Annotated in this window: 50 protein-coding genes and 2 tRNA genes (1 of these 52 running past the window's edge); 24 read left to right on the top strand and 28 right to left on the bottom strand. The window is 35.4% G+C overall.

Translation table 11 applies throughout. The features are described from left to right. From D9R05_RS10930 to D9R05_RS10875, 12 genes are all read right to left on the bottom strand, one after another. Positions 1 to 51, bottom strand: the 5' end (the start) of a protein-coding gene (locus D9R05_RS10930) for a ligase-associated DNA damage response DEXH box helicase (protein ID WP_121667266.1). Its footprint begins 2,424 nt before the window's first position; 51 of the gene's 2,475 nt are visible here — the first part of the coding sequence; its start codon is at positions 49 to 51; the stop codon falls past the left edge of the window. A 137-nt stretch (positions 52 to 188) separates the two neighbouring features. Next, positions 189 to 551 carry an endonuclease domain-containing protein gene (locus tag D9R05_RS10925; RefSeq protein WP_121667265.1) on the bottom strand — a complete coding sequence of 121 codons (363 nt, stop codon included), beginning with the start codon at positions 549 to 551 and terminating at the stop codon, positions 189 to 191. A 138-nt stretch (positions 552 to 689) separates the two neighbouring features. After that, complete coding sequence (locus D9R05_RS10920; protein ID WP_121667264.1) at positions 690 to 2,285, bottom strand: ATP-dependent DNA ligase; 1,596 nt, start codon at positions 2,283 to 2,285, stop codon at positions 690 to 692. Beyond that, positions 2,286 to 3,305, bottom strand: coding sequence for a ligase-associated DNA damage response exonuclease (locus D9R05_RS10915; protein ID WP_121667263.1), 1,020 nt, complete (start codon positions 3,303 to 3,305; stop codon positions 2,286 to 2,288). A 183-nt stretch (positions 3,306 to 3,488) separates the two neighbouring features. Continuing rightward, positions 3,489 to 3,562: transfer RNA gene (locus tag D9R05_RS10910), tRNA-Ala, on the bottom strand. A 65-nt stretch (positions 3,563 to 3,627) separates the two neighbouring features. Continuing rightward, positions 3,628 to 5,079, bottom strand: coding sequence for a potassium/proton antiporter (locus tag D9R05_RS10905; RefSeq protein WP_121667262.1), 1,452 nt, complete (start codon positions 5,077 to 5,079; stop codon positions 3,628 to 3,630). A gap of 30 nt (positions 5,080 to 5,109) precedes the next feature. Further along, complete coding sequence (locus D9R05_RS10900) at positions 5,110 to 6,051, bottom strand: NADP-dependent oxidoreductase (protein WP_121667261.1); 942 nt, start codon at positions 6,049 to 6,051, stop codon at positions 5,110 to 5,112. A 7-nt stretch (positions 6,052 to 6,058) separates the two neighbouring features. After that, positions 6,059 to 6,907, bottom strand: coding sequence for an alpha/beta hydrolase family protein (locus D9R05_RS10895; RefSeq protein WP_121667260.1), 849 nt, complete (start codon positions 6,905 to 6,907; stop codon positions 6,059 to 6,061). A gap of 2 nt (positions 6,908 to 6,909) precedes the next feature. After that, positions 6,910 to 9,636, bottom strand: coding sequence for a PD-(D/E)XK nuclease family protein (locus D9R05_RS10890; RefSeq protein WP_121667259.1), 2,727 nt, complete (start codon positions 9,634 to 9,636; stop codon positions 6,910 to 6,912). Positions 9,637 to 9,708: 72 nt separating this feature from the next. Beyond that, entirely contained in the window at positions 9,709 to 11,073 is a 1,365-nt protein-coding gene (locus D9R05_RS10885) for an OmpA family protein (protein WP_121667258.1), read from the bottom strand. Positions 11,074 to 11,190: 117 nt separating this feature from the next. After that, positions 11,191 to 12,387, bottom strand: coding sequence for a glycine C-acetyltransferase (gene kbl, locus D9R05_RS10880; protein WP_121667257.1), 1,197 nt, complete (start codon positions 12,385 to 12,387; stop codon positions 11,191 to 11,193). A gap of 25 nt (positions 12,388 to 12,412) precedes the next feature. Continuing rightward, a complete protein-coding gene (locus D9R05_RS10875; protein WP_121667256.1) occupies positions 12,413 to 15,538 on the bottom strand; it encodes a UvrD-helicase domain-containing protein in 3,126 nt (1,041 codons plus the stop codon). 200 nt (positions 15,539 to 15,738) lie between these two features. Between D9R05_RS10875 and D9R05_RS10870 the strand changes: the two genes are divergently transcribed. Next, the gene (locus tag D9R05_RS10870; RefSeq protein ID WP_121667255.1) at positions 15,739 to 16,347 is read left to right on the top strand and encodes a superoxide dismutase; all 609 of its coding nucleotides are present in this window, start codon (positions 15,739 to 15,741) and stop codon (positions 16,345 to 16,347) included. Between the two features lie 287 nt (positions 16,348 to 16,634). On the opposite strand, the gene D9R05_RS10865 is transcribed toward D9R05_RS10870, so the two are convergent. From D9R05_RS10865 to purN, 4 genes are all read right to left on the bottom strand, one after another. Further along, the gene (locus D9R05_RS10865; protein ID WP_121667254.1) at positions 16,635 to 18,533 is read right to left on the bottom strand and encodes an amidophosphoribosyltransferase; all 1,899 of its coding nucleotides are present in this window, start codon (positions 18,531 to 18,533) and stop codon (positions 16,635 to 16,637) included. A 69-nt stretch (positions 18,534 to 18,602) separates the two neighbouring features. Continuing rightward, entirely contained in the window at positions 18,603 to 19,526 is a 924-nt protein-coding gene (locus D9R05_RS10860) for a PfkB family carbohydrate kinase (protein ID WP_121667253.1), read from the bottom strand. A 569-nt stretch (positions 19,527 to 20,095) separates the two neighbouring features. Continuing rightward, positions 20,096 to 20,737: a ribonuclease H1 domain-containing protein gene (locus D9R05_RS10850; RefSeq protein ID WP_121667251.1), complete on the bottom strand. Its 642-nt coding sequence runs from the start codon at positions 20,735 to 20,737 to the stop codon at positions 20,096 to 20,098. Further along, on the bottom strand, positions 20,730 to 21,332 hold the full coding sequence (purN, locus tag D9R05_RS10845; protein WP_240463034.1) for a phosphoribosylglycinamide formyltransferase: 603 nt from the start codon (positions 21,330 to 21,332) through the stop codon (positions 20,730 to 20,732). Before purN ends, D9R05_RS10850 begins: the two co-directional genes overlap by 8 nt. Positions 21,333 to 21,480: 148 nt before the next feature. Between purN and D9R05_RS10840 the strand changes: the two genes are divergently transcribed. The 6 genes from D9R05_RS10840 (at position 21,481) to D9R05_RS10815 (ending at position 26,303) form a co-directional block, all read left to right on the top strand. Continuing rightward, entirely contained in the window at positions 21,481 to 21,717 is a 237-nt protein-coding gene (locus D9R05_RS10840; RefSeq protein WP_093141106.1) for an acyl carrier protein, read from the top strand. A 12-nt stretch (positions 21,718 to 21,729) separates the two neighbouring features. Continuing rightward, positions 21,730 to 22,983, top strand: coding sequence for a beta-ketoacyl-ACP synthase II (gene fabF / locus D9R05_RS10835; RefSeq protein WP_121667249.1), 1,254 nt, complete (start codon positions 21,730 to 21,732; stop codon positions 22,981 to 22,983). Between the two features lie 10 nt (positions 22,984 to 22,993). Next, positions 22,994 to 23,722 carry a ribonuclease III gene (gene rnc, locus D9R05_RS10830; RefSeq protein ID WP_121667248.1) on the top strand — a complete coding sequence of 243 codons (729 nt, stop codon included), beginning with the start codon at positions 22,994 to 22,996 and terminating at the stop codon, positions 23,720 to 23,722. A gap of 96 nt (positions 23,723 to 23,818) precedes the next feature. Further along, positions 23,819 to 24,301, top strand: a complete 483-nt coding sequence (locus D9R05_RS10825) for an IPExxxVDY family protein (protein ID WP_121667247.1) — start codon at positions 23,819 to 23,821, stop codon at positions 24,299 to 24,301. Beyond that, complete coding sequence (gene pyk / locus D9R05_RS10820; RefSeq protein WP_121667246.1) at positions 24,301 to 25,731, top strand: pyruvate kinase; 1,431 nt, start codon at positions 24,301 to 24,303, stop codon at positions 25,729 to 25,731. The genes D9R05_RS10825 and pyk overlap by 1 nt, the downstream gene beginning before the upstream one ends. A gap of 83 nt (positions 25,732 to 25,814) precedes the next feature. Further along, positions 25,815 to 26,303 carry a hypothetical protein gene (locus D9R05_RS10815; protein WP_162984956.1) on the top strand — a complete coding sequence of 163 codons (489 nt, stop codon included), beginning with the start codon at positions 25,815 to 25,817 and terminating at the stop codon, positions 26,301 to 26,303. On the opposite strand, the gene dinB is transcribed toward D9R05_RS10815, so the two are convergent. Further along, complete coding sequence (gene dinB, locus D9R05_RS10810) at positions 26,287 to 27,381, bottom strand: DNA polymerase IV (RefSeq protein ID WP_121667374.1); 1,095 nt, start codon at positions 27,379 to 27,381, stop codon at positions 26,287 to 26,289. The two genes, D9R05_RS10815 and dinB, sit on opposite strands and share 17 nt — an antisense overlap. Before the next feature lie 104 nt (positions 27,382 to 27,485). Here dinB and D9R05_RS10805 point away from each other — a divergent pair, with 104 nt between their 5' ends. Next, entirely contained in the window at positions 27,486 to 27,914 is a 429-nt protein-coding gene (locus D9R05_RS10805; RefSeq protein ID WP_121667244.1) for a DUF1801 domain-containing protein, read from the top strand. Between the two features lie 7 nt (positions 27,915 to 27,921). Here the strand turns inward: D9R05_RS10805 and D9R05_RS10800 are convergent, their stop codons facing one another. From D9R05_RS10800 to D9R05_RS10785, 4 genes are all read right to left on the bottom strand, one after another. Continuing rightward, positions 27,922 to 28,578: an HD domain-containing protein gene (locus D9R05_RS10800; RefSeq protein ID WP_121667243.1), complete on the bottom strand. Its 657-nt coding sequence runs from the start codon at positions 28,576 to 28,578 to the stop codon at positions 27,922 to 27,924. A gap of 72 nt (positions 28,579 to 28,650) precedes the next feature. Continuing rightward, on the bottom strand, positions 28,651 to 29,643 hold the full coding sequence (locus tag D9R05_RS10795) for an acyl-ACP desaturase (RefSeq protein WP_121667242.1): 993 nt from the start codon (positions 29,641 to 29,643) through the stop codon (positions 28,651 to 28,653). A 6-nt stretch (positions 29,644 to 29,649) separates the two neighbouring features. Then, entirely contained in the window at positions 29,650 to 30,390 is a 741-nt protein-coding gene (locus tag D9R05_RS10790; protein ID WP_121667241.1) for a lysophospholipid acyltransferase family protein, read from the bottom strand. A gap of 138 nt (positions 30,391 to 30,528) precedes the next feature. Next, the gene (locus tag D9R05_RS10785) at positions 30,529 to 30,939 is read right to left on the bottom strand and encodes a BrxA/BrxB family bacilliredoxin (protein WP_121667240.1); all 411 of its coding nucleotides are present in this window, start codon (positions 30,937 to 30,939) and stop codon (positions 30,529 to 30,531) included. 215 nt (positions 30,940 to 31,154) lie between these two features. On the opposite strand from D9R05_RS10785, the gene D9R05_RS10780 reads away from it, so the two are divergent. Next, a complete protein-coding gene (locus D9R05_RS10780; RefSeq protein WP_121667239.1) occupies positions 31,155 to 31,895 on the top strand; it encodes a TerB family tellurite resistance protein in 741 nt (246 codons plus the stop codon). Positions 31,896 to 32,025: 130 nt separating this feature from the next. On the opposite strand, the gene D9R05_RS10775 is transcribed toward D9R05_RS10780, so the two are convergent. Together D9R05_RS10775 and D9R05_RS10770 are read right to left on the bottom strand one after the other, a co-directional pair. Next, positions 32,026 to 32,508 carry a thioredoxin family protein gene (locus tag D9R05_RS10775; protein ID WP_121667238.1) on the bottom strand — a complete coding sequence of 161 codons (483 nt, stop codon included), beginning with the start codon at positions 32,506 to 32,508 and terminating at the stop codon, positions 32,026 to 32,028. Positions 32,509 to 32,518: 10 nt separating this feature from the next. Further along, the gene (locus D9R05_RS10770; RefSeq protein WP_121667237.1) at positions 32,519 to 34,867 is read right to left on the bottom strand and encodes a TonB-dependent receptor; all 2,349 of its coding nucleotides are present in this window, start codon (positions 34,865 to 34,867) and stop codon (positions 32,519 to 32,521) included. A gap of 90 nt (positions 34,868 to 34,957) precedes the next feature. On the opposite strand from D9R05_RS10770, the gene D9R05_RS10765 reads away from it, so the two are divergent. The 3 genes from D9R05_RS10765 to D9R05_RS10755 all read left to right on the top strand — a co-directional run bounded on the left by D9R05_RS10765 (position 34,958) and on the right by D9R05_RS10755 (position 36,943). Continuing rightward, positions 34,958 to 35,614, top strand: a complete 657-nt coding sequence (locus D9R05_RS10765; protein ID WP_121667236.1) for a metal-dependent transcriptional regulator — start codon at positions 34,958 to 34,960, stop codon at positions 35,612 to 35,614. 1 nt (position 35,615) lies between these two features. Next, the gene (locus D9R05_RS10760; protein WP_121667235.1) at positions 35,616 to 36,440 is read left to right on the top strand and encodes a ZIP family metal transporter; all 825 of its coding nucleotides are present in this window, start codon (positions 35,616 to 35,618) and stop codon (positions 36,438 to 36,440) included. Positions 36,441 to 36,502: 62 nt separating this feature from the next. Continuing rightward, positions 36,503 to 36,943 carry a hypothetical protein gene (locus D9R05_RS10755; RefSeq protein ID WP_121667234.1) on the top strand — a complete coding sequence of 147 codons (441 nt, stop codon included), beginning with the start codon at positions 36,503 to 36,505 and terminating at the stop codon, positions 36,941 to 36,943. A gap of 160 nt (positions 36,944 to 37,103) precedes the next feature. Here D9R05_RS10755 and feoB read toward each other — a convergent pair whose 3' ends face one another. From feoB to D9R05_RS10735, 3 genes are all read right to left on the bottom strand, one after another. After that, positions 37,104 to 39,203, bottom strand: a complete 2,100-nt coding sequence (gene feoB, locus D9R05_RS10745) for a ferrous iron transport protein B (RefSeq protein ID WP_121667232.1) — start codon at positions 39,201 to 39,203, stop codon at positions 37,104 to 37,106. Next, the gene (locus tag D9R05_RS10740; RefSeq protein WP_121667231.1) at positions 39,203 to 39,433 is read right to left on the bottom strand and encodes a FeoA family protein; all 231 of its coding nucleotides are present in this window, start codon (positions 39,431 to 39,433) and stop codon (positions 39,203 to 39,205) included. The genes feoB and D9R05_RS10740 overlap by 1 nt, the downstream gene beginning before the upstream one ends. 76 nt (positions 39,434 to 39,509) lie before the next feature. Then, a complete protein-coding gene (locus D9R05_RS10735; protein ID WP_121667230.1) occupies positions 39,510 to 40,187 on the bottom strand; it encodes an SCO family protein in 678 nt (225 codons plus the stop codon). Between the two features lie 163 nt (positions 40,188 to 40,350). Here D9R05_RS10735 and rseP point away from each other — a divergent pair, with 163 nt between their 5' ends. The 11 genes from rseP to D9R05_RS10675 all read left to right on the top strand — a co-directional run bounded on the left by rseP (position 40,351) and on the right by D9R05_RS10675 (position 50,520). Continuing rightward, positions 40,351 to 41,685, top strand: a complete 1,335-nt coding sequence (gene rseP, locus D9R05_RS10730; protein WP_121667229.1) for an RIP metalloprotease RseP — start codon at positions 40,351 to 40,353, stop codon at positions 41,683 to 41,685. A gap of 478 nt (positions 41,686 to 42,163) precedes the next feature. Beyond that, a complete protein-coding gene (locus D9R05_RS15755; protein WP_205589285.1) occupies positions 42,164 to 42,421 on the top strand; it encodes a GIY-YIG nuclease family protein in 258 nt (85 codons plus the stop codon). Between the two features lie 25 nt (positions 42,422 to 42,446). Further along, positions 42,447 to 42,520, top strand: a tRNA-Asn gene (locus D9R05_RS10720). Positions 42,521 to 42,644: 124 nt separating this feature from the next. Then, positions 42,645 to 43,187 (top strand): RNA polymerase sigma factor, encoded by a 543-nt coding sequence (locus tag D9R05_RS10715; protein ID WP_240463033.1) that lies wholly within the window; start codon positions 42,645 to 42,647, stop codon positions 43,185 to 43,187. Between the two features lie 266 nt (positions 43,188 to 43,453). Further along, on the top strand, positions 43,454 to 44,305 hold the full coding sequence (locus tag D9R05_RS10705; RefSeq protein WP_121667227.1) for a FecR family protein: 852 nt from the start codon (positions 43,454 to 43,456) through the stop codon (positions 44,303 to 44,305). A gap of 97 nt (positions 44,306 to 44,402) precedes the next feature. Continuing rightward, positions 44,403 to 47,009: a TonB-dependent receptor gene (locus D9R05_RS10700; protein ID WP_121667226.1), complete on the top strand. Its 2,607-nt coding sequence runs from the start codon at positions 44,403 to 44,405 to the stop codon at positions 47,007 to 47,009. 3 nt (positions 47,010 to 47,012) lie between these two features. Beyond that, entirely contained in the window at positions 47,013 to 47,852 is an 840-nt protein-coding gene (locus tag D9R05_RS10695) for a DUF4249 domain-containing protein (protein ID WP_121667225.1), read from the top strand. 334 nt (positions 47,853 to 48,186) lie between these two features. Next, positions 48,187 to 49,227, top strand: a complete 1,041-nt coding sequence (locus D9R05_RS10690; protein ID WP_121667224.1) for an adenylate/guanylate cyclase domain-containing protein — start codon at positions 48,187 to 48,189, stop codon at positions 49,225 to 49,227. Positions 49,228 to 49,425: 198 nt separating this feature from the next. Continuing rightward, positions 49,426 to 49,833, top strand: a complete 408-nt coding sequence (locus D9R05_RS10685; protein ID WP_240463032.1) for a PAS domain-containing protein — start codon at positions 49,426 to 49,428, stop codon at positions 49,831 to 49,833. After that, on the top strand, positions 49,833 to 50,216 hold the full coding sequence (locus D9R05_RS10680; protein ID WP_121667222.1) for an acyl-CoA thioesterase: 384 nt from the start codon (positions 49,833 to 49,835) through the stop codon (positions 50,214 to 50,216). Before D9R05_RS10685 ends, D9R05_RS10680 begins: the two co-directional genes overlap by 1 nt. A gap of 19 nt (positions 50,217 to 50,235) precedes the next feature. Beyond that, positions 50,236 to 50,520, top strand: a complete 285-nt coding sequence (locus tag D9R05_RS10675) for a hypothetical protein (RefSeq protein WP_121667221.1) — start codon at positions 50,236 to 50,238, stop codon at positions 50,518 to 50,520. Positions 50,521 to 51,100: 580 nt separating this feature from the next. Here the strand turns inward: D9R05_RS10675 and D9R05_RS10670 are convergent. Then, entirely contained in the window at positions 51,101 to 53,824 is a 2,724-nt protein-coding gene (locus D9R05_RS10670; RefSeq protein ID WP_240463030.1) for a SusC/RagA family TonB-linked outer membrane protein, read from the bottom strand. A gap of 88 nt (positions 53,825 to 53,912) precedes the next feature. Continuing rightward, positions 53,913 to 54,044: a hypothetical protein gene (locus tag D9R05_RS15700; RefSeq protein ID WP_262696575.1), complete on the bottom strand. Its 132-nt coding sequence runs from the start codon at positions 54,042 to 54,044 to the stop codon at positions 53,913 to 53,915. Positions 54,045 to 56,590: 2,546 nt separating this feature from the next. Here D9R05_RS15700 and D9R05_RS10660 point away from each other — a divergent pair. Further along, positions 56,591 to 57,526 carry a hypothetical protein gene (locus tag D9R05_RS10660; protein ID WP_121667218.1) on the top strand — a complete coding sequence of 312 codons (936 nt, stop codon included), beginning with the start codon at positions 56,591 to 56,593 and terminating at the stop codon, positions 57,524 to 57,526. Positions 57,527 to 57,671 lie beyond the last annotated feature (145 nt).

Here is a 57,671-nt window from a genome sequence, read left to right as displayed (position 1 = left end):
CTGATTGGTAAACCAATGATCTGCAATTGCTAAAAGCTCTTTTCTATTCATTTTAATTGATTATTTCACCCTTCCGTCTTCTTCCGCTATCGCTACAGAATCCACCTTCCCTAAAATAGGGAAGGAATCTTTAAAAGTTCCTCTCCTTTTCAAGGAGAGGTGGCAAAACTTGTTTTGACGGAGAGGTTTTATTTAAAATTATCTTCAATTTCTTTTAATACCGAAGGTAAAAAATCAAATACCATTTTATTTTCAAAACGTAATACCTTAAACCCTAACTCTTCTAATCGCTTATCTCGTTTTCTATCTTTTTCTTCCGCAGCAGGATTTTTGTGCACTTCACCATCCAACTCAACAATTAAATTTTCTTGTGGACAATAAAAATCTACGATGAAATTCTCAATACTATGCTGCCTTCTAAATTTTCTTCCTTTTAATTGTTTTTTCTGTAATTGTTTCCATAGAAATGCTTCAGCAGGTGTTAGGTTTTTTCTTAATTCTTTACGGAACGATTCTAATTCTTTTCGGTTATGTATGGGTTTATTTTCCATATTTTTCAGTTTTTTATATTACCCTTCCGTCTTCTTTCGCTATCGCTTCATAATCCACCTTCCCTTTACAAGAGAAGGAACTTTAAGACATCCCCTCCTTTTCAAGGAGGAGGTGTCAAGCTTTGCTTGACGGGGTGGTTATTTGGGAATTAAATTTTTCAAATCTTCTAAGGTATTGGCCTCTTCAATTTTTTTGTCTTGACGCCAGCGTAAAATACGAGGAAAACGAGTCGCTACGCCACTTTTATGTCGGCTCGACTCAGCTATACCTTCAAAAGCGATTTCGAATACATGATGTGGAGTAACGCTACGTACGGGACCAAAACGTTCTAAAGTGTTTTTCTTGATCCAAGCATCTACTTTTCTAAATTCAGCATCGGTTAAACCAGAGTAAGCCTTAGCAAAAGTGACGAGTTCTTCTTTTTCTTTGTCCCATAGTCCAAACGTATAATCGGTAAATAAGTTACTTCGCCTTCCGTGACCGCGCATTGCATAAGTTAACACAGCATCGATGGTAAGCGGATCTACTTTCCACTTCCACCAATCTCCTTTTTTTCTTCCGACCAAGTAGGGAGAATCCCAACGCTTCAGAATTAAACCTTCAGATTTCACTTCTCTGGAACGCTCTCGTTCTTTAGCCACCTCATCCCAATTCTGGAATGAAATGGTAGATGATAAATGTAATGGGATTTCATCTGAAGCCACATCATTAAAAAGCTTTTCTAAAATTTCACGACGTTTTTGATATGCTTTTTTACGAATATCTTCACCATCCCATTCTAAAAGGTCGTAAGCTTTTAAAATGACTGGTGTTTTTTCTAAGAGTTTTTTGGTGATATTTTTTCGTCCGATTCGTGTTTGCAAATCTTTAAAAGTCCCAATATCATTATTCGGGAAAGGTAAAATTTCCCCATCGATTACGGTACCGTCAGGAATCTGACCAATAAACTTTTCGAACTCCGGGTATTTTTCGGTGACCAATTCTTCTCCGCGACTCCACACAAATAACTCTCCGTTTCTGATAATTACCTGCGAACGAATACCATCCCATTTATGTTCTGCCGCCCATTCTTTTACGTCTCCCAAAGCTTGCGGCTCATCTTCAATTGCATAGGCTAAATAAAACGGATAAGGTTTAGAAAGGTAATCTTCCGGATTTTCTTTCAGAATTAAATCTGTAAAAGTAATAGTAGCAGGATCCCAATTTCCCATGAGTTTATAAGCGAGGATATCTTCATCAATTTCTGTGGCCTTTGATAATGCACGGGTCATTAATTTCTGACTAACCCCAATTCTAAAACTTCCGGTAATCAATTTTGTAAATACAAAACGTTCGTAATAATTTAAGCTGAACCAATTTTCATATAAATATTCTTTTTTCTCTTCTTCAGAACGCGCTTTCAACTCAATAATTTCTTGCAGGAATTGATTCAAACTTTTTTCTGAAGACTCTTCGGAAGGCGGAATCACCAAAGCAATCGTTTCCGCTAAATCGCCTACGATATGATACGATTCTTCAAACAGCCATAATGGGATTTTAGCAAAAGCAGATGCCCATTGCCGCATTAAAGTTGTGTTTACCGGTCGTGGTGGTCTGCGATGCGAGAGAATAGCGATAGTCCAAACTTTGTCTTTATCACTCGCCGTTTTAAAGTAATGCGCCAAAGCGTTTACTTTCAGCGTCGTTTTATTGGTACTGTCTAAGGTTCTTATAAGTTCTGCAAACTGCTTCATCTAGCTTTCTTGTTTTTCTTTGCTACTTTCTTCTGCGTTCTCTTCTTCGTATTGCGTTTGTTCTGTTCTGGCATCGTAACCTTGTTCCGCTAGAAAACGAGAAAAAATATCGGTATAGCCGTGCGTACAAATAATCTTTTCTGCTCCGGTAGCTTTTATAGAAGTGAGTAAACCCTGCCAATCGCAATGATCGGAGAGCACAAAACCTTTGTCGATGGCTCTACGTCTTCTTGCCCCACGAAAGGTCATCCATCCGCTGGCAGAAGCTGTAACGTAAGGCACCATTTTTTTGATCCACGGCGTACCGTGAGTGCTAGGCGGTGCAATTACAATATTTCCTTTAATGTCTTCCTTTTTAGTATCTCTCGTAATTTTTTCGGTGGGTGGCAAATCGACCAATTCTCGTACCACTTCTGTCATATTTTCGACTGCTCCGTGTGTATAAATTTTCCCAATGGAAGTATCTAAATGTTTTAATAAACGTTGGGCTTTGCCCAAGGAATAGCCGAATAAAACTGATGTTCTACCATCATCTTGATTTTGCTGCCACCACGTATTGATATCATTAAAAACTTGCTGTTGTGGTATCCATTTAAAAGCGGGCAAGCCAAAAGTACACTCTGTAATAAAAGTATGACATTTTACCACTTCATAAGGCACAGCTATACCGTCGTCTTCAGTTTTATAATCGCCTGTAAATACCCAAACTTCACCTTTATGTTCAACTCGAATTTGTGCCGAACCTATAATATGACCCGCAGGATGAAGTGAGAATTTCACTCCGTTAATAGTGAATATTTCGTTCCACCCTTTACCGGTTACTGAAATATCACCTAAGCGATGTTTGATGATAGGCACGTTGGTATGATGTGTAATGTATTGCTGGTGCCCCCAGCGAGAATGATCTGCGTGACCGTGAGAAATAATAGCTTTTTTTACCGGTTTCCACGGATCGAGATAAACATCTGCAGCTTCACAGTAAATTCCTTTTTGATTGAAAGCGAGTAAGGGTGTTTTCATAGCTTGAAGGTAATAAAAAGCATTTTCTGAATTTGAAAAGAACTTAAATCTTAGCGGAACTTTAAGAGGTGTTATTTAAGATTATTTTTCTGTATTTTTAACTAAGTAAGAAATAAAAAAACTGTCAGCAGAAACCTTACGCAAAGTAAAAGCCTAAATTCTAGCATGAATTTAGGCTTTTTGTGGAGAATATCGGAGTCGAACCGATGACCTTTTGGCTGCCAGCCAAACGCTCTAGCCAGCTGAGCTAATCCCCCAAATTATAAATGCTAAAGTAATTATTATATTTCAAATTAAAGAAAACTTATTATTTATTTTCACGTTAAGCGAAGCGTTGGGCTACTTCATCTAAATCTTTAGATTGCGCAGATATTAATTGCAAGGTATCTCCTTCTTCTAACTTAGTGGATCCTTGTGGCACAAAATACTTTTGATTTCTTATAATCATTACCACTAAAGTATTTTGCGGAAGCTTTAATTCATATATTTTTTTACCTACGGCAGCACTCGTTTTTCCTAATGTAATTTCGGCAGTTTCTGTTTTGGTTTCTTCAGAAAAGGCAAAGGCACTTGCTTTCCGTAAAGATTTTACCGTCTTATCTTCTACACCAAGCCATTTTGCCATCGTAACGATACTCGTTCCTTGTAACATAATAGACACCAACGTAACCATAAAAACAATATTGAAAATTAAGCCTGCTTTTTCTATACCCGCAACCATAGGAAATGTTGCAAACACAATAGGTACGGCTCCTCGTAAACCTACCCAAGAAATAAAAAGTTTATTTTTTATCGGTATTTTAAAAATGCTTAAACATATGAAGACACTTAAAGGACGTGCAACAAAAATTAAAAATAAGGCAATACATAAACCAGAGATAAGCACCGGTAGAATTTGAGAAGGATAAACCAGTAGTCCTAAGGTTAAAAATAGAATAATTTGCATTAACCAGGCAAAGCCATCAAAAAATTCACGTAAGGATTGTTTACGAATTAATTTACTGTTTCCTAATAAAACGGAAGAAACATATACCGCCAAGAAACCGTTACCGCCAATAACCTCGGTTAAAGAGTAAATGATAAAGCTTAAGGCAATTCCTAAAACGGGATACAAGCCTTCAAAATCTAGGGAGATTTTATTGATCAATAATTTACTCAATCTGCCTAAACCATAGCCCAAAATTGCTCCAAGACTAATTTGAAGAACAAGCTCTATAATAGATTTTCCGGCGTCAAAGTCTTGTGCCACTACAATCCCTGTTAGCAGGGTGGTTAAAAAATAAGCCATCGGATCGTTACTTCCGCTTTCTAATTCTAACATCGGTCGAATACCGCCCTTTAGGTTAATATTTTTAGAACGTAAAATAGAAAAAACGGCAGCCGCGTCTGTAGAAGAAATAATAGCACCTAACAGAAATGATTCTGTTAGGCTAAAATCTAATAGATAATAGGTAAAAAAACCTACAGCTCCGGCGGTTATAAAAACTCCTAAGGTCGCTAAAATTCCTCCTTTGTATAAAACAGGTTTCACAGCCTCCCAACGTGTGTCTAATCCTCCGGAAAATAAAATTACATTCAAGGCAATTATCCCTATAAACTGAGCTACAAGTGGACTGTCAAACTCAATTCCTATAAGACCTTCAGAGCCGGCTAACATTCCTATAGCCAAGAAAAGCACTAAGGTTGGCACCCCGAATCGATAAGAAGTTTTACCCGCCAAAATGCTGATGAGCAATAAAAATGAACCTACTAGAATTATAAAAGCTAAATTCACGTTAACCGAGCTAAATTATATTATTAATTTTTAAAACGTAATAACAATTTTTCCTTTTGTTCCGCCCTTTTCTATCGATTGATGAGCCTCTTGAACTTCTGTAAAATTGTAATGTTCAGAAATGTGCGGAATCACTTTTTTATTGGCTATAAGGTCACTAATTTCTTGCAAATCCTTTTGTGTGGGTTTTACTTTAAAAGCAACTCCTTTACAGCCTTTTGCCGCTGCTTTTTCTTCTACGCCTTGATTAGTTGCCGTGGGTATGGAAATTATTTTTCCGCCTTTCTTTAATACTTTCAGAGAACGATCAATATAATCGCCTCCTATTAAATCAAACACCACATCTACTTCTTTCAGCTCATCTTCAAAATTGGTTTCTTTGTAATTAATATGATGATCTGCGCCAAGTTTATTAATAAAATCCTTTTTTTCTGCTGAACAAGTTACCCAAACTTCTCCTCCAAAATGCTTGGCAAACTGAACTCCAAAATGCCCCACTCCACCTCCTGCAGCATGAATAAGCACTTTGGTATTTCTTTTTATATTCGCTTCATATTTTAAGGCTTGATAAGCAGTTAAAGCCGCTAAAGGAACTCCTCCCGCATCTTTGGCTGAAAGCGAGACCGGAATACGCACTAAATCTTTTGGTTTAGCACACACATACTCTGCATAGGTTTTCCCAAAATCCGGAAAATTTATCATCCCGAAAACTTGATCGTCTATTGAAAAGTCTTTTACGTTTTCTCCCTTTTGCACAATTTTCCCGCAAAGATCCCAACCTAATATACTAGGATGATCTGCTAATAATTTATCGGTAAAGCGATTTCCCTTTCTGGTTTTTATTTCAATTGGGTTTATTCCTACAGAGGTAGTTTTTACAAGGACCTCATCGGCAGTTGGTTTTGGTTTTGCAACTTCTTCAACGCTTAACTGATCTTTTGCTCCTGCTTCTTTAAGTACAATTGCTTTCATAAACTAGTTATCTTTTTTCAATTAAAAAATTAATACTTTTCGCTGTAACATCGTTTAACTCTTCAGAAAGAGAAGGCTTTGTCCAAGGGTGTTTTGTATTAAAAACATGGTTGCTTTTTTCTATGTAATACGTCGTATTTTTAGTATTCCATTCCTTCAATTTCTCGGCTTCTTCAATGCTTACAGAAGTATCGGCTTCTGCATGAACAATTAGGTATGGGATTTCTAAATTTCTAACTGCTTTTTCTATAGTTAAACGCTCTTTATTAGCTTCAAAATCTTCTAAAAATTGAATATAATGTGGCATTTTTTGTTTGGTTCTGGTGTTTTCAATATAATAAACGCCATTTTTTTTCCATTGTGCTAATTTATCGCCTGTTGGAAATCGTGATTCAAAATCTGAAACTCCTGCCCAGGTAATGACGTTTTTTACTGCCGATTCTTCAGCGGATTTTAATAATACAATTCCGCCGCCTCGACTATGACCTATGAGATTTAACTTTCTAACATCGGCATCTGACGAAAATTCTTTGGTAGTTAAAATCCAATCAATAACCGATTGCAAATCATCTAATTGTTTTGAGTAATTATCGTTTCCAAAGGCCTCTAAATCCGGAAAATCGATAGGTTCTTCAGGAGTACCGCCATTGTGAGAAAAATTAAATTTGATAAAGAAAAAATCTTCTTCAGCAAATTTTTCGGCAACTAAATCCCACGCTCCCCAATCTTTAAAACCCTTATAACCATGACAAAATACTACAATAGGTTTTGGCGTATGACTAGGTTTATAATAGACATCGGTTAGAATGGGTTTATTGTGTTTTCCTTGAAGGACAAAGTTTTTTTCTCTTATCATAATCAGACTTCTTTTTCGGTAAATGGAATTGCTGGATCAAAAATTTCTATTAATAAACGCTCTAGTTGCTGTCGAAATTTCAGTAGAATTTTCTCATCAATTAATTGATTTTTTTGGTCTTCATAGTCGGTAAATTTAAGATACGACTTTTTTAAGTTTTTAAAGGAAATAATTCCAGCCTGTGCTTTATTTATTGGGGTTTCTTGGTGAATCATATACGCATAACACAAGACCTGAAAGGCTTTACTGAATTTATATTCTTGTGTTAATTCTTCCCAATCTTTTACATTTAGGTCTGTCTGCTCTACTTTTCCGGTTTTGTAATCTATAATACGAAGTGTTTCATCTAACAAATCTACACGGTCTACTTTTCCTGAAATATATATCGGAAAATCTAAGGCTTCAACTCGAAATAATGCCTTTAATTTATTTTCTACCTGAACAATTTGAAGTTCGTGTTGCTGAATTAACTGTAATTCTTCTTGCAAAAAATTAGTCACATATCGTTTAGCGATTTCAAAAACAAGCAAATTCTTTCCGTGACTTATGGGAGCTTGCTTATAGGTTTTTTGAAATTCTTTATGAACCTGTTCTGCTACTGAAGCCTTCATTTTCTTTAGGTCGGTTTCACCAATTTTTTTACCTTCAAAAGTCTTATAAAAATATTCTAAGGTGTCATGAACAACTGTTCCTAGCGTATTTGCCGCGACAGACTCTTCCACTTCATCGGCTTCTCTAATGCCTAAAACATATTTTTTATAAAAATCTAACGGATTTCTAATGTACGTACTCAAAGCAGAGGGTGAAAAGCCATGCTCTGCTAGTTTTTTTAATTTATCTAGAATTTCCGGGGTCTTTTTTATTTCTTTTAATTCAATTTTAGTGGATTGTACTGAGGGGTTTATATGATGGAAATTCAACTGATGAGCTGGTTGCTTTTCAATTTTTAATTGGGTAATAAATCGGCTTGGTTCTCCAGCTTGAAATCCGGTTTGGTCATTATTATAAAGCAAATGAGTATGATTTGCTCGTTGTAATAATCTGTAAAAGTGATAAGCATACACCGCGTCTTTTTCCTTATAAGTCGGTAAATTATACGCCTTTTTTAAATCATACGGAATAAAAGAATTATTGCTTTTACCGGCCGGTAAAAGTCCTTCGTTTACCGAACATACAATAATACGTTCATAATCTAACACCCGTGTTTCTAACATCCCCATCAGCTGTAATCCTTCAAAAGGAGAACCGCTAAAATCTAAGGATTCTGTACCCAAGCTATCTTTATAAATACGGTATAAGGCTTGGCAGTTTTTAATGGGGTTATGTTGCGCCAATAAATTCTGTAATTTTTTAAAAAGCTTATTAAAATGAAATAAGTACTCCGTTTCTAGTGGAAACTGACTAGGCTGTTCATATTGTAATAATGTGGTGATTTGCGTTAGAGCTTCTAAGAATTTCTCTACATCTTGCTTATAATAGGTAAAGCAATAGCTTAATAAAGCTGCATGTTCTCTCGCTGCTAGATTCAATATTTTCTCTAAGCTGATGAAAACGAGGTTTTCTTCGGCGATTTTTTGCTGAATTACGACTGAAGTCTCTCCAAGTTTTTGAACCATAAATGGGTGGTTGAGAATTTCAAGCACCGGCTTATAATAATAAAGATCACTTGTTTCTTCTTGAATTTTAAAAAGACTCTCAAATAAAGAAGCTAAGGGAGTTTCTCCAAGCGGTAAACCCATGGTAATATTAACCTGATCAACATTACTTGGCAACGAATTTAAGATTGGTAATAACAAAGCTTCATCATTAAGTACTAAGGCTGTTTTAGAAAGCTCTTCTTTACTTAGTTTTTTTAAAAGTGAGCCTACTTGTTTTGCCTGACCAATATGCTTTGGAACACCATAGATGTCGATTTCTTTTTGAGCTTTATAATGATTTGTTAACCATTTAAAATCATGGTCTTGTTCAGAAAAAACGGACCAATTTTTTTTATAATCTCTCATAAAAAGTCCGGCATCGTGCATACTATCTTCAAAAAAAGTAGAATCAATATCCCAAAAGACCGAGCCTTTTTTTTGTTCTAAAACCGTTTGAATAATTTTTTGTTCGGCATTATTGAGTGCATTAAAACCTATAAAAATAAAACGTCCCTCATGATCTTCAAGGTATTCTTCAATCTTTTCTGCTGCTTTTCTATAAATTAAACCTTGATAAGCTTTATTTTCTTGAAGTAATTGCTTTGTAAAATGCTGATAATATTCCGGCAGTTTATGCCAAAACTTTAAATAATTTTTAATTAGTTCGGTTTGTTCTTGCTGAACAGACCAGTGATTAATATCTTGAATTTGAGATAGGTAAGAAAAGAAATCTTGAGGAGATATTAAATAGCGATCTATTTCATTAAAATCATAAATTAAAGTCTGTGCCCAAGCATAGAAAGTGTCAAACTCTTCCTTTTCTTCTGTTGGAGTCAAGCTTGTATAAGTTTCATAAAATTGAAACAAACTATTGGTATTATCCAAGCTCTTTAATTGGGTAACTTCTATGATAAAATCTTCTATACTTAAAACCTTAGGTGAAAATGTAGTTTGTTCTACAAGAGCTTTAAGTTGATGCTTTAAAAACCCACCTGCTCTTTTGCTGGGAAGAATAAAGGTTATTTGATCTATTGGTGTTGTTGGTTGAGAAAGCACATCAACAAGAACCTCTTTAATAAACGAATCTTTCATAGGTTTTAAAAATAAAAAAACGCCTCAACAAGTGAGGCGTTTTTTATAAAGATTTATACTTTATGAAGATTATTAGTCTCTGTTTTTCTCTAAAGAAACTTCAACTCTTCTGTTTTTCTGTCTACCAGCGTCAGTTTTGTTAGTAGCAATTGGTTGTGTTTCTCCGTATCCTTCAGAAGTAACACGACTTGCATCGATATCTTCTTGGTTTACTAAGTAATCACGAACAGAAGCTGCTCTTTCCTTAGAAAGTTTTAAGTTATATGCATCTCTACCACTACTATCAGTATGCCCTTCGATGTGGAATACTGTATTTGGGTATTCATTCATAATCTCAGCAATAGATTCTAATGCTCCGTAAGAATCTTTACGGATTGATGCTTTATTAAGGTCGAATAAGATTGTTTTAGAATACTCATTTAATTCATTGATGATTTCTACAGATACCTGTGGACATCCATTATTTGCTGCAGTACCTGCAACGTCTGGACATTGATCATCTTTATCTAAAACACCATCGTTATCTCTATCTTCAAATGGGCAACCATTGTTTTCAACTGGACCTGCTTCATTTGGACAATTATCGTCTCCGTCTTTAACACCATCACCGTCAGCATCTGGACATCCGTTGAATTCTTCTAAACCAGCAACTGTTGGGCAATCGTCATTTGGATCTGCGATCCCATCGCCATCAGTATCAGGACATCCGTTAAATTCAGCTGGACCTGCTTGGTCTGGACAAGAATCTTCTTTATCTGGAATACCGTCACCGTCAGCATCTGGACATCCGTTAAACTCCTCTAAACCTGGAGTTTCTGGACATTCATCATCTTGATCATAGATTCCGTCACCATCAGTGTCAGTTCCTCCAAAAGCAATGGTAATTCCTGCAGCGTGCTGCCAGTGGTCAATACCATCATCTTCGAATGCTTCTTTGTAAGTTGTTTGTAAATTGAATGCAATATTTTCAGTAAACCAGAAATTGAAACCAAGGCTACCATTAACAGTACCGTTTCCTATTTCGTCTACCCAAGTGTAACCACCACCAACGCCTAAATATGGATCAAACCATCCATCTTCGTTGATAAGTTCTCTAAAGCTGTAATTTACACCTCCATCTACTGCATAATAAGTTAAATCGTCAACTGAGTTACCTCCAATATTATCGATTTTATTTAATGATCCGGCAACTTGTGCTGAAAATCCGGCACCAATGTATCGCCCGACAGATAATCTAGATACGGATGGTAAAATGTTCCAGTCTTTTACTTCTGAAAATCCATCAAAAAGACCGTTGTCTTCTATGGCAGGATAAGTATCAACTGCGTTTGTTCCAATGCTTACTGCCCAAGGGTTATTCTCGCTTTGCGCACTTACCGAAGTTGTAAGCCCAAAAACGAACAGCGAAGCTAAAAATAATCTGCTAAGATGTTTCATATTCTTAAGTTTAAATTACATGTTAATTAAAAGCAAATGTAAACCGTTGTTAAGTATTAACAAAACTAAATATAATAAAATTTTCTTAACTAGTCTTTGTCAATCCCTTACATCAGGCTAAATCACCTCTAATTCTTTTCCTATTTTAGTGAATGCCTTGATCGCTTTATCTAAGTGCTCTTTTGTGTGAGCAGCAGAAAGTTGCACACGAATTCTTGCTTTTCCTTTAGGCACTACCGGGAAAAAGAATCCAATAACATAAATACCTTCTTGCAATAATTTATCTGCCATTTGCTGAGATAATTTTGCATCATATAACATAACCGGAACAATTGCCGAGTCACCGTCAATAATATCAAATCCGGCTTCTTTCATTCCTTTCTTGAAGTAAGCTGTGTTACTTTCTAAGGTATCTCTTAAACTAGTATCGGTAGAAAGCATATCAAAAACTTTGATGGATGCACCAACAATTGCAGGTGCTAAAGAATTTGAAAATAAATAAGGCCTTGAACGTTGACGGAGCATATCTATAATTTCTTTTTTACCGGTGGTGTATCCGCCCATGGCTCCACCAAGCGCTTTCCCTAAGGTTCCGGTAATAATATCTATGCGGTCTAAAACACCTTTTTCTTCTAAAGTTCCTCTTCCGGTTTCTCCGATGAATCCTGTGGCATGACATTCGTCTATCATGACCATTGCATCGTATTTTTCAGCTAGATCACAAATTTCATCTAAAGGCGCTAATAATCCATCCATGGAGAAAACCCCGTCTGTTACAATAATTTTAAAGCGTGCATTATTTTCGTTTGCCGCAATTAATTGCTTCTCTAGATCTTCCATATTGTTATTCTCATAACGATAACGCGCTGCTTTACATAAACGAACGCCATCTATAATAGAAGCGTGATTTAAAGAGTCTGAAATAATGGCGTCTTCTTTGGTAAGTAAGGGTTCAAAAATTCCGCCGTTTGCATCAAAAGCTGCCGCATAAAGAATAGTATCTTCTGTTTGATAAAAATCGGCTATCTTTTTCTCTAAAGTTTTATGAATGTCTTGCGTACCACAAATAAAACGTACACTACTCATTCCGAATCCGTGAGAATCCAACGTATCTTTTGCTGCTTGAATAACTTCTGGGTGAGAGGAAAGTCCTAAATAATTATTGGCACAAAAATTTAATACTTTTTCTCCTGTACTTATTTTAATTTCTGCATCTTGTGGAGATGTAATGATGCGTTCTTTTTTATACAAACCATCATTTTCGATGCTTTTTAATTCTTCTTGTAAATGGTTTTTAAGTTTATCGCTATACATAGTTCTGTTTTTTTAAGTAACAAAATTAAACATTCTTTATCGTAACCTCATCATTTAAATAGACCAATAGTTTTTTGTCTATCTGATAACCCATTTCCTCAATAGCATTTGCATAATTGAGTATTTGCTGTGTGTGGCTTGTAGAAAAGCTTCCGGTTTTATAATCTATAATACTTGCGCTGTTGCCTTGAATGCATAACCGGTCTAAACGCTTATACTCGCCTTGCGTAAGTATCTCTTCTTCATTAAATATGTGATAAGCTTCAGTATAAAATTCAGCTAAATCAGGATGATTTAATACTATATATAATAATTCTTTATAATGCTGCTGCTCTTTTTTTACCAGCAAACCTTCTAAAACCGCTTGCTCTAGCACATCTTCTACATCTTCTTTATATTTTATGCGATATAAAATTTCGTGTATTAGATTTCCTTCTCGAATGGCTTTTTCTTGGGAGGTTTGCCAAAGACTTCCCGATTTGGTGATAATACTTAAATTATGATCTGCCGGAGCAGAAGAAATAAATTCTAATACTGAAGTACTCTCCTCTTTTTTTATGGCAGAAGAAAATTCAGGCAAATCACCAAATTCATATTCCTGAATTTCAGCGTTCCATTTTTCTTGTGCTTTTAGATAATTGATAAAAAGTCCCGAAAAAGTAGTGGTTTTTTCTTGTCCATTTCTATCTAAGTCAAGTTTAGAAATCACGTACAACTGCTGTTCTGCACGCGTTAATGCAACATACAAAACATTTAAAGCATCCAATTCATTTTGATTGACCAATTGCTCATAAAGTGCAGCACTATTTTCTGAATAATGCGTCATATTTTTTTTGGCATCTAAATAGGCTATAGGAATACTGTTTGGTTTTTCTGTTAACGGCACCCACAACGAATCTAAGCGCGTATCGTTTAAAGGCTGATTAGCAAAGGGGTAAATAACAATAGGAAACTCTAAGCCTTTAGATTTATGAACCGTCATAATTTGTACGGCATCTTCTCCTTCCGGTGCTACAATACTCAGTTTTTCCTTTTTGTTTTCCCAATAGTCTAAAAATCCGGCAACACCGCTACTGTGATTTTGTACAAATTCATAAATTACATCCAAGAAAAATTGAAGATATGCGTTTGCTTCAGAAGAAAGTGAAAAACTTCTAATAATGTATTCTACTGCATCATATAACGGAAAACGCTGTAAAACAGTTAGGTTAAAGTGGACATTTATTTCTTTAAATTGACTAAAAAAAGCAGCGCCGTTTTCTTGTAAATATTTGCTTACAAACTGATAATGATTTTCTTCTGGAGCAATTTCTTCAAATAAAAAATCAAGGATTTCAAATTTTAAATCAGCATCTGTCGGTCGGAGTGAAAAAGCTAACACCGAAGTCATAAACCTAACTTTAGGCGATTGGTTTATTAACAGCGTTTCTGAAGAAATAATAGGAATTTGGTGTTCGTTCAAAAAGTTAGCCACCGCAATTCCTTCAGCTTTTTTCCGCACTAAAATACAAATGTCTTTTTTAGCGTAATTTTTTTCCTCTAATTGCTCAATAATTGCCAGCACTTTTTCGGGGTAAACATCGTATTCTTCTTTTTTATTTTGTGCCTCCACAAAACTGATATTAACGTAACCGCCGGCTTCTTTTTTTATTTCTTGTGTGGCATTTTTAAATAATTCTTCATAAACATCGAGGGATAAAAACTGAGCAGCATGGGCAAAGAATTGATTATTAAAATTAACAATCTCCGGTTGACTTCTATAATTTGCGGGAAGTTTTATCGGTTCTTGTTCTATAGGGAAAACCGGCTCTTTTTGGGCTAACTTTATAAACTGCTCTGCTTTACCGCCACGCCAACGATAAATAGACTGTTTTGCATCGCCCACCAAACTTAAACTTCCTGTGCCAGAAGCGAGGTTGTTTTCAATTAACGGAATTAAATTTTGCCATTGCAATTGGGAAGTGTCTTGAAATTCATCAATAAAATAATGGCGATAACGCTCACCTAAGCGCTCATAAATAAAAGGCGCCGGTTGGTGCTGTATGCTTTTACTGATTTTTTGATTAAATTCTGATATCAACAAAAGTTTGCGTTCTTTTTTAATGCGGTCCACTTCTTGATTTATAGCCGTTAACAAAGAAAGTGGCGTTATTTTTTTCTGAATTTCTTTAAGAAAATCGAGTTTGTACAAAAGCTCTTCGCTTTCAGTATATAAACCAGCTATTTTGGGCTGAAATTTATCGAGTAGAATTTTATCTTCTTCAGTTGCTTTTTTAGGATATAAACTAGCCGTTGCTATATTTTCTTGCCATTTAGCTTTTGGTTTGTATAAGGTTGACAAATTATTATCAACTAATTTCTGAAAATATTTTGGCACATAATTTCCGCTGAAACTTTTAGAATCAATTTGATGCTTGGTCAATAACTGAAAAAAATCTTTACCAATATTATTGATTTTTTCAGTTGATTTTTTTTGCTCTACTTTTAATTCTTCCGCGAAAGCGTTAAAATCATCTAAGGTTTTATTCCGTAAAACTTGTAAAGCGGTTAAGTTATTTTCATTGACCAATAAATTAGCAATTTCATATAAATCTCGAGAAATATCCCAGCTTTTATCGTCATCGGCTTTGCTAAGTGCAAAATTCACCAAAACTTTTGTAAGCTGTTTATCTTCACCCGCTTTTGCTACAAGCCGATCTACTGCTTCATGCAAAATAGATTCGGTATCTAATTCAACTTCAAAATTTACGGGGATTCCTAAATCTTTTGCAAAGGTTCGTAAAATGCGATGTGTAAATCCATCGATGGTTGAAATTTCAAAAGCTGCATAATTATGCAGTAAACTTTTTAGAATCTGTTTAGACTTTTGTTGAATTTCATTGGCAGGAAGTCCTGTTTTCCGCTGAATTTCGACAAAAATCTGTTTATACTTTTCTGGAATCTCTTCTTCTGTAAATGCAGTAATTGTAGCAATTACCCTAGATTTCATTTCATTTACCGCTTTATTGGTAAAAGTAATTGCCAGAATATTTTTATAGGCATCTTTTTGCGGACTTAATAAAAGAATAGAAAGATAGTTTACAACTAAGGTAAATGTTTTTCCACTGCCTGCCGAAGCATCGTAAACCGTAAAAGGATGCGTGTTTTTCAAACTGAATTTTTGTCTAAAATAATTATTGTGATTGGGCTTGACAAATTTATATATTTAATAGTCTACTTCTATTCACTATAAAAAATTACAATTAAACAAAACCTGCTTTTAAGTAATTTATAACATTTAATTATTTTAAATGTTCTCTTTAATAATTATTTTTGATCGAATTTAATATTAACAAGAAAAAACTATTCATTATGGCTTTTGAACAACCAAAATTGAAATATGCATACGATGCACTAGAACCAAATATTGATGCACAAACTATGGAAGTGCATTACAGCAAGCATCATGCTGGATATACAAAAAAATTAAACAATGCAATTGAAGGAACAGATTTAGCCGGAAAGAACATTGAAAACATTATGGTAAACCTAGATATGTCTAATACTGCTGTAAGAAACAACGGCGGCGGTTTTTATAACCACAATTTATTCTGGGAAGTAATGTCTCCAAACGGCGGTGGAAAACCTACAGGCGATTTAGCCGAAGCGATCAATGATAAGTTTGGTTCTTTTGAAGCATTTAAAGAAGAATTTGCAAAAGCAGCTGCAGGTCAATTTGGATCTGGATGGGCTTGGCTTTGCGTGCACGAAGGAGGAAAAGTAGACATTTGCTCTACTCCAAATCAAGATAACCCGTTAATGCCAGGTGTTGGCTGTGGAGGTCACCCAATTTTAGGATTAGATGTTTGGGAACACGCTTATTATTTAAAATATCAAAACAAACGTCCAGATTATATTAATGCATTTTTTAATGTAATTAACTGGGAAGAGGTTTCTGCAAAATATGCAAAATCAAAATAGTTTATTTGCTTAAGTAAAATTTTAAAAGCCGTCTCAATACTGAGACGGCTTTTTTATTTCGACACTCTTTTAAAGTGAATATTATTTCATCTATTTTTTATCAATTAATCCAGAAATAAAAAAGGCGGTTTTAACAACCACCTTTTTTGCCCCAAATTTTACCATAAACTTAACCTACTTATGTTATGGTGCATTAAATATATTATTTTTTTATTAGTTTATGAAATAAAATGTTATTTTTTAACTAATTAGCTTTAAAAATTACTAAATCAATAATACAAAACTTCTTAGTAAGCTCGTTCTTTATTTCCTTCGAAAAAATTAATGAAAGCTCTATTTACTACTCGGTTTCCTCCCGGTGTTGGGTATTCTCCTGTAAAATACCAATCACCTAAATTATGTGGACAAGCTTGATGCAATTTATCTACCGTTTGGTAAATTACCTTTACCTCCGCATTAATAGTTTCATCACTTAATAACTCTGCTATTTTATCTGAAATCTGCTGATCTGTAAATGGCGCATAAATTTCTTTTACAAAGTTGTACACTTCGCTATCTTCTAAATCTACTTGTGCTTTGCATTTTTTGTACACCTCTTCTACAACTTCATAGTTGTTATTCTCTTTGAGCAATTCTAACGCTGCTTTAAAAGCAACAAAATCTTCTAAACGCGCCATATCTATACCGTAACAATCAGGATATCGAATTTGCGGAGCTGAAGAAACCACGACTATTTTCTTAGGCTCTAAACGATCCATCATTTTAAGAATACTTTTTTTAAGCGTGGTACCCCGTACAATAGAATCGTCAATAATAACTAAATTATCTTTAGGTTTTACTACGCCATAAGTAACATCGTACACGTGCGCTACCAAATCATCTCTACTGCTATCTTCCGTAATAAAGGTTCGCAGTTTTGCGTCTTTAATAGCAATTTTCTCCGTACGTAAACGATGCGATAAAATTTCAGTTAAGCGTTCATCAGTTAAGTTTTCTTTTTCCTGAAGAATCGCCTCATTTTTTTGTCGGTTTAATTCATCTTGCGCTGCTTCAACCATTCCGTAAAATGACGTTTCTGCCGTATTAGGAATAAAAGAGAAAACAGAGTTTATCGTGTCGTAATCTATCGCTTTCAATACATCGGGCATAATAAATTTTCCGAGTTGTTTACGCTCTTCATAGATTTCTGCATCACTTCCTCTAGAAAAATAAATACGCTCAAAAGAACAAGCTTTTCGCTCTAAAGGTTCTATAATTTTCTTGATGGTTGTTGTTCCGTTTTTCTTGGTAATTAACGCATGCCCCGGAGGAAGTTCTGTAACCTCATCAAAAGGAACATTAAATACGGTTTGTATAACCGGACGCTCTGAAGCCACTACCACCACTTCATCATCTTTATAATAATATGCCGGGCGAATTCCTGCCGGATCACGCAATACAAAAGAATCTCCGTGACCCATTAAGCCAGCCATAGCGTAGCCACCATCCCAATCTTTTGAAGATTTTCTAAGGATTTTTGCTACGTTAAGCATTTCGGCAATATGTGGCGAGGCTTCTCTTTTGCTGTAGCCTTGTTTTTTTAATTTCTTATAAAGTTTACGAACTTCAGAATCTAAAAAGTGTCCGATTTTTTCCATTACCGTAACGGTATCGGCTCTTTCTTTTGGGTGCTGACCAAGTTCAACCAAATTGTCAAACAACTTAAATACATTGGTCATATTAAAGTTACCGGCCAAAATTAGGTTTCGGTGCATCCAGTTATTTTGACGCAAAAATGGATGTACACTTTCAATACTATTTTTTCCAAACGTACCGTAACGTACGTGCCCTAAAAATAATTCACCTATATAAGGAAGGTTTTTTTTCTGAGCTTCAACATCATCAGCATATTCCGGATGTTGCTTCATCTCATCATTAATACGGTCGTTAATTTGCGCAAAAATATCTTGAATAGGTTGCGCTTGGTTAGAACGCACGCGACTAATGTAACGCTCTCCCGGCTGTGTATCTAGTTTTATACTTGCCAACCCGGCTCCATCTTGCCCGCGGTTGTGCTGTTTTTCCATCAATAAGTACATTTTATTGAGACCATAAAATGCCGTTCCGTATTTCTCTTTATAGTATTCAAGAGGTTTTAAGAGTCTAACTTGTGCTATTCCGCATTCGTGTTTTAAAGCGTCGCTCATAATGTATTGCCTGGGTTGTATGTTATTGCTTTTGCTAAAAAAACCCCGTAAAAACAGGGCGTATTTTTATTAATTTAAATCTATTTTAAACTGCGTAAGCGATTTAAAAACATTTAATCGTTTTTCTATTTCTTCATCCGTTAAGCTTAGCATTCTTTCTGTACCGAATTTTTCTACACAAAAAGAGGCTAAATTAGAGCCATAAATAATGGCATTCTTCATATTTTTAAAAGAATAATCTTCAGTTTTTGCTAAATAACCCGAAAAACCTCCGGCAAATGTATCGCCTGCTCCGGTAGGATCAAACACTTCTTCTAGTGGAAGTGCGGGCGCAAAAAACATTTCGTCTTTATGAAATAATAAAGCGCCGTGTTCTCCTTTTTTAATCACTACATAACTTGGTCCCATTTCCTGAATCTTCCGAGCTGCTTTTACCAAAGAATATTCGCCGGAAAGCTGACGTGCTTCTTCATCATTTATCGTTACTACATCTACTTTGGCAATGACTTGCTTTAATTCTTCCAATGCATTATCCATCCAAAAATTCATCGTATCTAATACAATGAGTTTCGGACTTTTCATTTGATTAATCACTTCTAACTGAACAAGCGGATGCAAATTTCCCAGCATCACAATTTCTGCATCTTGATAATTTGCAGGAACTTTGGGTTGAAAATCTGCCAGCACATTAAGTTGCGTATCTAAGGTGTCGCGCGTATTCATATCATTATGATAACGCCCGCTCCAGAAAAAAGTTTTTCCGTCTTGTACAACTTCTAAACCTTCTAAATTTACGTTACGATCTTTTAGAATATTGGTATATTCTTCGGGAAAATCATTTCCTACTACCGAAACAATTGCGTTATCTACGCCAAATTTTTCTGCCGCTAAAGCGATGTAAGTTCCCGCGCCTCCTAATATTTTATCAGTTTTGCCAAAAGGTGTTTCAATGGCATCAAAAGCGACGGTTCCTACAATTACTAATTTACTCATGTACTCACTAATTTGCTGCAAATATAAGACGATTAAAACAATAATCCAGTTTGGATGTGCTTGGTCTTTATTTTGTTGATATCCTTACAGATTTAGAAATTCATCATTTATTTTTTTTGGCTGAAATAAATCCTATTTTTAATCAAAAAAAATTCTATCATGAAACTTATTTATTACTATTCTATCGGCTGTATTATAGGAATAATTGCGTTTTATATCGATAATTACACGCTTCAACTTAGCCTCCGAATAGGAGGAATCACTTGTATTATTCTAGGGATTTACATTTATCTTAGGAAATAAGATTGCAGCTTCTAAAAATGTTTTTTTACTTGCATCCTTCAATCGAAAATTTACAACAAAACGAAAAAATGAACGATACGCTCAAAAAAATTCTCACCGAATTTAGCAAACCCATTTTATTTTTTTCCTGCCTACTTATTTTTGGAGTTATAAATACTACATCCTATATCGGGCTTTCTTTTATTGGTCTTTTTATTCTGTATTTCACCTTTACAGGAATTAAAGTCTATAAAGAGTCGAAGCGTAAAAAAGTATAGATAACATTTTTATTTCCTCCCAAAATCTGCGGGAATTTCTCCCCAGCGTTTGGTTTCCCATTTTAAAATGGGGGTAGAAAAGGTGTTTTCGTGTAACCATTTTTCAGCGCGGGAAATAAATTCAAACAAATCTTTATTTTTAGCAGAAGGCTTTAATTTGGTATTACACTTTTTTTTGTAAATCCACCCAATCGCAATTTTAGAATCCGAATAAATTACACGCTCACTTTTTTTATTTTTTAGTAATGCCAAGCCGTGAACCAGCGCTAAAAATTCGCCAATATTATTGGTTCCTTCCGCAAACGGCCCTTGATGAAATAATTGCTTTTTGCTTTGCGTAATTACGCCACGATATTCCATTTTTCCGGGATTTCCGCTAGAAGCTGCGTCTACCGCAATTGAATTAAAATTAACTTCTTTTTTCAGTAATTCTAATTGTGCTGCAGAAGTATACGAGGTTTTTTTTGAAACCGATTTTCTATAGTCATTAAAACTTTTATCAAAAGCAATTTTCGCTTCTTTTAAGGAAGTAAAGGATTTGTATTGCGCACCTTGATAACCTTCAACCGCTTTTTTACATGATTTCCAGTTTTCGTAAATACCGGGTTGGTGACCTTTCCAAACCACATAAAATTTTTTGGGTTTAGCCATGCTGCTTTTTCGTTAAGATTTCTTCAATCACTTCAGGAAAGTGTTTATGCTCTAACGTTTTTATTTTTTTCTTTAAAGAAGTTAAATCATCTGCAGGATCTAATTTTACCGGAAATTGTTTAATTATTTTTCCTTCGTCATATTCTTCATTTACATAATGAATACTAATCCCGGTTTCATCCTCTTTATTTTCCAATACCGCTTTATGAACATTATCGCCATACATACCTTTTCCCCCATATTTTGGAAGCAATGCCGGATGAATATTGATAATTTTATCTGGAAATTCCTGAATAATATTTTCGGGCATCATCCATAAAAACCCTGCTAAAACAATTAAATCAGGATCTACATCTTGCAACACATGTAAAACTTCATTGGTACTGTAAAAAGCAGACCGATCAAAGTGTAACGCGTTAATTTTGAGATCATGAGCAGTTTTAAGTACCTTCGCTCTAATATTATTTGAAAGTACATGAGTAACTTTTATATTATTTTGATTAGAAAAATATTGAATAATATTTTTAGCATTAGTACCTTCGCCAGACGCAAAGATTACAATATTCTTCTGATAGGGAGTTTGTTGTGCTTTCAAAACCATTAAAATTAACAATTATTAAGGTGTAAAAATAGTTACTTCATTTAAAAATATGTAAATTGATGCACATTTTTAGCATTAAAACTTGTTTTAAACTAAAGTTTTTTATTTTTGCCACTTAATCAAATTTAAAAATTAAAAGATTATGTCAGACATTGCATCAAGAGTAAAAGCAATTATCGTTGATAAATTAGGAGTTGACGAAAACGAAGTAGTGAACGAAGCTAGTTTCACAAACGATTTAGGCGCGGATTCTTTAGATACCGTAGAATTAATTATGGAATTCGAAAAGGAATTCGACATTCAGATTCCAGATGACCAAGCAGAAAACATTGCAACTGTAGGTCAAGCGATCTCTTACATTGAAGAAGCAAAAAAATAATAAGCGATAACTATGGAGTTAAAGCGAGTAGTAGTTACAGGTTTAGGTGCGTTAACCCCAATTGGTAACAATATTGAAGAATATTGGGACGGCTTGGTTAATGGTAAAAGTGGGAGTGCTCCCATTACCTATTTTGATACCGAGAAATTTAAAACGAAGTTCGCTTGCGAAATTAAAGGCTTCAACTTTAACGATTATTTTGATCGTAAGGAAATTCGTCGCCTCGATAAATTTGCCCAATACGCATTGGTTTCATCTGATGAAGCTATAAAAGATTCCGGTATTAATTTAGATACCGTAAACAAACATCGTGTTGGAGTAATTTGGGGAGCCGGAATTGGAGGGCTAGAAACCTTTCAAGAAGAAGTTAAAAATTTTGCAAATGGAGACGGAACTCCTCGTTTTAACCCGTTCTTTATCCCAAAAATGATTGCAGATATTGCTCCGGGTAATATTTCGATTAAACATGGGTTTATGGGGCCAAACTACACAACGGTTTCCGCTTGTGCTTCTTCAGCAAACGCCATGATAGATGCGTTAAACTATATCCGTTTAGGACATAGTGACGTTATTGTTACCGGTGGTAGCGAAGCAGCTGTAACACAAGCAGGAATGGGTGGTTTTAACGCGATGCATGCTTTATCGACTAGGAATGAAGAGCCCGCTAAAGCATCAAGACCTTTTGATGCTACCCGAGACGGTTTTGTCTTAGGTGAAGGGTCTGGTTCGTTAATTCTAGAAGAATATGAGCACGCAAAAGCAAGAGGAGCAAAAATTTATGCCGAAGTTTTAGGAGGCGGTATGTCTTCTGATGCTTATCATATGACAGCACCACACCCAGATGGCACCGGAGTAGTTGCCGTAATGGAAAATTGTTTGCAGAATGCAGGTCTAAAACCTGAAGATGTAGATGCCATTAATACGCATGGAACTTCTACCCCATTAGGCGATGTGGCAGAATTAAAAGCCATAACTAATGTGTTTGGAGCGCATGCAAAAAGCATCAACATTAATTCTACAAAATCTATGACGGGGCATTTATTAGGTGCTGCAGGAGCTATAGAAGCAATTGCTTCTATTTTAGCCATGCAACATAGTATAGTGCCACCTACCATAAATCATGAAGTTGTGGATGATAAAATCGATCCGAATTTAAATTTAACCTTAAATAAAGCACAAAAGCGTGAAGTAAATGTTGCTATGAGCAACACCTTTGGGTTTGGAGGCCACAATGCCTGCGTTTTATTTAAAAAATTAAGCGAATAATAATTCATTCATGAATGTTATTCGAACCATATTAAACTCTCGCTCTAACAAGGGCGAGAGTTTTTTTTCTTCTATACAGAAAATTATCGGTTTTAAGCCAAAGAAAATTTCTCATTATCAACGTGCTTTTATTCACCGTTCGCTTCATAAAAAAGACAAATTTGGTAACGATTTAAACTTTGAACGATTAGAGTTTTTAGGAGATGCCATGCTTAGCGCAGTAATTGCCGCTTATCTTTTTAACGAAGTTCCTAGCGGAGACGAGGGTTATCTCACTAAAATGAGATCTAAAGTAGTAAGCCGAAAACACCTTAATGAACTCGGTAAAGACCTCAATCTTATTCGTTTTGTACAAACCAATATTTCGCAAGATCAATTTGGTGTAAATATTCACGGAAATTTATTTGAATCCCTCATCGGCGCAATTTACCTGGATAGAGGCTATAAATATTGCGAAAAATTTATTCAAGAACGCGTTATTGAGCCTTATGTAGACATAGGAAAATTAGAAGGGAAAGTAATTAGTTATAAAAGCCTTTTGATTGAATGGTGCCAAAAAGAGAAAAAAGAATTCTCCTACGAGGTCTATGAAGATACCGGAAAAGATGAAGTAAAACATTTTGCGGTTAAACTTTGGATAGATAAAAATGTAGTTTCAAAAGCTCGTGCCACTTCAAAAAAGAAAGCTGAAGAAAAAGCATCTAAACGTGCTTATTACGCTTTTCAAGATCGCTTTTAAAGTAAAATAGATCAAAAATATTCACGGTTTTTTAACCTTGGCCTGCTCGTTTTCCCGTAAACTTATAGTATCTTTATCTTGTTTAAGAACATAGTTATGACGGTTAACAAACTAGTTTTAGACGCATTTACAGAAGACGACTACAAACTTATTGCCATACACTCCTCTATAGAAGCTTATAAACTAGCTTTTTTTTTGAATAAACTACTTGACATAAAGCTAGCGCGAGAAGAATGCGATGTAGATTTTAACCACAAGCATGGAATCGCTTATTATCCTTTATTTAGTTATTTTAGTAAAAGTTTAGGTTGCAATTATTATCTAGTAGCCAATAAATACAAAATAAAAAGAGAAGAGATTGTACTGCATGACCAGTTGTTTTTAGAAGAAGAAAAAATAACAACACATCTACTTCCTGAATATAAAAATGTAGATTATCTTCTAAAAGTTGAAGATTCTACCGAAATGTTAAGTGTAAAAAAATTACTCTTAGACATTAATAAAATTCAACAGGTAGTGACGGCTTATGAAGTCGACATAAGTACTTTAAAATCTAATGAAAATTTAATTTTTAACTAATGCAAAGTTTAAAAAAAACCAAAATAGTTGCCACCCTAGGACCAGCAACAAGCTCTAAAGCAATTCTAAAAAAAATGCTGGAAAGTGGCGTTAATATTTTTCGAATTAATTTTTCGCACGCCAACTATGAAGATGTTCGAGATCGTATAAAAATCATTAGAGAGTTAAATGACAAATATGGTTTTAATGCCGGTATTTTAGGTGATTTACAAGGTCCGAAACTTCGTGTGGGAATCATGAAAGAAGAGGTAGTCGTAAACCGCGGAGATCGCATCACCTTTGTTACCGGAAAAGAGTTTAAAGGTACTGCAACTCATATTTATATGAATTATGAGAGTTTTGCAAGAGATGTAAAACCCAAAGAAAAAATATTACTAGATGATGGTAAACTTATTTTTGAAGTGGTAAAAACCAACGAAAAAAATGAAGTTGAAGCCAAAGTTTTACAAGGCGGACCGCTGCGTTCTAGAAAAGGAGTTAATTTACCAAACACTAGTATTTCTCTACCGGCCTTAACCGAAAAAGATGTTCGAGATGCTCATTTTGCAATAGAACAAGAAGTAGATTGGATTGCGCTTTCTTTTGTACGCCACGCTGAAGATTTGATGGAACTCCAAAAAATTATAGAAGAAAAAAGTCCCCATAAAATTCCGATTATCGCAAAAATTGAAAAACCGGAAGGCGTTAAAAATATAGATAAAATTGTGGCTTACTGTGATGGGTTAATGGTTGCTAGAGGCGATCTTGGAGTAGAAATTCCTGCCCATGAAGTTCCGCTCATTCAAAAAGAATTAGTCTTAAAAGCAAAACGAGCTAGAATTCCGGTAATCATTGCTACACAAATGATGGAAACAATGATTAACAGCTTAACACCTACAAGAGCTGAAGTTAATGATGTAGCAAATTCTGTGATGGATGGTGCCGATGCAGTAATGTTAAGTGGTGAAACCTCAGTGGGAAAGTACCCCGTAGAAGTCATTAAAAAAATGACACAAATTGTTAGAAGTGTAGAGCATTCTAAACTCATTAATGTACCACACGAACCACCACATATACGAACCAAACGCTATATTACCAAGGCGGTTTGTTATCATGCTGCTGTTATGGCCAATGAGATTAAAGCCAAAGCTATTTGTACATTAACCAATAGTGGTTACACCGCATTTCAAATTTCTGCATGGCGACCGGAAGCTTATATTCTAGCATTTACTTCCAATAAAAAAATATTAAGTCAGTTAAGTTTACTTTGGGGTGTAAACGCCTATTATTACGATAAATTTGTAAGCACAGACGAAACTGTAGATGATGTAAACCGTATTGCAAAAGAAAAAAAGTATGTCAAAAAAGACGACTTTATTGTTAACCTTGCTGCTATGCCAATAGATGATAAAGGTATGGTAAACACTTTACGTGTTTCTGAAATCTCATAACTATTTAGTCGCAGTGGGTTTTTTAAGCTCGCTGCGAATTTATATTCTATACACCGTCAAAAAATAACAATCTCTAACGCGCCGTGAAGAAAAAGATTATTCTCCTCAGCATTATTCAAATTTTATTTGTCGTTGGACTTTATTTTTTATTGACTTCCTTTATTTCAGATGATTCTTGGCAGTCTTCTTTAATTCGAAGTGCTGTCTTTGGCTTATTTTATTTCTTTCTTTTTCCTAAAATTTATTCCCTATTTTCAACTATTAAAGTACCGAAAGAATATAGGTTTACAGCGGATGAGAAATTGCTTTTTGAAACAATGGTATTTAGTATTGGAATAGCCTTTCCGGAAAAAACAAGCCTAAAAATCACTAATAAAAATATCATTTACAGAATATATTCTAGCGATAAAATTATTCCGCTGGAAAATATTGAAGAAATAAGCGCTAAAAAATTAGATCTTATTCTCCAATATAGGTATGGAAATAAACCTGCAAAAATGAATTTTATAACCGATGAGATTGATACTATTTTAAACTACCTTCCTAAGTTACCAGTTAAAACCCAAATTTAAGCTGAACATAGACTTCTTCTTTTGGTGTATCTTCTTTTTGGTTTTTATCAGTATTTAGGTTAGACAAAGAAATGCCCAATAAACGAACTGAATTTTTCATTTTTTCTTGATACAACAAATCTTTAGCCACTTCTAAAATAAGCGCGTTTGTCGCGATGTAATACGATAAGGTTTTACTTCTAGTTTGCAAGCTGAAATCACTGTATTTAATTTTTAACGTCACTGTTTTTCCAGCTACCTTACTTTTACTCAATCGGCGTTCTATTTCTTCGGCGATATGTTCTAAACGCTCAAGCATAAAAATTTCTGAAGAGATATTCTCAGAAAACGTACGTTCGGCGCCAAGTGATTTTCTGATACGGTGCGGCTTTACTTCACTTAAGTGAATGCCTCGTACCACATTGAAATAATGATGCCCACTTTTTCCGAAATTTTCGGTTAAAAATTCCACTGACTTTTGTTTTAAATCAGCTCCGGTAAAAATTCCTAAACGGTACATTTTTTCTGCCGTAACTTTGCCGACACCATGGAATTTCCTGATTTCTAAATCTTCTAAAAAAGAGGTGACTTCAGCCGGGTAAACCGTTTTTTGTCCGTTTGGTTTATTAAAATCGCTCGCAATTTTAGCCACAAATTTATTGATCGATATTCCTGCGGAAGCATTTAATCCGGTTTTTTCTTTAATCTTTTTCCTTATTTCTTCTGCGATAAGCGTGGCACTTGGATTTCCTTTTTTATTTTCAGTAACATCCAAGTAAGCCTCATCTAAAGAAAGAGGCTCTACCAAATCCGTATATTCAAAAAATATTTTACGTATCTGTTGCGAAATTTCTCGGTACCGGTCAAAACGTGTTTTAACAAAAATAAGATGCGGACACAATTTTTTAGCAATGCTACCACTCATCGCGCTTCGCACACCAAATTTACGCGCTTCGTAGCTTGCAGCGCTTACCACGCCACGTTTAGAACCTCCGCCAACAGCAATGGCTTTTCCTCGTAATTCTGGATTATCCAACTGTTCTACAGACGCATAAAATGCATCCATATCTACGTGAATTATTTTTCTTATAGCTTTCATGGCGTTCAACAAAGGTAGAATTTATCACTTAAAAATTAGCTTTAAAATTTGATACTCAACAAAACAAATTATCTTTATCATATAGATCCTTAAATAAAGTCGCGATGGAAAACCTACCCCTTAAAACAAGTCGTGAAGTTGAAAAAGTATATCAAGGCTATCCTGATTGTGTACGTACGCAAATGAAGCAATTACGAAAGCTAATCATCGATACGGCTAAAGAAATGGAAGAAATCACGCAATTGGAAGAAAGCTTAAAATGGGGCGAACCCAGTTTTATTACTCCCATAGGAAGCACTATAAGAATTGATTGGAAAGAAAAGCAACCCGATTTTTATGCCATCTATTTTTCTTGTACAAGTAAACTTATTCCTACATTTCGACTGGTTTATAAGGATATTTTTTCTTTTGAAGGAAGTCGCGCTATTCAGTTTAAACTCGATGAAAAAATTCAAAAAACTGCCTTAAAAAAATGTATTACCGCTGCGCTACAGTATCATAAAGTAAAACACTTATTTAACTTAGGAATGTAAATATTAATTAAGCTTTTCCTTCCCATTCATCAAAAAATTGCGCTAGAAAATCTTCCATAAACTGATGCCGCTTTTCTGCAATTTTTTTTCCGGTTTCCGTATTCATCAAGTCTTTTAATTGCAGTAGTTTTTCATAAAAATGATTGATAGTCGGCGCATTTGAGTGTTTATATTCTTCTTTATTCATGTTTAAATTCGGCTGAATTTCGGGATTATAAATCGCTCTGTTTTTAAACCCGCCGTAATTGAATGTCCGAGCAATCCCAATAGCACCCATAGCATCTAGGCGATCTGCATCTTGAATAATTTGAAATTCTATGGAAGAAAAATTAATTTCTTCATTTCTATTTTTAAATGAGCAATAACGTATAATTTTTATGATATGTTCCTGTTGTGCTTTAGAAACCGATAAGGTTTTTAAAAAGTTATCGGCTTTTTTGGGACCAATAGTTTCATCACCCTTATGAAATTTAGCATCGGCAATATCGTGTAGTAAAGCCGCTAGTTTTACCACCAATAGGTCTACTGCTTCTTGCCTAGCGATAAGTAATGCATTTTTATATACGCGTTCTACGTGAAACCAATCGTGCCCACTTTCCGCATTAGCTAATTCGGTTTTCACGAAAGCTTTTGTAGCTAAAATATCTTTTGGCTCTGTGTTCATTTTTACTTTTTACTGAATATAAAAAATCCCCGAACTAATTCGAGGATTTAAAAATAGTTTTTTTGTAACGTGTTACTTAACCATTGCCGGATTCACCCATTTAAAATGCGTGATTTCTTGCGGGATTCTAACACGTTGATTTACACGTTCCATTCTGGCCGGTAATTTCATAATAAAATCACGTGCTTTTTCAGCTTCTTCATTTAAGCCTTGAATTTTATCAATTTCCCAACGATTAATCAAACGCTTCATAATGTCTATATAATCTTGTCCTGTATATACTCCTATACGCTGAGCTGAGTTTGAGAATTCATCAAAAGCAGCTCCCAAACTATCACCGGATTCTCGTAAAAACATGGCCGGCATTACAATTCTATGCTTCATCATATCTTTAAAAGCAAGCATCATATTGCTTGGGTCTATTTTAAAGATTTCATTTACAAATGTGCTATAGGCATTATAGTGACGCATTTCATCACCCGAAATAATTTTACACATTTTTGCTAAGGACTTATTTCCGTATTTACGTGCAAATTTAGCTACGCGATTATGCGAAATGTAAGTTGCTAATTCTTGAAAACTAGTGTATATAAAGTTTTTGTACGGATCACGATCGGTACCAATATCAAAACCGTCATTTATTAAATGTTGCGTAGTACGCTCCACTTCTATCATATCTACACGTCCCGATAAATACAAGTATTTATTTAAGGTGTCTCCGTGACGGTTTTCTTCTCCTGTCCAATAACGAACCCACTTAGACCAAGGTGTACCTCCATCGTGTTGATTAATCCCTTCTACATCCATCAACCAAGATTCATAGGTAGGAAGTGCTTCTTCGGTAACGGTGTCTCCCACTAAAACTACCCAAAAATCATAAGGCAATTCTTTTGCCAATTCTCTAATCTCGGTAACTTCATCAAAAAAAGTATCTTTTTGCGAATTCGGTAAAAAATCTGTGGGTTGCCAAATCTCATCTACCGGAATCAAAAAGTCATCTATAAAACCATTGACTTTAGGCTCCAGTTGCTGCATTACTTCTAATCGAACATTTTTTTGTGGCATAATATATTATTTTGGGAGATGAATATCTCTGGTAATTTCATTTTCTATTTTATCTACTAAAGTTTCAACATCGTGCTCTTGGACCAAAATAGGTTTCTGTACTTTAAAACTAACACTAACGCCTACTGATAAAGGAAACGAGCCATTCTTAACCAATTTCCAAGAATTGTTAATAGTTATGGGTACAATTACCGCTTCGGGACAATATTTAAATAACATCTTTAATCCGTTAGGCGAAAAGCGCTTGGGCATTCCATCACGACTTCTGGTTCCTTCAGGAAAAATAACTGCTGAACGTTTAGTATTATTCAAATATCGTGCAAATCTCTTAATTTCTGGCAAAGATTGCCTAGGGTTTTTTCGGTCAATTAAAATTGATCCGCCATGACGCAGATTATAAGATACACTAGGAATCCCTTTTCCCAACTCTTTTTTACTGATAAATTTTGGATGTAATTTTCGTAAAAACCAAATTATTGGAGGAATATCATACGGACTTTGATGATTGGCCACAATAATATGCGGTAGTTTTTCTGTTATTGGATAATCGCAAGTAAAGGTGATTTTGGTTCCTAAAACATGAAGACATCTAATAAGTCCTAAATTTAAAAAATCGACGCTCTTTTTGTGTGCTTGATACCCAAACACATTGAAACAAATCCATTGAATAGGATGAAAAACAATCAAGGTAAGCCCAAAAAAAAGGTAATATAAAACCGAAAGCGGGTACGAAATAATTTTCTTCATTCAAAGCACTTTGAAAATGCAAAAATAAACCTAAAAATATTGATATTGCTACTATTTACCGAAAAGAAATATGCAAGCATAATAAAAAATTGGCTCTCTATAAATAGACAGCCAATTTTTTAAACGCTTAAAAAGGACTTAGCAATGGTCGTTATAAGCTCCTTTTAAGTTTTCTGCAATCATATCTGCAGGTCTACCTTCAATATGATGACGCTCTAACATGTGTACCAATTCTCCATCTTTAAAAAGTGCCATTGAAGGCGAACTTGGAGGAAAAGGAACCATATGTGCTCTCGCTTTATCGGTTGCCTCTTTATCTACACCTGCAAAAACCGTCACTAAATGGTCTGGTTTTTTTGCGTTATCTAAAGACATTCTTGCTCCCGGTCTTGCATTGGCTGCTGCACAACCACAAACTGAGTTGACAACAACTAAAGTTGTTCCCGGTTTATTAACCGCTAGGTCTACTTGTTCTCCGTTTTGTAATTCTTGAAACCCGATTGCGGTTAATTCCTCGCGCATTGGTTTTACTAATTCTGGTGGATACATATTGTGTTCTGTTTTTTTATAAATTTTATGCAAAGATACCAAATAAGTTGTAGTTGCTTTCAAGATAAGCTACTTAACTAAATAAACAATACTTATAGTAGTATTGTTAAACATAAGTCGTTTAGCCTTCACAATAATTACATAAAATAATCGTATTGAATAAAGTAGCGAAACCTCTCTGAAGGTTTTATATTTGCAACACAATAAGTGCACTTATGATAAAATGGATTGCGGCTGTAGTTGGCCTGTATTACATGAAAATTCCCGGAGCCTTTATCGGCTTTTTTTTAGGCAGCGTTATTGAAGTCTTATTTAAAAGAGGCGCCTCCTCCAGCAACGACGCTTTCCAAATGTTTCAACAAAAAGAACGGGTTTCGCCAGGAGATTTTGAACTAAACTTACTCTCGCTCTGCTCCATTGTTATTAAAGCCGACGGCAGCGTTAGCCAAGGCGAATTGGATTATGTACGTAGTTATTTTGTTCGAGCTTACGGTAAAGAACGAGCCAACGCGACATTTAGAACCTTCAATAATGTAGTGAAAAGTCGTCAAGTCGATGCCGGTAGAATTTGCGCTTATCTACATATGCGCACTACATATGAAGTGCGTTTACAAATTCTTCATTTCCTTTTTGGAATTGCTGAAGCCGATGGAAAAGTAGACGAATCTGAACTACACGAACTTAGTAGAATTGCCGGGTTTTTACGCTTAAACCGAAGCGATTTTGAAAGCATAAAAGCCATGTTCTTCAAATCAGCAGATAAAGCCTATAAAATTCTAGAAATTGATGAGAATGCATCAGACACTGATGTCAAAAAAGCTTACCGAAAAATGGCAAAAAAATATCATCCCGATAAATTAGAGCATATGGATGAAGCCTACAAAAAAGGAGCGCAAGAAAAATTCACACAAGTTCAAGCCGCTTACGAGCAAATTCAAAAAGAACGCGGATTTTAATTAATATCACAACAGGGTGTAATATAAGGAGGTTCACCCCTAGCCAATTTTTTAGGGCGTTCCCTTCGGGCGGGCTTTCCCATACAATCTTTGGCTCATAAAAATCACCAAAGGATTTCCCGTTCAATCCCTAACGCGAAGCTTCGGCAACTAAAAAAGATTGTAAAGACTTAGAGGTTAAATACGTAAAACTTCTGGTTATTACTTTAAAATTCTCATCCAATAAAATTATTGCGGGCAAAGCAAATGGTTTCCCTTCCCTACTCGCTAATAATTTAGCCAATTGGTGCGTGGGATTCCGTTTTTTTTCAAGCTCATCATTATAAAATTTTATCCCGTCAAAATAAATCGTATCAGAAGTTTCCGCATTCATTTTTACCGCATAAAATTCTTCCTTTACCTTCTTCACAACAGCCGAATTTTTAAATGCGTTTCTATCCATTTTTTTGCAATACACACACCAATCTGCATAAAAATATACGAGTGTTTTTTTAGACTTTTGCTGAAGCGAATCTTCTAATTGTTCAAAACTCATCCAATTAATTTCAGCTTTACGTTGTGCCGAAACTGAAATAAACATGAATAAAAAAATGAATGCAATAAAATTTTTCATACACTTCTAGTTATTGGTTATGTAAATTTCCAAAACTGATTCCGAAAAAAAACGTTCTCGGTTGCGCCGGTCCGTAAATATAATCTGAATCTCTCATAGGACCGGTATCAAAATCATCTTGATAACTATTAAGAATATTCTGAACACCCGCAAAAATATTTAGCTGCAACTCATCTGAAAGATCAATATGCTGATTTAACTTTATATTGATATCATAAAAAGGATCACTTTCATTCAATTGTAAAAAACCGCTATCACTAATCACTCTAGGCACCGTCATTTTTCCCGTATAAGTTCCTGTAACATCTACACTTGTTTTTTCTAAAAATTGCCAATTGGTCGTAAAATAACCATATACCGAAGGATTTCTGACAAACTCATCTATTAATATATCCTGCTCGCCCGAGTTTTGCGCTTCATAAAGTACTTGCGTCTCTTTATAATTTGAAGCTTGAAAAGTTCCGCCTACCTGAAATTGAAACGCTGAAGACGGAGAAAGACCGAGCTCCACATTTACACCATTTACAAACGCTCCTTTTCCATTTCTGACCTCTTCTAAGATGGAGCCATTTGGTAAAGTTGCGCCTGTGCTTACTCTGGTAAACGGATCTTGCAAATCGGTATAAAAACCTTCGACCAAAAAATTGGTTTGTAACTTCTTAAAGCTTTTGCTATAGTTTACAGAAAACGTATAGGCATTAGAAAATTCGGTTTCTAATTCATCTGAAAGTATAACAAATTGTGGTTCGCCTCCAACTGAAGAGATATGCAAATCTTCATTAAATGCCTGTGGCGCTCTAAAGCCACGCGCATAGCCTCCACGAAATTGCCATTCTTCTGCCAATTTATAAAGCAAGGTAAGACGCGGACTTAATACGGTTTCTTCAATACTTACCGAACGTGTTATGTTACCAACTTTATAATCTCCACGAACGTTCACATAATCTAAACGCGAACCCAACAGCGCTGTAAATTTATCAATAGGTTTCCATTCATATTGTGCAAACACACCAACAGAGTTTACGCCCTGATCAATTAATCGGTTGTAACCTGCAATCGCATCTTCGGTTTCATTTAAATTATACTCCGCTCCAAGGGTTAATATATCTTGATTTTTAAAATCTAGTGTGAATTGAGATCCCGCTAAAAAAGCTAAATCGCTCGTATTTCCGTAAGCATTTGCAGCAGCAATAGAATCTTGTCTTGTGCGCCCGCCGCCTAAACCTCCATAAAAACTTTTTCTATCAGTATATTGACTAGACGTGTAGACCGAAAAGCGTTTGTTTTCTTCGTTTATTTCATAAGTAAGACCGCCTAAATACGTATTATGGTCTAATTCTTCTGTAATATCGGTAAGGTGCGGAGCTAAATCTAATTGATTTCCACCACGGCGGTATTCTTCTAAAGCCGTAAAATCTAAGGTTATTTTACTCTTTTCATTTGGTTTAAAAAATGCTTTTGTCCCTAAACTGGTATTGGTTAATTTGGTAAGTTCTGTAAAGCCATCATCATTTGCATCAAAGGCGTCACGATCTCGTTTCATTCCAAATACGGTCACGCCGCTTGTAAGATCCTCGCTCACTACTGAAGCATTCATATTTAAGGTTCTATCAGGCACTTTTCCATCTATTAAGCCCATATTTCCTTTTACTTCCCAAGAATTCAACACCGGATCTTTGGTAATAATATTAATGGTTCCCGCAATTGCATTAGAACCGTATAAAGCAGAGCCGCCACTACGAACAACTTCTATGCGATCTAAAATTGAGGTGGGAATTTGCTCTAGTCCGTAGACACTATTGAGGGCACTAAAAACCGCTCGACTATTAATGAGAACTTGCGTATAACCTCCATCGAGTCCGTTTAAGCGGACTTGTGTAAAGCCACAATTTTGACAATTCGTTTCTACGCGAACTCCGGGCTGATAATTTAAGCTCTCTGACACCGAAATTGATTGTGTTGCATTAAAGAGTTTTTCGTTTAATACATTAACCACCACAGGTGTTTCGGTTCTGTTTACTCGGTTTCTAGTCGCGCTTACGACCACTTGTTCTAACCCAAGCAAATCTTCTTCTAACTGAAAATTAAACGTGTTGTCTCCGGCAGTTTTTACTTCAACTTTTTTTGTGATGCTTTTATAACCTACCGCTTGAATTTGTAATGAATAAAATCCGGGTAACAGCGTTAACGTGTAATTTCCATCCAAATCTGCTGCAGTTCCTTTAGAAGAATTTAAAACACTAATATTCGCAAAAGGTATGGGGTTGTTCTTGTGCGTCACGCTTCCCTGAATAGCAATCTGTTCTTGCGCTAACAAAAATGCCGGACATAACATCCATAAAATTAAAAGTTTATTCATTTTTACTTTTTACTTAAATAAATTTTAGACAAAGCTAAAAATTGTTTTTAAATAAAAAAAATGTATTTTTGTTTCGGCTAAAAAATTATCATGACCCTATCTGAAGAAAACTATTTAAAAGCGGTATATCATTTAGAATCAACTTTTCCGGAAGGTGTACCCACAAATGCCATTGCTGAAGAAATGAAAACAAAACCTTCTTCTGCAACCGATATGATTAAACGCTTGGCAGAAAAAGACCTGCTTGCTTACAAGCCTTATCAAGGCGCAAAATTAAATCCGACCGGAAGAAATCACGCAATTAAAGTGATTCGGAAGCATCGCTTATGGGAAAGTTTTTTGGTAGAGAAACTAAACTTTTCTTGGGATGAAGTGCATGAAATAGCCGAACAATTAGAACATATTAAATCTGACAAATTAATACGCGAACTCGATAATTTTTTAGGCAATCCCAAAACAGATCCGCATGGTGATCCTATTCCCGATGAAGATGGAAATATAGAAATAATTCAAAAAAGAGTTTTATCCGAACTTGAAAAAGGAGACGAAGGAATTTGTGTTGGGGTTAACGATTCTTCTTCTGCATTTTTACAATACCTTGACAAAAATGAAATTTCATTAGGCAAAAAAATTGAAATTCTTGAAAAGGAAGAATTCGATAATTCCTTAGTCATAAAAGTCAACGGAAAAAGTATGAGCATTTCCAATTTGGCAGCTAATAATTTATACATAAAAAAATACGCTTAATATGTTAACAGATATTGTCGATTATTTTGAAACCTTAGATCCAATATTAGCGGCTTTTTACGCCACTTTATTCACGTGGATTTTAACGGCACTTGGTGCTTCTTTAGTTTTCTTTTTTAAAGGAATGAACCGCGCACTTTTTGATGGAATGCTCGGCTTTACCGGTGGCGTAATGGTGGCTGCAAGTTTTTGGAGCCTCTTAGCTCCTGGTATAGAAATGAGCCCTGGCGAGGGTTTTGAAAAAACGATTCCCGCTTTGGTTGGTTTTGGTTTAGGGGCGTTATTTCTTTTTGGTCTAGACAAGATTTTACCGCACTTGCACGTCAATTTTAAAATGGATAAAAAAGAAGGCATTAAAACTCCATGGCATAAATCGGTGCTACTTACCTTGGCAATTACGCTACACAATATTCCCGAAGGTTTAGCTGTAGGTGTGCTTTTTGGAGGTGTTGCAGCGGGTTTCAATGGTGCTACTATTGGCGGTGCTGTTGCTTTAGCGCTAGGAATTGGCTTGCAAAATTTTCCTGAAGGTTTTGCCGTAGCTATGCCTTTACGCCGACAAGGACTTAGTAGATGGAAAAGTTTTAATTACGGACAATTATCAGCCATTGTTGAGCCGATTGCTGCCGTATTGGGTGCTTGGGCCGTAATGACTTTTGAACCAATTTTACCATACGCCCTTTGTTTTGCAGCAGGCGCGATGATTTTTGTGGTGGTAGAGGAGGTAATTCCGGAATCGCAACAAAGCAGGTACACCGATATTTCTACACTAGGTTTTATTGGAGGCTTTATGGTAATGATGACCCTTGATGTTGGTTTAGGGTAATGAAGTGAGTCTTCAACTATTACATTAAGTTTAAATTGGTAGAAATTTTATATCTTCCGTTTATGAAAAAATTAATTTTCAGCTTGGTATGCATCGCAACTTTTATTTCCTCCGGAAAGGCTCAATCGGATAGTCTAGCCCAAAAAGCAGAAGAAACAGTATACGCTCCAATTATTGTTGCAAAACTTCAAGAAGGGAAATCATATGAATTTAAGAACTATTGTCTCAATTTTGAGAAAGTTGTGGCAGATTCCAGATGCCCTAGTGATGTCACTTGCGTTTGGCAAGGTCAAGCTAAAATAAGAATGTCATTAGATAAAAATGAAGAACGCATTGAAGAAAAAGTAATTACCTTAAGCAATCCTGAAGAAGAAGGTGCAACCTTTACACTAGGAGAGGAAACCTTCAAAATTTACGGGTTAAAACCTTACCCTACTTCCAAATTAAAAAATAGCGGAACTTTTAATTATTATCTTCAGATAGAAGTTTTAAAAAAGAACTAATGACAACCGCAATCTGATTTTCCGCAGATGCTGGTCTCGCCTTGGGTTGCTTTTTTAGGGCTTTTCCAAAAAAACTTTTTGATTAAAAACCCTACTGCAATTAAAAATGTGGTCCAAACTAAAATTTCTTGTATCATCTTCTTTCTTCCTTTTATTCTATTTACTTTAAAAACTGAAATGCAGCCAAAGCAGCTACATAAGCTATTCCCGTCATAATGACCAATTGCAAAATTGGCCATTTCCACGAGTTTGTTTCTTTTTTCACAATGGCAAGTGTACTCATACACTGCATCGCAAATGCATAGAAAAGCAACAGACTAATTCCACTAGCAAAATTAAATAAAGGACCGCCTAAAATAGGGTTTACCTCTGCTGCCATTCTATTCTTAATAGTTTTCTCTTCTCCACTCCCCACACTATAAATAGTAGCTAATGTTCCTACAAAAACCTCTCTCGCTGCGAAAGAGCTTACAATAGCAATACCAATTTTCCAGTCGTAGCCTAAAGGTTGTACAATGGGCTCAATTCCTTTTCCCATTAAACCGATATAACTATTCTCTAATTTAACGGAAGCTACTTGATTTTCAAAATCTTTAGGGGCTAAATTTTCGCCATAGCGCTCCGTTACGATTTCTTCTGCATTATCAAAATCATCTGTTGGTCCGTAGCTTGCCAGTACCCAGAGTATAATGGAAATGGCTAAGATTATTTTTCCGGCACCAAAAACAAATGATTTGGTTTTTTCAACTACATTAATCCCTACATTTTTTAGCATGGGCAGTTTGTAATCTGGCATTTCGATCACAAAATAGGTCTTGCTTTTTATCTTCAAAATTTTATTTAAAATCCAAGCAGAAAAAACAGACATTCCGAAGCCTAATAAATAAAGTAGCATCAAGGTAATTCCTTGCAAATTGAATACCCCTAAAAAGCGTTCATCTGGAATAACCAAGGCAATGATGATTAAGTAAACCGGTAAACGCGCAGAACAGGTGGTAAAGGGAACCACTAAAATGGTGATTAAGCGTTCTTTCCAATCTTCAATATTTCGGGTTGCCATAACGGCTGGAATTGCGCAGGCAGTACCCGAAACTAACGGGACAACACTTTTTCCGCTTAAGCCAAAACGCCGCATAATCCGGTCCATTAAAAAGACCACGCGACTCATATAACCGCTTTCTTCTAGCAACGAAATAAAGAAAAACAAAAAGGCAATTTGTGGAATAAAAATAACGATACCGCCGAGTCCGGGTATAATTCCTTCCGAAATTAAATTGGTAAAAACTCCCGGAGGTAATGATGTTTTTATCCATTCGCTAAGAGAGGCAAACGTATTATCAATAAAATCCATCGGGTAGCTAGACCAATCATAAATGGCCTGAAAAATCAGCAACATGATGGAAAAGAAAATTACATAACCCCAAATTTTATGGGTCAAAATACGGTCTAATCTAGAACGTAAGTCCTTAGCAGCATTTACATCAACCGTCATTGCTTCCTTCAAAATACCGTTGATAAATTGGTAGCGAACAATGGTTTCTTTTTGTTGCAAGCGTTTTAAATCGCTCTTCTTCTTTGGACTAAAACCGTTGGTGTGCTCAATTTTATTTCGGTTTAAATTTCCAAAATTCACATCTTGGGTAATGACCAACCACAATTTATAGAGCGACTGATTTGGAAATGCTTTTCGCAAGCGATCAAAATAAGTAGGATCTATAGAAGAAGAATTTACACAAGGTTCGGTAGAGATCGTTCCGTACTGTGTGATGAGCTCTTTTAAATTTTCTATTCCTGTTTTTTTACGAGCGCTAACTAAGGCTATTTTTGTTTTAAGGCGTTTTTCTAACAGCTCAATTTCTAAAGAAATTCCTTTTCGCTCCATTCTATCGGCCATGTTTACCGCTAAAATAGTGGGAATTCCCAAGTCTTTAATTTGTGTAAAAAGTAATAAGTTTCGTTTTAAATTTTCAACATCGCTAACTACTACCGCAACATCCGGGTAATCTTTATCGTTTTTATTGAGTAACAATTCAATTACTAAATTCTCATCGAGCGATGAGGCGTTTAAACTATACGTTCCCGGCAAATCAATGATATGCGCTTTTAAACCACGTGGTAATTTGCAGATTCCTTCTTTTTTTTCTACCGTGATTCCGGGATAGTTTCCTACCTGTTGATTTAAACCTGTAAGATGATTAAAAACAGAGGTTTTACCGGTATTGGGGTTTCCTATGAGGGCAACATTAATTTGTTTTGGCATTACTTTACAACTTCAATTTCAATCTGCATTGCGGTGTCTCTTCTAATGGCCAAATGGCTTCCGTTTATATTGAGGTACAACGGATCTTTAAAAGGTGCAATTTGTACTAATTCTACTTCATTCCCTGGAAGACAACCCATTTCTAATAGCTTTAGCGGCACATTATCATTTTCAAAAGTTTTGATAATTCCGCGTTGGCCTCGTTTTAAATCTGCAATTGTCAACTTCAAGTTTATTTAGATTGAATTTAAACAGCGCAAAAGTAACGGAAAAAAATGGCATAGAAAAACCCAAGGCGTTAAAAGGCTATTGACGGTGTTCAATTTTCTTTAAGGTTTGAATATCATCTAACAAGGTTTCAATAGCATCGGGATCGGTTCCATCATAAAAACCGCGTATTTGTCGGTCTTTATCGACTAACACAAAATTTTCGGTATGAATCATGTCATACTTCCCGCCATTGCCTTGTGATTTTGTCACTAAATACGATTTTCTTGCCAGGTTATAAATTTGCTTTTTATCGCCGGTTACTAAATTCCATTTACTTTCATTAACCCCTTTTTTTACCGCATAGCGTTTTAATTGTGCTACGGTATCTATTTCTGGCGTTACGGTGTGGGACAGCAATAAAACCTCATCATCATTTTTTAATTCTTCTTGAATTTGCACCATATGATCGGTCATAATCGGGCAAATACTCTGGCAGGTGGTAAAGAAAAAATCGGCTACATAAATTTTATTATTATAATCTTGTTGGGTAATGGTTTTCCCGTTTTGATTGATCAGTTTAAAATCGGCTATTTTATGATATTTCCGCACATATTGTACGGTAGAATCTACCAAAGTTCGATCTACCATATCCGGCTGATAAATAGGAAGCGAAGGCGCGGGTTTTAATAACTGATAAATAATAGTGATGATAATACTGGAGAGAATAAAAAGTACAATTCCGAAGAATTTATATTTGGCAAAAAATTTAAGCATAATTTGTGTGCTTCTTTAGGCTGCAAAAATACAACCTAAACTTTTTAATTTCAGTGAAAACACGTTAAAAATTACCGTGAAATTTTATCCTTATCGATTATTTTTTTGTAGGCGAATTTAAAAGGTTACTTTTGTGCGATTTTTTATTTAAGAATATCAGACTATGAGTCCATTTATTATAAAAGCAATACAATTATTTTTAAGCCTTTCTATCTTGATTATTCTTCACGAATTAGGTCATTTTATTCCGGCAAAATTATTTAAAACACGCGTAGAAAAATTCTTCCTGTTTTTTGATGTAAAATTTGCGCTCTTTAAAAAGAGAATCGGCGAAACCGTTTACGGAATTGGTTGGCTGCCGCTGGGGGGTTATGTGAAAATCTCCGGGATGATTGATGAAAGCATGGACAAAGAGCAAATGGCAAAACCACCCGAGCCTTGGGAATTTAGAAGCAAACCGGCTTGGCAACGTCTTATTATTATGTTGGGCGGGGTAACGGTAAATATTATCTTAGGCTTTCTTATTTATATGATGGTTTTATTTGTTTGGGGAAGCAACCAAATAAGTAATGAAGATATACCTGAAGGTTTAGCAGTCTCTCAAAATATACAACAATACGGATTTCAGGAAGGCGATCGTATTTTAAAAATTAACGATACAGAACTAGACAATATTTTAACCAAAAGAAACGGGTTAAAAATCAATCAGTATTTAATGATGCGCAATGTAAGTTCTGTAGAAGTATTACATCAAAACGGAAATAAAGAGCAACTGAACATCCCTGAAGATATCGGAAGTCAACTTTTTAAAGCCGGCGACATGTTTCCGTTTAGCTTAAAGCTAGATCCGGTAATAGATAGCGTTGTTGCCAATACCAATGCTGCAAAAGCAGGCATACAAAAAGGAGATAAATTTTTGAGTGTAAACGGAGAACCCATCGCTACTTGGCAAGACTTTAAAAGTTATGTTGAGGATTTTGATGGAGAACAACTTCAGTTAAGCATTAATAGTAATGGCGAAAACAGAACGCTAGAAGTAGATTTATCTGAAGACCGAACTATTGGCGTTTACCCGGTAACCAATATCAACATAAAAGAAAAGTCGTACACCTTTGCAGAAAGTGTAAGCGGCGGATTTAGCTTTGCCTACTGGACCTTGCATGACTATGTGGCGCAATTTAAATATGTCTTCACCAAAAAAGGAGCTACCCAAGTCGGCGGTTTTGGCGCTATAGGAAGCATGTTTCCCGATGCATGGGACTGGCAAGCCTTTTGGATGACGACCGCTTTAATTTCAATTATCTTAGCCTTTATGAACATTTTACCGATTCCTGCGCTAGATGGCGGTCACGTGATGTTTTTATTGTATGAAATGATTACGGGAAGAAAACCAAACGAAAAATTTATGGAGTATGCCCAAATGGTTGGTTTCTTCATTCTCATTGCCTTAGTCCTTTTTGCCAACGGAAATGATATTTACCGATGGTTATTTGAATAAAGAACCTAGACTGCTTCGCTGCAAGAACCAAGAAACAAGACTTAATTGTAATTAATTGATAAACTTATGCTTTTTACGGAATCTTCATTTTGGCATATCAAAAGTTTATTGTGAAATTTTAAGAAAAGTCCCATAAAATTTCAGACCGTTTGAGCCTGTTAAAACAGGCTTCAAAACAGTGTTTTTTAAAAGCACATTCCTAAAATTTAGATAAAGTTTCTTTAACCTAGGTTTTCCTATCTGCCGGCAGCAGGTTTGATTTTTTTTTCATCAATGAAAAAAAGTGAATCGATAAAGTTATTTAGAAAAGGTGTTGTAAAAAAAATTCAAAAAAAAGTTTTGGCAATTTAAAAAAACATTTATATTTGCATCCGCTTAGCACTGGTAACGGTACAAAAGCAAAAACATAAACTCCTCTTTAGCTCATCCCGATAACTATCGGGAGGTTAGAGCAAAAAAGGAAAAGTTCTTAAAAATAATGTTTTATGTTTACATTCTATACTCGAATAGTTTAGATAAGTTTTATGTTGGAGAAACTGAAAACTTAGAAGAACGGCTGAGCCAACATTCAAGTGGATTTTTTAAAAATTCATTTACAGCAAAAGCTAATGATTGGATTTTATTTTTAAAAATTAAAGCCAATTCAAGAATACAGTCTAGACAAATAGAGCGACATATAAAACAAATGAAAAGTTCAGTTTACATCAGAAATCTTAAAAATATCCTGATATTGTAACAAAACTGAAATTAAAATATAACCTTCCTCTTTAGCTCAGTTGGTTAGAGCATCTGACTGTTAATCAGAGGGTCCTTGGTTCGAGCCCAAGAAGAGGAGCAAAAAAAGCCTTTACAGAAATGTAGAGGCTTTTTTGTTTTATAAATTTTATAGACCAAGAAGACTTTAACTCACTAAAATTCTATTTTAGTGCAACATTTCTATTTTTTATAAGTTATTGGAAATGCTAGTTATATTCATGGAAAATAAAAAACTTATAAAAAGATTAAAAAAGGGTGACCAAAAAGCATTCAAAAAAGCTTATTGCTTATACTACCCTAAATTGATTCATATTGCTAAAAGATTTAAGTTCAAATTTCTTAGCCCTGATGATTTCGCACAAGAAACCTTTCTCAAACTCTACAAAAACAAATCACAATTAAATGAAGATGTCCTTTTTGACAAACAACTTTTTGTGATTTGCAAAAACATCATTATTAACCACCTAAAGAGAGAAAATAAAGTTATTCCGCTTGGCAAGCTTAGTTTTACTATTGAAGCCCCTGAAGAAAGCAATACATTTGAGGAGCAAGAGCATAAGAAAAAACAGCTTCACGTATTGCTAACTCAACTCCCGCAACAGCAACAAAAAATCTACAAATTGCATAAGCTGGAAAACTATTCGTATAAAGAAATAGCTGAAATTACCGGACTCTCTCATAAAACGATTGCCAATCATATTTACCTAGCCCATAAATTTCTTCAAAAAAAAGTTTCAAGCGCTTAGGAACTTTTCATTTCTCGTTTGTCATATAAGTAAATGATAAAACAATGAATGCTCAAATTTTTGAGACTTCAATTAAAAGTGAAGAGGAGGCAAGCTATTTATTAAGTTTACTTAGAAAGAACATATCTGACGCCCTCATTCAATTTAATTTTAAACCCGGTTATTCTATTTTGACAGTTAAATCCAACAGGGAAATCGCGGGTATTGTTTATTCATTATGCAACAGGCAAGGAGTTTATTGTCAGCAGCTTTAAAAACAGAAGGTAATGGACGAAAATGAACAGGAAATAGAAAAAAAGCTAACGAAAATTTGGGAGGAAGAACCCGATCAGCAACTTGAACATCAAGCTCAAACTTCTTGGGAAAATTTTTCAGCGAACACATTCAACCAAAAAAAGAAAACCCTAAAACATTGGCATTATGCTGCCGCAGCTATTGTGTTGATTTTTCTATCCCTCGGTAGCTTTTGGGTGTTCAATACTTCCATAAACCCCAATAACACAATTACTGATAACTTCAATATTATTGAAAATCCGTCTTCACAACTAAAACGGATCTATCTTCCTGATAGCTCGATAGTAGAACTTGAACCACGTTCTAAACTCAAATTCGCTAATGATTTTGAAAATAACAGAAAAGTACATCTAAATGGTGAAGCCTATTTTAAAGTGGCAAAGAACAAACAATATCCTTTTCAGGTATTTTGTAAAAACACCACAACTACGGTTTTAGGAACTGAATTTACCGTGAAAGCAGATACTAATAATACGGTAAGTGTAAAACTTTACGAAGGAAAAGTACAAATGAATGTGAAAGACAGTATACATAATTGGTTATTATCTCCTGGAGAAGAATTCATTTATAATAAAAGTACACTAGCCGTAGAAGTTTTCGATCACTTTAAAGATTTTAACAATGAGCCGCTATCTTCTGTGATTAGCTACCTTCAAGAGAACTATCATTATACCCTAAGCGTACCGAAAAGATTTATGCAGAAAAGGATAACCATTCGAATCCGAAAAAAGGAAGAATTATCAAATATCATCAGTATTCTGGCAGAAATATACAATCTAAACCCCCATATTAATGAAGACCTAAAAGAAATCGTGCTAAAATAAACAAGAAAGGATGTCCTAGCCGCTAAACTAAACACCCTTTCTCTACATTAAAATAGAAATAATCCATTTTAACCTTCAATTCAAAAATACAAATTTTATGAAGCATTTACAGTATTGTTTTTTAATGCTTAGCCTAAATTTATTTTCTCAAAATGTATCTATATCATTAGATGAATCTACAACGCTAAGGCAACTCTTTACTGAAATTGAAAATCAAACAGCGTATAAATTTGCTTACAATAATCAAATTGATATAGATCAAAAGCTAAAAGAAAAAATAACCTATAAGGCTATTGAAATCAAGGAACTCCTGTCCATTCTTAATCGTACGAGTGATTTCCATTTTTCGCTAATGGGAAACAACATCACCGTTAAAAGAAAGTCAAAAACAGGGCAAAAAAATTATACCTTATCCGGCATCATTTTAGATGATTTAAAGCAACCGCTGTTAGGTGCAAATATTTATATTAAAGAGGAAGCAAAAGGCGCTGTTACTGATGAAAACGGTTACTTTTCTATAACACTTCCTGAAGGAAATTACACTGTTATAATCAGTTATGTAGGCTTTAAAGAAGAGACTAAACAAGTAGCCCTTTTCTCCGATAAAGAATTAAACGCTTCAATGGCGCCCGGAGACCAAACCTTAGACGAGGTTATCATCACTCATAATAACAAAGCGGTAAACATTAAAAAACCGCAAATGAGTGTAAATAGCCTTAGCTTAAAAGAAATAAAGCAAATGCCTGTTGCTATGGGAGAAGCAGATCCTTTAAAATCTCTACTCACTTTACCAGGGGTAACCAGTGCCGGAGAAGCCTCTTCGGGTTTTAATGTTCGAGGAGGGGCGGCAGATCAAAATTTAATTTTACTGGATGGAGCTCCTATCTATGGCGATTCGCATTTGTTTGGTTTTTTTTCCGTATTTAATGCAGATGCCATTCGTAGTTTAGATTTGTATAAAGGGGGAATTCCTTCCCGATTCGGGGGACGAGTATCTTCTGTATTAGATGTGCACCAACAAACAGGAGATTATCAAGATTTTCATATAAACGGTGGAGTCGGATTAATATCGAGTCGCTTAATGCTTGAGGGGCCTATAAAAAAAGAAAAAGGTTCATTTATGGTGGCAGGCCGTACTTCTTATGCGCATCTTTTTCTGAAACTAGCCGATAATGACAACTCTGCTAAATTTTATGACCTCAATACTAAACTGAATTATAAGCTGAATAAAAATAACAGCTTGCATTTTTCCGGTTACCTTGGTAATGATGTGTTTGCCATAAACGATAGTTTTTCCAGTATTTATGGGAATACCATGGGAAATTTAAGTTGGAAACATCGTTTTTCTGATCATATCAACACTGATTTATCTATATTCTACAGTGATTACACCTTCAACTTAAGTATTAATGAACAAAATTTTGAATGGGAAAGTAAGATTAAAAGCTATGGATTAAAGTATAATTGGAATCACTTCTTATCAAATTCTATTCAACTTAATTATGGACTAGCTGCAAATTATTACGATTTCAATCCGGGTACTTTAAATCCCGAAAATGAAGATTCACAATTTAATTTTCAGCAACTCGATAAAAAATATGCATTAGAACCTTCAGCATATATAGATGTGGAGCATGGTCTCACCGATAAACTCAACCTAAGATATGGAGTCCGCTATAGTATGTTTTACCGTTTTGGAGCACAAGAAGTAAATACCTATGCTAATAATAATCCGGTAATTTACAACCCCACTTTTAACATTTATGAGGAGGCCACTCCTACTGGATCGATCAGCTATGGCACAGGAGAAAAAATTTCAAGCTTCGATAACGTAGAGCCTAGATTAGCGCTTTCTTATGCCGTAAACGAGGAGCAATCTTTTAAAGCAAGTTACAATAGAATGGCACAGTACCTCCACATTCTATCGAATACGCAATCGCCCATGCCCATGAATATTTGGACCCCCAGCGGGCCGTTTATAAAACCGCAACTGCTTGATCAGTATGCAATAGGTTATTTTAGAAATTTTAATGATAAGAAATATTCGCTTGAAACAGAGGTTTTCTATAAGAACGTCAAAAATAGAATAGATTATGTGGAAGGCGCAGATTTGTTGGCCAATAATAACATAGAAAGAGTCATTCTTAACGGTAAAGCAAGAGCGTTTGGAATGGAGTTTTTACTTCGTAAAAATACAGGTAAATTAACGGGCTGGATCGCTTACACCTTATCTCGTGCTGAACAAAAAACAGAAGGACGAACACCAGAAGAACCAGGAATTGCGAATGGAGACTGGTACTTGTCACCTCATGATAAGCTTCATGACCTGTCGGTAATGGCTAATTATGAGTATACTAAAAAATGGTCTTTTAGTGCAAATTTTTCACTACAATCTGGGCAGCCGGTCACCTACCCTAATGGCTATTATGAACTTGGAGAGCTTCATATTCCTAATTATTCTAGTCGAAATGAAAATCGCCTTCCTACTTATCATCATTTAGATATTGCTGCCACCTACACTCCTAAGCCCCAAAAGAAAAAAGGTTGGCAAAGCTCTTGGGTATTCAGCATCTATAATGTCTATAATCGACAAAATGCAGCTTCGGTTCGTTTTACTACGAATGAAAACACAGGTCTTAACGAAGCTCGTCGACTCTCTATTTTCGGAATATTACCGAGTATATCCTATAATTTCAAATTTTAAAAAATGAAAACTATCCTAAAATTTAAAAACTTAAACTATATAGCTATTCCTTTGCTGTTTTTTTTATACTCATGTGAAGATGTTATTGAGGTAGACTTAGATACAGGAGAGCCTACTTTGGTAATTGATGCAGAGATTTTATGGAAAAAAGGAACAGACGGAAGTAATCAAACCATCCGTATAAGCCGTATGACCGATTATTATAATCCAACCCCTCCTAAAGTTTCTAATGCTCTGGTATATATTAAAAATAGCCATGGAGATCAATTTGTATTTAATGAAACTGAGGAAGCGGGTCTTTACCGTTGTGATCATTTTATACCAGAACTAAACGAACATTATACCTTAGAAGTCACCGTAGAAGAGCAAACTTTTACAGCATCAGAACGCTTAATTCCTGTACCGGAAATAAACCGTGTAGAACAAGCGTACGACGAAGGTTTATCAGGAGATAAAAGCTTTGAGGTTTCCATTTTTTATGATGATCCTGAAAACCAAACTAATTTTTATTTAACTGATTTTAAAACTCAGGTTTTAGAATATCCTGAATACGTGCTTAGCGATGATGACTTTTATAATGGAAACGAAATTGAAGATAGCTTTTCTGATGATGACCTAGAAGCCGGCGATGTTATACATATAACCCATCGAGGCATTTCCGAACAGTTCTTTAACTATATGAATTTAATATTAGAAACCACTAATTCAAATCCATTTGCAACACCCCCAGCTAATATTAGGGGAAATATTGTTAGTGCAAACAGTTCTGATGATTTTGCTTTAGGCTATTTTAGATTAAGTGAAGTAAATCAACTAGCTTACAGCTTAGAGGAAGCTAACTAGTGTTTAAAAAACTTCATCTCAGTACAAAAAAACCCGATCTATAATTAGATCGGGTTTTTTGTTGGTATAAACTTGAGAAAATGATGCGTTTTATTTGTTTGAAAACTTTTAAAAGCCTTAGATACGACGCGCATCTCCTTTAATGAAGTTATTTCTTCTATAACTCCCCCCTATACTTCTGGTTTATTTTCTATTTTTACACTAAACTACCTCGGGTATTAAAGCCTTTGGCGACGGCAATAAAACAAGTCTTTTTGAAGGCTATTGATGGTAATATTTAAATAAGGAAATAATCATAACTTAGCGTCTTTCTCATCAGCAAGCAACTAGTATAATGAAACTTAAAAATAAACGGAAATGGAAAATTATTCAGCAATATATGCTCGGCTGGATTTTAGCCTTTGTATTTTTAAGTATTGTTCGGGGGGAAGGAACTAAGGAATTAGGCTCAGTTCAATTTGATCTGTGGAAGTCGATTCTTGTATCACTCGTTGGAGGAGCAATTTTTGGAACTATTTCAGGATACGCTCAAATTTTAACGGAAGAACATGGCCATAAAAAAATCTCTATTCAACGCTTATTGCTATTAAGATCGCTTTATGTTGTCTTATTCATTATAACAATTATTTCTATCGCCTACCTGATTTTTGGGAATAACCATATCACTTATTTTCAGTTTGCTTTTGAGCCGGGTAGTTTTGCCATCTATTTATACATTCTAGTTACCGATATTTGCATGTCTATCTTTAGACAAATCAACTTATTTCTTGGCGGCAATAATCTTTGGCTTCTTTTCCGTGGAAAGTTTTACACCCCGCGGGAGGAAAAACGCATCTTTATGTTTTTAGATCTCCAATCGTCAACCCAACATGCAGAACGGCTTGGGCATATTAAATACAGTAAATTGATTCAAGATTGCTTTAACGACTTAGGAGTCGTGCTAGAAAATGAAGCTGAAATCTACCAATATGTTGGAGATGAAGCGGTTTTAACATGGAAGTTTAAAGAAGGTCTCGAAAATGAAAACTGCATTGAAGCTTATTATCATTTCAAAAAAGTATTAGAAGAAAAAAAAGAATATTATCTACGGTATTATGATTGCCTTCCGCATTTTAAAGCCGGCCTAAATGCAGGAGTTGTTACCGTTACGGAAGTTGGGAAATATAAAAAAGAAATTGCTTATCACGGAGATACAATTAATACCGCAGCAAGAATTCAAGCTAAATGCAATGAATACAACCAGGAGCTCTTAATCTCTAAACACCTAAAAAACTTGCTTAAGACGACGCGTTTTATGGTTGAGGAATTAGGCGATATCGAACTGAAAGGGAAAGAAAATAAAGAACTGTTATATGCGGTTTATCAAAATAATTAATCAATAAGTGATCTTTCATCAGCTAAATTACATATTATTATGAAAAATAACCTTAACAATATGATATGCCTGGATCTATATTTGTCTAAACTGAAAGAACAGGAGTATCAAAAAATAAAGCCTCAAATAAAAACATCCACTACAAACCAAATGCCTTTATTGAGTTGGGACATTTATATGGAGGCTTACCATAAAAGAATGAAAGAAGCAAAAAGGAAAACCGAATTAAAAAAGGTAAGGACTTTTGCAAATCGATTCAATTGGAAAAATGACTTAGATGCAGCTTTTGCAGAACATGAGTATGAAGCGTTAATTATTACAGATCTAGATCAAACTATACGTTGGGTTAATGAAGGCTTTACCACTATGACCGGTTATTCAAAAAAGTTTGCGCTAAATAAAACCCCTAAATTTTTACAAGGAAAGAAAACATCAATAGCAAGCAAAAAAAATATTAAAGAAAAAATCACACAAGGCAGACCTTTTAAAGAAACTATAATAAATTATAAAAAAGATAAAACTCCCTATACGTGTGAAGTTAAAATTATTCCTTTGTATAATGAAAAAACAACGCATTTTATTGCTTTTGAAAAACAAATCGTATAATGAGCCTAGAAGAAAAAATTAAAAAATCAAGAACCACTATTTTTAAAGCGGTTTTTCCAAACACCACCAATCATTACGACACGCTCTTTGGAGGTACAGCCATGCAACTTATGGATGAAACTGCCTTTATTGCCGCAACTAGGTTTAGTCGGCAACAAATGGTGACGGTAAGTAGTGACAAAATTGATTTTAAAAAACCAATCCCGGCAGGAACTATTATAGAATTAGACGGGTATATTACCCACGTAGGGAATACCAGTTTAAAGGTAAGGGTAGACATATTTGTTGAAGAAATGTACACCAACTCCAGAGAAAAAGCAGTTTCCGGAGAATTTACATTTGTAGCCATAGACGAAACTAAAAATCCCATACAAATACTATAACTCAAAAAACCACCTTATCATGCCACAATTAATAATCCAACGGAAAAAGGAAATCACCAATGGATTCTTAAGTCTACACATTTTGTTGAATGGTAAAAAAATAGGTTCGATTGAAAATGGAGAACATAAAAAATGGACAATTCAACCCGGACACTACACCTTAAAAGCAAAAGGCGGAATCCTATTAGGTAGTCAAGAAATTTCTCTAAAAGTAAAGGAAGGAGAAAACAAAATGTTCCAGCTTGGCAACTTTGGCGGCGGGTATTTTAAAACGCATTTACAATTGAAAGAAATGGAGTCATAAAAGTGGCTCATCTATATATCAACACTCCCAAGCCTATATTATCCCCCTGATTAAAAAACACTGCAAAAAAGACAAAACAAGGGTGAATCCACTGTTTTGTGGTGATATGTGGCTTAGCTGTAATAGCACTGTGGACTCAGTGTGGATTGGGTATGACGATGCTAGGGCTTATAGTATACTAAAAGGAGTGGACTGTAAGGGAGCCGGAAAATCTGCTTCTTCATAACGATAAGATCCTTTATTCCACTGGACCCAGCCTGTCTGGAGCAAAGCCGAAAAATTCTGGATGACAGTAAGCGAGTGTCATTGACTACGTCGAACCATTTCGTTAGGTTTTCGAATATACAAAGAATCTGCTTACCTCCTTTCTAAAATATACAGCTTACAACCTAAAGCATATAGCAAAACAATCAACTAGTTACGCAGTTATCAAGTGATGCTGTTATGAGGTTATGCTGTTATGGAGTTATCGAGTGATGCGGTTACGCAGTTATCAAGTTATGCAGTTATGAGTTTTGAGTTATGAATGATTGAAGTTTGAAGTCGGAAAGTATTAATTTAATAACAAAAAATTCTTGGTTCATGTTTCAATAGATTGATGCGATGATGGGTCAATTTGAATTGAATTGTCACACTGAGCCTGTCGAAGTGTTTTAAAGTTGAAGAGTTTTTTAGAAACGGGCATAAAGCATATAGCTACTCGATGAGATGCTGAAACAATTCCGATAGTCCCTAAAGCAATCGGTATCGGAACAGCATGACAATAAACTCTATTGCTTACTCCTCCAAAAAACTGTCGCGTTCTGTCGTGAATAATTACTTTGTCTTCATCATCAAAGGTTTCATCCCCATTTTGATCTTTCACTTTATAAAAGCCCGTCTCGTCATCAATACCTTCATATTCATATAAAAGTGCGATATCTAAGGGCTGCCCTTCGCGATACCTGTTCACATACGGCGATTGTGCCAAGCCGGGATAACGCAGCAATTCATTTTTCGGAAAGCTGATGTTAAAAGAGGTCTGCCACCTCAACTCCCCTTTTGGAAGGTTATCGCTGGAGAACTCCACTTCCCAACCCTTATTTTCTACCGTAGCCGGTAAGTTGGCTTGTACCGTTGTAAATCCGGTGCTTGCCGGAAGCGGATAGCCCACTAACTGACTAGAAGAACGATTACGGTACACGCTCACGCCTAGATTAATTCGACTTTTAAGAAAACCCAATTGCACCCCTGCCTCTGCTTTTTTATTGACCTCCCAAGAATAAGCCGGGTTGGCCAAGGCCGTCGGATACAGCCCTCCGGGTCCCGGCGTAGCCTCATACGCATCTAAATAACCATAATCCGGAATCTGATCGCTCCCGGTAGTCCCATAACTTCCGCGCAATTTTCCGAAGGAGAACCAGCTGAGGTGATCTTCAAAAAAGGCTTCTTCGGTAAAAATCCAAGCCGCGCCGATAGCTCCAAAATTGGCAAAGCGCTTCCCTTCCGCAAAACGCGAAGAACCATCGCGCCTTCCGGTAAGATTCAGGTAATACTTTTTATCCCAGTTTAGTCCCAACCTGGCAAACACTGCCTGGTAACGATAATCGGTATTTCGTGCTTGGGCATTGATCAATGTTTCCGCTGCTCCCAAGTTCCCGATTAACGACTCCGCCACATAGTTTTCGCCCTTAACACTAAATTGTGAAGAGCTGTTTTCTTGCAACGTACCGCCTATTAAAGCCTTTAGCTGTAACTTATTCCACTGCTTTGTATAATGCACTTGGGGTTCTATAATCCACGATTGACGCTGACTTTCTCCTGAAACAGATGAATGTCGAGGCATGGCTGCCGGATTATAGGAGCGTTTAGGCATTTTAATCAGCTCGTCGCTGTTAAAGTGCGTATAGCCGATATTCGTTTTTAACTCCAGCCCCTCCATAAGCAAATACCGAAGGTTAAGGTTGGTGATTAGGTTTTGGGTTTGAATACTACTGTTATTAAAAACCCCTGCTAAGGGATGGTTACGTCCCGCTTCTCCCCATTCTTCCCAGTTTAGGCTTCCATCTTCCTTATAAAGCTTGGGAGCATTGGGTGGAAGTTTAAAGGCCAAGGTTCTAAAATTCACTTCTCCTCCCAGCAATTCATTATGATCTACCCCATAATTCACCGCCAGGTTCATCTGCAACTTGTCATCTTTAGAATGGTGATTGAGATTTAATCCTCCCGTAAACTTTTGGTATTGCAAATCGACCGGATAAATGCTCCCTTGTTGATGAAAAGAACCATTCAGCCGAAAATGCGTTTGTTCATTTCCTCCTTGTGCCGTTAGGTTTACATCGGTAATATTGGAGGTTCCCCCTAAAAATTTTTCTTGCCAATCGGTGTATCGGTTTTGATCCCACAGCAAGAGATCATAGGCATTCATTTCGTCGGGTTCTACTTCATCATTAACAAAAGCTTGTTGACGTACTTGCAAGTATTCTTGAGTATTTAATAAATCCAGTTTGTTTGGTACTGTAGCCACTCCGCTATAGATCCGTGCTTGCACTCCTTTTTGGCCCTTGCCTTTTTTGGTGGTGATTAAAATAACGCCATTGGCACCACGCGACCCGTAAATAGCGGTAGCATCAGCATCCTTTAGCACTTCAATGCTTTCAATATTAGCCAAGTTCAACGTGCTTAATGGGTCGACTCCCGAAAAGCTAATCTCAGTATTGCTTTCAACCGCCGTAGAATTTAGCGGCACCCCATCTACAATATAAAGCGGGTAGTTCCCTTCTCGACGCAAACTGTTTTGTCCCCGTATTCTGATCGTCGGTGCTGCTCCCGGGGTGGCAGAATTGGCATTGATCTCTACCCCTGCCATACGCCCTTGTAAGGCTTCTAATGGACTTACCAAGGGTTGTAGTTCAATATCTTTCCCACTCACCCGGGCAATATTCCCCGTTCGCTCTCGCTCGGTGGTACTGTAATACCCCGCGTTAATGACCACCGCGGCTAAAGCTTCTTGGTCGGGTTGTAATTGTACATGCAGCTCCTGCCGGCCGTTTACCGCCACGCGCTTTGGCGCGAGCCCTAAATAGGTAAACGACAAGCTGTCGCTAGCTTGTACCGCTAATGAATATTGCCCATCGAAATTGGTGGTGGTTCCCTGTGGGGTGCCCAGGCGTTGCACATGCACGCCGGGGATGACTTGTCCCGTGGTATCGGTCACGGTTCCGCTAAGGGGGTAGGTAGTTTGCCCGAAGGCTTGCCCGCTATAAAGGTAGAGTAGGAGCATAAATAGTCCTAGCCCATACACGGGTGTGTAGAAATTTTTCATAATTTTGTAGTGTTATTAGTTAATTCTATTTAGTTAATAATGGCCTTCTCCTCGACCGTCCAAAGTTTGGAGAGGGCTTTTTTGTTTTTTAGCTGTTAGCTTGTAGCTTGTAGCTGTCATGCTGAACTCGATTCAGCATCTCATCCTGTTTAGCTTTTAGTGTTTTCTTATAAGCATCGGTTTTAATTATATATCTCTTTTCTGATGTTTCATTCTTCATTTTTTCCATTGATGAAAAAACGAAGCAAAAAAATCTAGGCTTAAGAAACTAGCTCTAAATTTTTTGCTTGTCTCCTAAATTTTAGGAACTCCCTGCGGTCAAACAGCCTAAAATTTTACGGAGCCTGCGCTTCAAATTTTACGAGCTATTTTCTGTAGGCCGATCTTCAATTCTAGTTTACGTTTAGTCCTTAACTGTCATGCTGAACGTGTTTCAGCATCTTATCCTGTTTAGCTTTTAGTGTTTTCTTATAGCATCAGTTTTAATGGTACATTTCTTTTCTAGTATTTCATTATTCATTTTTTTCATTGCCAAAAAAACGAAGCAAAAAAGTCTAGGCTTATTTTCCTGAATTTGAAAATCTGCTAAAAAACTTTGGCCTGCGGATCGCAACCGCTACGCTAGGCAATCCTCCGCATCCAACGCTAAGTTTTTTCTTGATTTTGCTACATTCATGAAAAGTAGGCCGGTTTTAAACGTCAAAATTGTCTTGCTGTTAGCCGTCTAGCTTATATTTATTATGGCAGGCATATATATTTTAGTTTTTTCTTCTTTTTTTAAGTGTAGAATTATTTCTCCGTTAAAAATTGCTGAAGCCTTGGAGGCAATTTAGGAGAAGGAATTTGGTTTGCCCCTAGGCAAAACACCTACAAAAAAGTTCCCTTTCTTTTGGTTCTTTTCTTTGGGTAAGCAAAGAAAATGAACAGCCTTTATGATCTATATGTTCTTATAGGCATTGGTTTTAATTGTACATTTCTTTTCTGATGTTTCATTCTTCATTTTTTACTCACCCACTTTATTATTGTTTAAGTGTTCGTGAATCGTTGATTTCCATTGATGAAAAAACGAAGCAAAAAAATCTAGGCTTACGAAACTATTGCTAAATTATTTGTTCGAAAGCTAAATTTCAGAAACTCGCTCCACTCAAACAGTCTGAAATTTTACGCTTCCTTACTCACGACTTTTTTATTCCATTGTTGAGTTCGTGAATCTTCGATTTCACTACTAATTTTACGCAATATTTTCGATAGGCCGATCTTCAATTCTAGTTTACGTTTAGTCCTTAACTGTCATGCTGTTCCGATCCCGATTGCTATCGGGACTATCGGAATCGATTCAGCATCTCATCTTATTGGCAATAAGCCATTAGCTTTTAGCAATCCATTAAAAACTCAAATTATTCCAGCTGTCATTTCGAGCCCTTCGATTCACGCTCTGGACAGGCTAAGTCGAGAAATCTTTCGCCTACCTGTGCACTTAAAAAGTAGCGTCAAAGTAATTCAGCTCTGCTCTGGTTTGTTTAACTTTTTACAGCCTCACATTATTCATTCAACATTTAAAATTCAAAATTGCTTTTATGCGAATTCTACCTAAAAAATTAAAAGAAAATGCTTTGAAAAATCACTTGTAGGCAAGGGTAAAGTGTAGTTAACCAATGCTACAAAGTATAAAGAAGAGAAAATCCTGAGTACAAAAAAGGGCGCAGGTCTCAACTTACCGACTTGAGGTACTGGTATACCTGACAACGATAAGAGAGGCCGCGCCCGGGTCGCAAGCCAATCTGCTTATCATCTCGTTGTCTAAAAATTACCAGTTTTCAAGTCGAGATTCAAAGCGAAAGCTTCTAATATTTTACTTAAAGAAGTATCGCAAATTTAATAATGTGAGTCAAATATAATAAAAACTTTTTAAACGCGTGCGATCGTGCGCAACTATTCTTTAAGTATTCTATTTTTTTGTTATATGGTTAGAATTAATAAAATCATTTGTGAATATATAACCAAAGAATGGTTAACACCTTGGCTTAATTCTAATAAGTCCCAAAGATCTTTTGCTGACCATCATAATATTGAGGAAAGTATTGTTAGGAAAATAAAAAGTCCCAAAGAATATCGTATTCCTGTAGAAAGCCTTTATAAAATCTGCGAATCAAGGAATATAACGCTTTCTGATTTTTTTAAATTAATTGAAAAGTAATAATTTCTGTACCTCATTTATTATACATTTTACGAAAAACCGTAATTAGTATTTAAATATATTCTATCATCCATTAATTGCAACAAATAATTTTTTTTAGTTGGATCATTAAATAATGAAAATACGTATTTCTTAAAATAGTGTAACATTTTGTTTTTTGTCGTTTTTAACTAAATAAGTAAATGTATACTTGGTGGTACTTTATTTCTAAAGATTAGCTCATAATCATTTTAGTTTCAAAAACTTAGCACCTTCTATTTTACCAGTTAGTTCTTGACTATGAGCTGTAAAACCTAGCAGAAATATTAAAAAAATAAATTTATACATGCTACTAAGTTATACAATATTTTTAATTATCTCGTCTATTTATGTGTGTATAATGATTTTCTTAATAAAACTTGAGTTATTCTGTTAATTTTAGCATTAAAAAATTATATTTGAAAGGCTAAGAAAACATTATAAAAGAATGGAAAAGTTCTTTTATCCTGGAATAATATATTATAAACCAGTATATTTTTTAGTATATAACTAGTTGTGCGTCATTTATACTCAGATTTGAATTAATAAATATGTTAAATGAAAAAGATTTTTTCTGGAAAAATTTCAGATTAGGAACAGAATTACAGAACTCAGGAACCTTTATCTACAACGGTATATTTAAATTAGATAATATAGAATATTTTAGATACGAGGAGGAATGTTTTGAGTTTTTATATAATGTTTCTGTTGGTATTGAACGATTAGAAAAAATACTAATCATTCTGATTGAACACGACAGCAGCGATTCACAAGAAGAATTCGAAAGATCCCTAATTTCTCATAACCATTTAGAATTATCAAATCGTATTAAAACTCAAAGAAAACTGAACTTTGGTAAAGTTCATAAGAAATTTCTTGGACTATTAACTGAATTTTATAAATCAACGAGATATGAAAGATTTAATATTTCATCAGTGTTTAAGCCACCACAAGAGAAAGAAAAGTTAGTTGAATTTCTACAAAATGAACTAAAATTAGAATTAACTGAATACCCAATAAAAGTATTAGAAAACACAGATCAAGTAAAAAGATTTTTAGGAAAATTAATTAAAAAGATAACAATTACCTTTTATGATTTGATAAGAGTTGAAACGTCAAGATTAGGAACGTTTACACACGAAATTAGATACAATTCAAAAGCTTATAAAATTTTTACAGAAGAGGAATTTGAATTTAAGAATGAAAAACTAATGCAAAGAGAAGTCTTTTTACATTTATTAAAAAACATTCCGGATAATGATTTTAAAAAATTCGTAGACAATATAACTCCCTTGCCTTTTGAAAATTTTCATACGAATTATTACATTAAAAGCATTTTAAACATCCACAAAGATACAAGTGTAAAAGATGAAATGATATATCTCTACGAAGAAAACGAGAATTCAAAAGATAGAATTAATGAAATTTTAGCTATCGGGTCGGATGTAAATTTTGATTTATATAGCGATGATAATGACAACTTTTGAAGTAAAAAAACGACGCACAACACCGGTAGCCGTTGCACAAGCCCTAAATTTTAAAAACACTTCATCAATATAAGCCGCTTTTAGCGGTTTTTATTTTTAAATTCCATAGCGTTGGGTGAAAAATTAAGTTCCTTGAAAGTGAGCT

Origin of the sequence: Mesonia aquimarina, from assembly GCF_003667275.1 — a bacterium.
GTDB classification, from domain to species: domain Bacteria; phylum Bacteroidota; class Bacteroidia; order Flavobacteriales; family Flavobacteriaceae; genus Mesonia; species Mesonia aquimarina.
The sequence above is the reverse complement of the archived record's forward strand: the minus strand, read 5'-3'. Positions and strand labels throughout refer to the sequence as shown.

Excerpts from the sequence above, each read along its gene's own strand:
- D9R05_RS10925 (WP_121667265.1), bottom strand. The coding sequence starts at position 551 with ATGGAAAATAAACCCATACATAACCGAAAAGAATTAGAATCGTTCCGT.
- D9R05_RS10690 (WP_121667224.1), top strand. The coding sequence starts at position 48,187 with ATGAAACTTAAAAATAAACGGAAATGGAAAATTATTCAGCAATATATG.
- D9R05_RS10860 (WP_121667253.1), bottom strand. The coding sequence starts at position 19,526 with ATGAGTAAATTAGTAATTGTAGGAACCGTCGCTTTTGATGCCATTGAA.
- D9R05_RS10800 (WP_121667243.1), bottom strand. The coding sequence starts at position 28,578 with ATGAACACAGAGCCAAAAGATATTTTAGCTACAAAAGCTTTCGTGAAA.
- D9R05_RS10685 (WP_240463032.1), top strand. The coding sequence starts at position 49,426 with ATGAAAGAAGCAAAAAGGAAAACCGAATTAAAAAAGGTAAGGACTTTT.
- D9R05_RS10680 (WP_121667222.1), top strand. The coding sequence starts at position 49,833 with ATGAGCCTAGAAGAAAAAATTAAAAAATCAAGAACCACTATTTTTAAA.
- pyk (WP_121667246.1), top strand. The coding sequence starts at position 24,301 with ATGCAAAGTTTAAAAAAAACCAAAATAGTTGCCACCCTAGGACCAGCA.
- D9R05_RS10695 (WP_121667225.1), top strand. The coding sequence starts at position 47,013 with ATGAAAACTATCCTAAAATTTAAAAACTTAAACTATATAGCTATTCCT.
- D9R05_RS15700 (WP_262696575.1), bottom strand. The coding sequence starts at position 54,044 with ATGAAGAATGAAACATCAGAAAAGAGATATATAATTAAAACCGATGCT.
- D9R05_RS10870 (WP_121667255.1), top strand. The coding sequence starts at position 15,739 with ATGGCTTTTGAACAACCAAAATTGAAATATGCATACGATGCACTAGAA.
- D9R05_RS10805 (WP_121667244.1), top strand. The coding sequence starts at position 27,486 with ATGGAAAACCTACCCCTTAAAACAAGTCGTGAAGTTGAAAAAGTATAT.
- D9R05_RS10765 (WP_121667236.1), top strand. The coding sequence starts at position 34,958 with ATGACCCTATCTGAAGAAAACTATTTAAAAGCGGTATATCATTTAGAA.
- fabF (WP_121667249.1), top strand. The coding sequence starts at position 21,730 with ATGGAGTTAAAGCGAGTAGTAGTTACAGGTTTAGGTGCGTTAACCCCA.
- D9R05_RS10670 (WP_240463030.1), bottom strand. The coding sequence starts at position 53,824 with ATGAAAAATTTCTACACACCCGTGTATGGGCTAGGACTATTTATGCTC.
- D9R05_RS10675 (WP_121667221.1), top strand. The coding sequence starts at position 50,236 with ATGCCACAATTAATAATCCAACGGAAAAAGGAAATCACCAATGGATTC.
- D9R05_RS10915 (WP_121667263.1), bottom strand. The coding sequence starts at position 3,305 with ATGAAAACACCCTTACTCGCTTTCAATCAAAAAGGAATTTACTGTGAA.
- D9R05_RS10775 (WP_121667238.1), bottom strand. The coding sequence starts at position 32,508 with ATGAAAAATTTTATTGCATTCATTTTTTTATTCATGTTTATTTCAGTT.
- D9R05_RS10755 (WP_121667234.1), top strand. The coding sequence starts at position 36,503 with ATGAAAAAATTAATTTTCAGCTTGGTATGCATCGCAACTTTTATTTCC.
- rseP (WP_121667229.1), top strand. The coding sequence starts at position 40,351 with ATGAGTCCATTTATTATAAAAGCAATACAATTATTTTTAAGCCTTTCT.
- D9R05_RS10735 (WP_121667230.1), bottom strand. The coding sequence starts at position 40,187 with ATGCTTAAATTTTTTGCCAAATATAAATTCTTCGGAATTGTACTTTTT.
- D9R05_RS10895 (WP_121667260.1), bottom strand. The coding sequence starts at position 6,907 with ATGATAAGAGAAAAAAACTTTGTCCTTCAAGGAAAACACAATAAACCC.
- D9R05_RS10715 (WP_240463033.1), top strand. The coding sequence starts at position 42,645 with ATGCTAGTTATATTCATGGAAAATAAAAAACTTATAAAAAGATTAAAA.
- D9R05_RS10850 (WP_121667251.1), bottom strand. The coding sequence starts at position 20,737 with ATGGCTAAACCCAAAAAATTTTATGTGGTTTGGAAAGGTCACCAACCC.
- D9R05_RS10790 (WP_121667241.1), bottom strand. The coding sequence starts at position 30,390 with ATGAAGAAAATTATTTCGTACCCGCTTTCGGTTTTATATTACCTTTTT.
- D9R05_RS10660 (WP_121667218.1), top strand. The coding sequence starts at position 56,591 with ATGTTAAATGAAAAAGATTTTTTCTGGAAAAATTTCAGATTAGGAACA.
- D9R05_RS10785 (WP_121667240.1), bottom strand. The coding sequence starts at position 30,939 with ATGTATCCACCAGAATTAGTAAAACCAATGCGCGAGGAATTAACCGCA.
- rnc (WP_121667248.1), top strand. The coding sequence starts at position 22,994 with ATGAATGTTATTCGAACCATATTAAACTCTCGCTCTAACAAGGGCGAG.
- D9R05_RS10885 (WP_121667258.1), bottom strand. The coding sequence starts at position 11,073 with ATGAAACATCTTAGCAGATTATTTTTAGCTTCGCTGTTCGTTTTTGGG.
- D9R05_RS10795 (WP_121667242.1), bottom strand. The coding sequence starts at position 29,643 with ATGCCACAAAAAAATGTTCGATTAGAAGTAATGCAGCAACTGGAGCCT.
- D9R05_RS10825 (WP_121667247.1), top strand. The coding sequence starts at position 23,819 with ATGACGGTTAACAAACTAGTTTTAGACGCATTTACAGAAGACGACTAC.
- D9R05_RS10700 (WP_121667226.1), top strand. The coding sequence starts at position 44,403 with ATGAAGCATTTACAGTATTGTTTTTTAATGCTTAGCCTAAATTTATTT.
- D9R05_RS10840 (WP_093141106.1), top strand. The coding sequence starts at position 21,481 with ATGTCAGACATTGCATCAAGAGTAAAAGCAATTATCGTTGATAAATTA.
- feoB (WP_121667232.1), bottom strand. The coding sequence starts at position 39,203 with ATGCCAAAACAAATTAATGTTGCCCTCATAGGAAACCCCAATACCGGT.
- D9R05_RS10920 (WP_121667264.1), bottom strand. The coding sequence starts at position 2,285 with ATGAAGCAGTTTGCAGAACTTATAAGAACCTTAGACAGTACCAATAAA.
- D9R05_RS10900 (WP_121667261.1), bottom strand. The coding sequence starts at position 6,051 with ATGAAAGCAATTGTACTTAAAGAAGCAGGAGCAAAAGATCAGTTAAGC.
- kbl (WP_121667257.1), bottom strand. The coding sequence starts at position 12,387 with ATGTATAGCGATAAACTTAAAAACCATTTACAAGAAGAATTAAAAAGC.
- D9R05_RS10865 (WP_121667254.1), bottom strand. The coding sequence starts at position 18,533 with ATGAGCGACGCTTTAAAACACGAATGCGGAATAGCACAAGTTAGACTC.
- D9R05_RS10705 (WP_121667227.1), top strand. The coding sequence starts at position 43,454 with ATGGACGAAAATGAACAGGAAATAGAAAAAAAGCTAACGAAAATTTGG.
- dinB (WP_121667374.1), bottom strand. The coding sequence starts at position 27,381 with ATGAAAGCTATAAGAAAAATAATTCACGTAGATATGGATGCATTTTAT.
- D9R05_RS10780 (WP_121667239.1), top strand. The coding sequence starts at position 31,155 with ATGATAAAATGGATTGCGGCTGTAGTTGGCCTGTATTACATGAAAATT.
- D9R05_RS10760 (WP_121667235.1), top strand. The coding sequence starts at position 35,616 with ATGTTAACAGATATTGTCGATTATTTTGAAACCTTAGATCCAATATTA.
- D9R05_RS15755 (WP_205589285.1), top strand. The coding sequence starts at position 42,164 with ATGTTTTATGTTTACATTCTATACTCGAATAGTTTAGATAAGTTTTAT.
- D9R05_RS10890 (WP_121667259.1), bottom strand. The coding sequence starts at position 9,636 with ATGAAAGATTCGTTTATTAAAGAGGTTCTTGTTGATGTGCTTTCTCAA.
- D9R05_RS10770 (WP_121667237.1), bottom strand. The coding sequence starts at position 34,867 with ATGAATAAACTTTTAATTTTATGGATGTTATGTCCGGCATTTTTGTTA.